Annotated in this window: 44 protein-coding genes and 1 tRNA gene (1 of these 45 running past the window's edge); 23 read left to right on the top strand and 22 right to left on the bottom strand. The window is 38.5% G+C overall.

The features are described from left to right. Both J1N10_RS16785 and J1N10_RS16780 read right to left on the bottom strand, forming a co-directional pair. On the bottom strand, nt 1–553 hold the 5' end (the start) of the coding sequence (locus tag J1N10_RS16785; protein WP_262327890.1) for a M18 family aminopeptidase. Its footprint begins 749 nt before the window's first position; the window shows 553 of its 1,302 coding nt (coding positions 1–553); it begins with the start codon at nt 551–553; its stop codon lies beyond the left edge, outside the window. Between the two features lie 154 nt (nt 554–707). Continuing rightward, nucleotides 708–899, bottom strand: a complete 192-nt coding sequence (locus J1N10_RS16780) for a cold-shock protein (protein ID WP_212189250.1) — start codon at nt 897–899, stop codon at nt 708–710. Nucleotides 900–1,199: 300 nt separating this feature from the next. Between J1N10_RS16780 and J1N10_RS16775 the strand changes: the two genes are divergently transcribed. The 7 genes from J1N10_RS16775 to J1N10_RS16745 all read left to right on the top strand — a co-directional run bounded on the left by J1N10_RS16775 (nt 1,200) and on the right by J1N10_RS16745 (nt 13,532). Further along, nucleotides 1,200–3,557: a type IA DNA topoisomerase gene (locus J1N10_RS16775; protein ID WP_262327889.1), complete on the top strand. Its 2,358-nt coding sequence runs from the start codon at nt 1,200–1,202 to the stop codon at nt 3,555–3,557. A 94-nt stretch (nt 3,558–3,651) separates the two neighbouring features. Further along, nucleotides 3,652–5,124, top strand: coding sequence for an arylsulfatase (locus J1N10_RS16770; RefSeq protein ID WP_262327888.1), 1,473 nt, complete (start codon nt 3,652–3,654; stop codon nt 5,122–5,124). 154 nt (nt 5,125–5,278) lie between these two features. Then, nucleotides 5,279–7,648: a LysM peptidoglycan-binding domain-containing protein gene (locus J1N10_RS16765; RefSeq protein WP_262327887.1), complete on the top strand. Its 2,370-nt coding sequence runs from the start codon at nt 5,279–5,281 to the stop codon at nt 7,646–7,648. An 80-nt stretch (nt 7,649–7,728) separates the two neighbouring features. Beyond that, the gene (locus J1N10_RS16760; protein ID WP_262327886.1) at nt 7,729–9,678 is read left to right on the top strand and encodes an ABC-F family ATP-binding cassette domain-containing protein; all 1,950 of its coding nucleotides are present in this window, start codon (nt 7,729–7,731) and stop codon (nt 9,676–9,678) included. 43 nt (nt 9,679–9,721) lie between these two features. Further along, entirely contained in the window at nt 9,722–10,465 is a 744-nt protein-coding gene (gene rlmB, locus J1N10_RS16755) for a 23S rRNA (guanosine(2251)-2'-O)-methyltransferase RlmB (protein ID WP_262327885.1), read from the top strand. 231 nt (nt 10,466–10,696) lie between these two features. Next, on the top strand, nt 10,697–11,758 hold the full coding sequence (locus J1N10_RS16750; RefSeq protein ID WP_262327884.1) for a uroporphyrinogen decarboxylase family protein: 1,062 nt from the start codon (nt 10,697–10,699) through the stop codon (nt 11,756–11,758). A 235-nt stretch (nt 11,759–11,993) separates the two neighbouring features. Beyond that, nucleotides 11,994–13,532, top strand: coding sequence for a SulP family inorganic anion transporter (locus J1N10_RS16745; protein WP_262327883.1), 1,539 nt, complete (start codon nt 11,994–11,996; stop codon nt 13,530–13,532). 86 nt (nt 13,533–13,618) lie between these two features. On the opposite strand, the gene J1N10_RS16740 is transcribed toward J1N10_RS16745, so the two are convergent. From J1N10_RS16740 to purB, 3 genes are all read right to left on the bottom strand, one after another. Beyond that, on the bottom strand, nt 13,619–14,269 hold the full coding sequence (locus J1N10_RS16740) for a hypothetical protein (protein WP_262327882.1): 651 nt from the start codon (nt 14,267–14,269) through the stop codon (nt 13,619–13,621). A gap of 176 nt (nt 14,270–14,445) precedes the next feature. Next, nucleotides 14,446–16,266, bottom strand: coding sequence for an ABC transporter ATP-binding protein (locus tag J1N10_RS16735; protein WP_262327881.1), 1,821 nt, complete (start codon nt 16,264–16,266; stop codon nt 14,446–14,448). 135 nt (nt 16,267–16,401) lie between these two features. Beyond that, nucleotides 16,402–17,757 (bottom strand): adenylosuccinate lyase, encoded by a 1,356-nt coding sequence (purB, locus tag J1N10_RS16730; protein WP_262327880.1) that lies wholly within the window; start codon nt 17,755–17,757, stop codon nt 16,402–16,404. Between the two features lie 97 nt (nt 17,758–17,854). Between purB and J1N10_RS16725 the strand changes: the two genes are divergently transcribed. Then, entirely contained in the window at nt 17,855–18,643 is a 789-nt protein-coding gene (locus J1N10_RS16725) for an EI24 domain-containing protein (RefSeq protein ID WP_262327879.1), read from the top strand. 113 nt (nt 18,644–18,756) lie between these two features. Continuing rightward, nucleotides 18,757–19,563, top strand: a complete 807-nt coding sequence (gene proC, locus J1N10_RS16720) for a pyrroline-5-carboxylate reductase (protein WP_262327878.1) — start codon at nt 18,757–18,759, stop codon at nt 19,561–19,563. 69 nt (nt 19,564–19,632) lie between these two features. Here proC and J1N10_RS16715 read toward each other — a convergent pair whose 3' ends face one another. The 7 genes from J1N10_RS16715 to J1N10_RS16685 all read right to left on the bottom strand — a co-directional run bounded on the left by J1N10_RS16715 (nt 19,633) and on the right by J1N10_RS16685 (nt 26,036). Beyond that, nucleotides 19,633–20,757, bottom strand: a complete 1,125-nt coding sequence (locus J1N10_RS16715) for a PLP-dependent cysteine synthase family protein (protein ID WP_262327877.1) — start codon at nt 20,755–20,757, stop codon at nt 19,633–19,635. A 273-nt stretch (nt 20,758–21,030) separates the two neighbouring features. Then, on the bottom strand, nt 21,031–21,951 hold the full coding sequence (locus J1N10_RS16710) for a hypothetical protein (protein ID WP_262327876.1): 921 nt from the start codon (nt 21,949–21,951) through the stop codon (nt 21,031–21,033). Between the two features lie 101 nt (nt 21,952–22,052). After that, nucleotides 22,053–22,559, bottom strand: coding sequence for a Spy/CpxP family protein refolding chaperone (locus tag J1N10_RS16705; protein ID WP_262327875.1), 507 nt, complete (start codon nt 22,557–22,559; stop codon nt 22,053–22,055). Between the two features lies 1 nt (nt 22,560). Next, complete coding sequence (locus J1N10_RS16700) at nt 22,561–22,908, bottom strand: hypothetical protein (protein ID WP_262327874.1); 348 nt, start codon at nt 22,906–22,908, stop codon at nt 22,561–22,563. Nucleotides 22,909–22,953: 45 nt separating this feature from the next. Beyond that, entirely contained in the window at nt 22,954–23,529 is a 576-nt protein-coding gene (locus tag J1N10_RS16695; protein WP_262327873.1) for an RNA polymerase sigma factor, read from the bottom strand. 99 nt (nt 23,530–23,628) lie between these two features. Then, on the bottom strand, nt 23,629–24,612 hold the full coding sequence (locus tag J1N10_RS16690) for an endonuclease/exonuclease/phosphatase family protein (RefSeq protein WP_262327872.1): 984 nt from the start codon (nt 24,610–24,612) through the stop codon (nt 23,629–23,631). Continuing rightward, a complete protein-coding gene (locus J1N10_RS16685) occupies nt 24,612–26,036 on the bottom strand; it encodes a hypothetical protein (RefSeq protein WP_262327871.1) in 1,425 nt (474 codons plus the stop codon). Before J1N10_RS16685 ends, J1N10_RS16690 begins: the two co-directional genes overlap by 1 nt. Nucleotides 26,037–26,286: 250 nt before the next feature. Between J1N10_RS16685 and J1N10_RS16680 the strand changes: the two genes are divergently transcribed. After that, nucleotides 26,287–27,402 carry an AI-2E family transporter gene (locus J1N10_RS16680; RefSeq protein ID WP_262327870.1) on the top strand — a complete coding sequence of 372 codons (1,116 nt, stop codon included), beginning with the start codon at nt 26,287–26,289 and terminating at the stop codon, nt 27,400–27,402. Between the two features lie 143 nt (nt 27,403–27,545). Then, entirely contained in the window at nt 27,546–28,643 is a 1,098-nt protein-coding gene (locus J1N10_RS16675; protein WP_262327869.1) for a phosphotransferase enzyme family protein, read from the top strand. 76 nt (nt 28,644–28,719) lie between these two features. On the opposite strand, the gene J1N10_RS16670 is transcribed toward J1N10_RS16675, so the two are convergent. Further along, entirely contained in the window at nt 28,720–30,954 is a 2,235-nt protein-coding gene (locus J1N10_RS16670) for a TonB-dependent receptor plug domain-containing protein (RefSeq protein WP_316044943.1), read from the bottom strand. A 429-nt stretch (nt 30,955–31,383) separates the two neighbouring features. Between J1N10_RS16670 and J1N10_RS16665 the strand changes: the two genes are divergently transcribed. Next, complete coding sequence (locus J1N10_RS16665) at nt 31,384–33,567, top strand: B12-binding domain-containing radical SAM protein (RefSeq protein WP_262327868.1); 2,184 nt, start codon at nt 31,384–31,386, stop codon at nt 33,565–33,567. Between the two features lies 1 nt (nt 33,568). Here J1N10_RS16665 and J1N10_RS16660 read toward each other — a convergent pair whose 3' ends face one another. Beyond that, nucleotides 33,569–34,306: an acyl-[acyl-carrier-protein] thioesterase gene (locus J1N10_RS16660; RefSeq protein WP_262327867.1), complete on the bottom strand. Its 738-nt coding sequence runs from the start codon at nt 34,304–34,306 to the stop codon at nt 33,569–33,571. Nucleotides 34,307–34,562: 256 nt separating this feature from the next. On the opposite strand from J1N10_RS16660, the gene J1N10_RS16655 reads away from it, so the two are divergent. After that, the gene (locus tag J1N10_RS16655; protein ID WP_262327866.1) at nt 34,563–36,233 is read left to right on the top strand and encodes an alpha-amylase family glycosyl hydrolase; all 1,671 of its coding nucleotides are present in this window, start codon (nt 34,563–34,565) and stop codon (nt 36,231–36,233) included. Nucleotides 36,234–36,312: 79 nt separating this feature from the next. Here the strand turns inward: J1N10_RS16655 and J1N10_RS16650 are convergent, their stop codons facing one another. After that, nucleotides 36,313–36,846, bottom strand: coding sequence for a DUF4251 domain-containing protein (locus tag J1N10_RS16650; protein ID WP_262327865.1), 534 nt, complete (start codon nt 36,844–36,846; stop codon nt 36,313–36,315). 145 nt (nt 36,847–36,991) lie between these two features. On the opposite strand from J1N10_RS16650, the gene J1N10_RS16645 reads away from it, so the two are divergent. Beyond that, complete coding sequence (locus tag J1N10_RS16645; RefSeq protein WP_262327864.1) at nt 36,992–37,189, top strand: hypothetical protein; 198 nt, start codon at nt 36,992–36,994, stop codon at nt 37,187–37,189. 10 nt (nt 37,190–37,199) lie between these two features. Further along, nucleotides 37,200–37,745 carry a hypothetical protein gene (locus J1N10_RS16640; RefSeq protein WP_262327863.1) on the top strand — a complete coding sequence of 182 codons (546 nt, stop codon included), beginning with the start codon at nt 37,200–37,202 and terminating at the stop codon, nt 37,743–37,745. Between the two features lie 142 nt (nt 37,746–37,887). On the opposite strand, the gene J1N10_RS16635 is transcribed toward J1N10_RS16640, so the two are convergent. Beyond that, nucleotides 37,888–38,652, bottom strand: a complete 765-nt coding sequence (locus J1N10_RS16635; protein ID WP_262327862.1) for a YdcF family protein — start codon at nt 38,650–38,652, stop codon at nt 37,888–37,890. A 95-nt stretch (nt 38,653–38,747) separates the two neighbouring features. Here J1N10_RS16635 and J1N10_RS16630 point away from each other — a divergent pair, with 95 nt between their 5' ends. Beyond that, on the top strand, nt 38,748–39,281 hold the full coding sequence (locus J1N10_RS16630; protein WP_262327861.1) for a nitroreductase family protein: 534 nt from the start codon (nt 38,748–38,750) through the stop codon (nt 39,279–39,281). A 69-nt stretch (nt 39,282–39,350) separates the two neighbouring features. Here J1N10_RS16630 and J1N10_RS16625 read toward each other — a convergent pair whose 3' ends face one another. Together J1N10_RS16625 and J1N10_RS16620 are read right to left on the bottom strand one after the other, a co-directional pair. Further along, nucleotides 39,351–40,331, bottom strand: a complete 981-nt coding sequence (locus J1N10_RS16625) for a DUF6588 family protein (protein ID WP_262327860.1) — start codon at nt 40,329–40,331, stop codon at nt 39,351–39,353. A 101-nt stretch (nt 40,332–40,432) separates the two neighbouring features. Beyond that, nucleotides 40,433–41,557: a hypothetical protein gene (locus tag J1N10_RS16620; RefSeq protein ID WP_262327859.1), complete on the bottom strand. Its 1,125-nt coding sequence runs from the start codon at nt 41,555–41,557 to the stop codon at nt 40,433–40,435. Between the two features lie 235 nt (nt 41,558–41,792). On the opposite strand from J1N10_RS16620, the gene J1N10_RS16615 reads away from it, so the two are divergent. Continuing rightward, the gene (locus J1N10_RS16615; RefSeq protein WP_262327858.1) at nt 41,793–43,829 is read left to right on the top strand and encodes a M3 family metallopeptidase; all 2,037 of its coding nucleotides are present in this window, start codon (nt 41,793–41,795) and stop codon (nt 43,827–43,829) included. 165 nt (nt 43,830–43,994) lie between these two features. On the opposite strand, the gene J1N10_RS16610 is transcribed toward J1N10_RS16615, so the two are convergent. Beyond that, a complete protein-coding gene (locus J1N10_RS16610; RefSeq protein WP_262327857.1) occupies nt 43,995–45,401 on the bottom strand; it encodes an adenylate/guanylate cyclase domain-containing protein in 1,407 nt (468 codons plus the stop codon). 183 nt (nt 45,402–45,584) lie between these two features. On the opposite strand from J1N10_RS16610, the gene J1N10_RS16605 reads away from it, so the two are divergent. Beyond that, the gene (locus J1N10_RS16605) at nt 45,585–46,406 is read left to right on the top strand and encodes an SMP-30/gluconolactonase/LRE family protein (RefSeq protein WP_262327856.1); all 822 of its coding nucleotides are present in this window, start codon (nt 45,585–45,587) and stop codon (nt 46,404–46,406) included. Here the strand turns inward: J1N10_RS16605 and miaA are convergent. Both miaA and J1N10_RS16595 read right to left on the bottom strand, forming a co-directional pair. Further along, nucleotides 46,403–47,332 carry a tRNA (adenosine(37)-N6)-dimethylallyltransferase MiaA gene (gene miaA / locus J1N10_RS16600; RefSeq protein ID WP_262327855.1) on the bottom strand — a complete coding sequence of 310 codons (930 nt, stop codon included), beginning with the start codon at nt 47,330–47,332 and terminating at the stop codon, nt 46,403–46,405. The two genes, J1N10_RS16605 and miaA, sit on opposite strands and share 4 nt — an antisense overlap. 66 nt (nt 47,333–47,398) lie before the next feature. Continuing rightward, nucleotides 47,399–49,312, bottom strand: coding sequence for a RecQ family ATP-dependent DNA helicase (locus J1N10_RS16595; RefSeq protein ID WP_262327854.1), 1,914 nt, complete (start codon nt 49,310–49,312; stop codon nt 47,399–47,401). A 407-nt stretch (nt 49,313–49,719) separates the two neighbouring features. Here J1N10_RS16595 and guaB point away from each other — a divergent pair, with 407 nt between their 5' ends. Continuing rightward, the gene (guaB, locus tag J1N10_RS16590; RefSeq protein ID WP_262327853.1) at nt 49,720–51,189 is read left to right on the top strand and encodes an IMP dehydrogenase; all 1,470 of its coding nucleotides are present in this window, start codon (nt 49,720–49,722) and stop codon (nt 51,187–51,189) included. 139 nt (nt 51,190–51,328) lie between these two features. Here guaB and J1N10_RS16585 read toward each other — a convergent pair whose 3' ends face one another. Next, complete coding sequence (locus J1N10_RS16585; RefSeq protein ID WP_262327852.1) at nt 51,329–53,887, bottom strand: M1 family metallopeptidase; 2,559 nt, start codon at nt 53,885–53,887, stop codon at nt 51,329–51,331. A gap of 162 nt (nt 53,888–54,049) precedes the next feature. Between J1N10_RS16585 and J1N10_RS16580 the strand changes: the two genes are divergently transcribed. The 4 genes from J1N10_RS16580 to J1N10_RS16565 all read left to right on the top strand — a co-directional run bounded on the left by J1N10_RS16580 (nt 54,050) and on the right by J1N10_RS16565 (nt 57,668). Beyond that, nucleotides 54,050–54,634, top strand: a complete 585-nt coding sequence (locus J1N10_RS16580) for a DUF4136 domain-containing protein (RefSeq protein ID WP_262327851.1) — start codon at nt 54,050–54,052, stop codon at nt 54,632–54,634. A gap of 187 nt (nt 54,635–54,821) precedes the next feature. Further along, a complete protein-coding gene (locus J1N10_RS16575) occupies nt 54,822–55,196 on the top strand; it encodes a BlaI/MecI/CopY family transcriptional regulator (protein ID WP_262327850.1) in 375 nt (124 codons plus the stop codon). Continuing rightward, entirely contained in the window at nt 55,189–57,075 is a 1,887-nt protein-coding gene (locus tag J1N10_RS16570; protein ID WP_262327849.1) for a M56 family metallopeptidase, read from the top strand. Before J1N10_RS16575 ends, J1N10_RS16570 begins: the two co-directional genes overlap by 8 nt. A 519-nt stretch (nt 57,076–57,594) precedes the next feature. Further along, nucleotides 57,595–57,668, top strand: a tRNA-Asp gene (locus J1N10_RS16565). Nucleotides 57,669–57,671 lie beyond the last annotated feature (3 nt).

Genomic DNA, 57,671 nt, shown 5'->3' with positions numbered 1-57,671 from the left:
CAATGGTCATTAAGGGTAACATGTCAACCTGCTTGTTCAGCTCAATGCCATCGTTAACACTGCGGTTAAGGTGAATAGCCACACTTGGAATAATTAATAGCGGTTTTCTGAAATCAACCAATGTGTGTTTAGGATTTAAGGCATCTTCTCCTTTAAGCAAAACACGACCAGCTAATGATAATGGACGATCGAGCCAGCTCATTAAGATAGGGCCACCATACACTTCAGTGTTTAATTTCAGATATTTGTTGTCAACCAACATCTCTGGTTGTGGTTTAATTTTAAAACCAGGCGAATCGCTGTGAGCGCTGATCAATTTTAAACCGCCATTTTCTGGCTCATCAGTACCAATCTGAAAAGCAAATAAAGCGGAGCTACTTTTGGTAGTGTAGTATTTTCCACCTTTATCAATGTTCCATGGTGAGGCAATGTCCAGATATTTATACCCGTTTGCTTCCAGTTCCTGCGCGGTGTTTTCAACCACATGAAAAGCGGTAGGACTTTGGTGGATAAAGTCGATTAATTCCTCTGCCAGTTTAATTTCTTTTGCCATTATTGTATGATTTTATTTGTCTCAAAAGTGGCAATATAGAAATTTTAAGCTTCGGATAAGATGAGAAAGGTCATTTGTTGGAGCAGGTGATAAACAAAAAAAGCTGTTTCATCCGAAACAGCTTTTAATAATCTCATTAAATACAAAACCTAATCTATGCTAGTTTTACATTTACCGCGTTTAAACCCTTACGGCCTTCTTGAAGCTCGTAAGTAACTTCGTCGTTTTCTTTGATTTCGTCAATAAGACCTGTTACGTGCACAAAGTACTCTTTGTTGCTTTCTTCGTCTTTAATGAATCCGTATCCTTTTGAATCATTAAAGAACTTTACTGTACCTTTATTCATTTAAAAAAAATTGTGAGGCGTTTTTGTATTAAGGAGCCTCTTGTAAATAATTGTTCGGTAACAAATGTAGGAACATTTTTTACATATGTTCCTCTTTTACCAAGTATTTAAATTAAAAAAACACAATTTATTAAAAAAGACCCAAAAACGCATAGAATAATAATGTTTTATTAAAATTCTTTTGCTTGGTTGTCAATGAATTATTTTTATTTGTTGATAACTCATTCCTTTGGCTCCAAGGGATTTTTTTTAGGAAATAGTATATTCGCTTTAAATTCCCACAACAAAGAAAGGACATCGATGATAGTATGTATTGCTGAGAAACCAAGTGTAGCCAATGAAATTGCGCAGATTGTCGGTGCAAAATCAAGGTGTGATGGTTATTACGAAGGCAATAATTATCAGGTGACCTGGACCTTTGGTCATCTCTGCACCCTAAAAGAACCACATGAATATCTATCTGAATGGAAACGTTGGAGCTTGGGCTGGCTGCCGATGATCCCTTCGCGCTTTGGTATCAAGCTTATCAGTGATTCAGGTATAGAGAAACAGTTTAAAACCATTGAAAAGCTGGTGCAAAATGCAGATGAAGTGGTTAACTGTGGTGATGCCGGGCAGGAGGGAGAGCTGATTCAGCGTTGGGTATTGCATAAAGCAGGTACTAAATGCCCCATAAAACGTTTATGGATTTCATCACTGACTGAAGAAGCCATTCGTGAAGGTTTTGAAAAATTACGCTCCAATGATGAGTTTAACAACTTATATGCAGCAGGTAGTTCACGCGCTATTGGCGATTGGTTATTGGGTATTAATGCCACTCGGCTTTATACCTTAAAGTATGGTCAGCAAGGACAGGTTTTATCGATTGGTCGTGTGCAAACACCAACCTTGGCTTTGATTGTAGAGCGACAAAAAGCCATTGATAACTTTAAACCTGAACCTTTTTGGGAGTTGAAAACCAAGTACCGTGACGTGGTTTTCTCAGCTACCAAAGGACGTTTTACCCAAAAGGAAGAAGGAGACGCTTACCTCGAAACCATTAAAGCGACAGAGTTTGAGGTGAAAGATTTCTCGAAGAAAAAAGGGAAAGAAGCGCCACCTCGTTTATTTGATTTGACTTCTTTACAGGTTGAATGCAATAAAAAGTTTGGTTTTTCAGCCGAGGAAACGCTGAAAACAATACAGTCGCTTTACGAGAAGAAACTGACGACTTACCCACGTGTGGATACCACTTTTTTGAGTGACGATATCTATCCAAAAGTATCAGGTATATTAAAAGGTATGAAAGATCATCAGCATCTGACTGAAACCTTATTGAAAGCCAAGCTTAAAAAATCGAAAAAGGTATTTGACGATAAAAAAGTCACGGATCACCATGCTATTATTCCGACAGGCGTGTATGCCAATAATATGAGCCGTGATGAAAAGCTGGTGTATGAATTAGTGGCACGTCGGTTTATTGCCGCTTTTTATCCCGATGCTACTATTTCGAATACGCAGGTTTTGGGAGATGTGAATGGTGTAGAGTTTAAGGCAACCGGTAAGCAGTTGCTGGAACCGGGTTGGCGTATTGTCTTTATGGATGGTAAAGAGGCAGAAAAGAAGCAGGACGATATTATGCCTGAATTTACTGTTGGTGAAAAAGGACCACACGAACCATTATTGATTGAAAAAGAGACACAGCCACCCAAGCCTTATACCGAGGCTACTTTATTGCGAGCCATGGAAACGGCAGGTAAGCAGGTGGACGATGATGAGTTGCGCGATGCGATGAAGGAAAATGGTATAGGTCGCCCTTCAACACGAGCTGCTATTATTGAAACCATCACACGGCGGAAATACATTACCAAAGTTCGTAAAAACCTGCATCCGACAGTGACTGGTATCCAGTTGATTGATACGATAAAAAATGAGTTGCTAAAGTCAGCAGAACTTACCGGTGTGTGGGAGAAGAAACTGCGCGAAATAGAGAAAGGGCAGTACGATGCCGGTGAGTTTATGAACGAGCTAAAGCAAATGGTGTCCGACATAGTTTTTAATGTCAAGCAGGATCGGAGCGATAAAAAGATTGAGATAGTTAGCGAAGAGGAAAAAAAGAAGAGTGCTACTAAAGAAAAGAAAGCATCAGCATCTAAAGAGCTAATCTGCCCAAGATGTAAGGATGGAGTAATGCTGAAAGGGAAAACGGCCTGGGGCTGCTCAAAATATAAAGACGGTTGTAAAACACTTATTCCTTTTGAGTTTATGGCGAAGAAGTTAAGCGATAAACAAATTGAACAGCTCATTATAAAAGGACAGACAGGTAAAATAAAAGGATTTGTTGAAGGTGATGGCAAGGTGGATGGTGTGGTAAAGTTCGATGCTGAGTTTAAATTATTACTTGAAAAAGCGGATGCTGCCGTTTGGGTTTGTCCGATTTGTAAAAAAGGCACCGTTGTAAAAGGAAAAGCCGCTTATGGGTGCAATAATTTTAAAAATGGTTGTCGTCTGCGCATTCCTTTTGAATTTATGGGTAAAAAGCTAACGGAGAAACAGGTGGAGGCTTTGGTGTTAAAACAAAAAACGCCTGTTATCAAAGGTTTGGTCAATCCTGAAAATAATGAGGCAATCAATGCTCGTATTGTGATAAATGATGCCGGACAATTGGCTGTTGAATAGGAATTCCATTTATTTACTCTCTTTTGAACATTCATATCTGTCAGCAGATAACAACTTACTGCATCTTTGTATAGTCTAATCAAATTAAACTTTTATGAAGAAGGTGTTTTTTATATTGCTGGCGATGATTTGTGTCAGTGTTTCTGCACAGGATAAGCCGCATATTTTTCTTATAATGACCGATCAGCAGAGAGGTGATTGTATTGGGAAAGAGAATTCAACTATTATTACGCCTAATCTGGATAAACTGGCCGAAGATGGCGTGTGGTTTTCTAACGGCTATTCGTCGGTGCCCAGTTGTACGCCCGCACGTGCCGGTTTGTTAACAGGCATGTCGCCCTGGAATCACGGTATGTTGGGCTATTACAAAGTTGCTGAGAAATACAAGTACGAGATGCCACAGATGTTACGCGACAATGGATATTACACCATTGGCATTGGTAAAATGCATTGGCATCCACAGCGTAATCTGCATGGTTTTCATCAAACCATTTTAGATGAGAGTGGGCGAGTGGAATCGGACGGTTTTGAAAGTGATTATCGAAGTTGGTTTAGAACGCAGGCTCCCCAGTTAAATCCTGATGCAACTGGTATTGGATGGAATGAGCATCGTGCCGGAACCTATGTTTTGGCCGAGAACCTTCATCCTACCTATTGGACAGCTCAAACGGCCATTGATTTTGTGTCGGATTATGATGAGGATAAACCGTTGTTTATGAAGGTGAGTTTTGCGCGTCCGCATAGTCCATATGATCCACCAAAGCGCTTTTTGGATATGTATGACGGTGCTGATATTCCAAAACCTTATATGGGCGATTGGGCCGGAGGTTTTGCTAATTATCCTGAAGATAAAGACGCAGCTTTTGGTGATTATGGAGTGGAACATGCGCTTAATTCCCGACGCCATTATTATGCTGCTATAACTTTTATAGATGAGCAGATTGGCCGTTTTATAACGTATCTGAAAGAAAAGGGTATGTATGACAATGCTCTGATTATCTTTGTGTCTGATCATGGCGACATGATGGGCGATCATAATCATTGGCGTAAAACCTATTCTTACGAAGGCTCTACACATGTTCCTTTTGTTTTAAAATGGCCGGCTTCAGAAACGGCCAGTGTCAGTGTAAATTCAGAGCTGGAGCACCCTGTTGAACTGCGTGATATTTTGCCTACGATGTTGGATGTGGCTGATATTTCAGAAGTGAAAGAGATGGATGGGAAGAGTTTGATGGATATTGTGAGGGGAGATAATGGTTGGCGTGAGTATATTGACCTCGAGCATGCTACTACCTACGATAAACATAACTACTGGTGCGCATTAACCGACGGTAAGGTAAAGTATGTTTGGTTCTTTCGGACAGGAGATGAGCAATTGTTCGATTTAACAAGTGATAAAGGTGAAGAACTAAACTTAGTGGATAATTCAGATTACAAAAAGGTGCTGAAAATATGGCGAAGACGAATGCTTGATCATTTGAAAGAAAGAGGCGAGCCGTATGTGAAAAAGGGGAAACTGAATGTGTTTGACCAAAATATTTTAGTTAGCCCGAATTACCCAAAGTAGTCCGACAGACTTAAAAGGAATATTAATTGCGGTGTTACTTTGTTTGGTATCACCGCTTTTTTTATTTTTGAGCTTTCATCTTGTTAGTTACCTTAAAAATATTAGGTAAAATAAATTGAATGAGATGATTGTATCAATCTGACTAATGAAACATATGAAGCATTTTGCAATCGCCCTGATAAGTCTATTCGTTTATTTTTTCACTTCCATGAGTATTGAAGTGAACGCCCAGGAATCTATACCTGGGGGGACTGAAAAAACGATTATCGATGGGAAAGAGTACTATTTGCATAAAGTACGAAAAGGAGAAGGGCTATATCGTATTAGTGTCTCTTATGGTGTTTCTCAAAAAGAAATCCTGGAGGTTAATCCATCTGCCGCTTATGGGCTTAAGCTTGATCAACTCATAAAAGTACCTGTTATAAAAGGACGAAATAGTACCGAAGCGCAGCTTAATTCTGAAGAGTTTATTTATCATACAGTCGAAAAGGGACAGACTGCTTATTATATTGCTAAGCGTTATCGTGTCGATTTGCAGGATATCTATGATAATAATCCGGGAAGTGATCAGCAGTTGTTGGTTGGAGCCATGATAAAAGTTCCCAAGAAAGAAGTCCGGCATGTTAATTATACCGTTTCTGAAGATGGCTACTATGTGCATAAGGTAGAACCGAAAGAAACCTTATATGGCATTGCTAAAAAGTTCCGATTAGAGATAAGTGATATTTTAAAATATAACGAAGGGCTTGAGTCTGGCGTGTTAACTGCCGGTTCTTACATTCGAATACCTGTAGATGTAGTAGAAGAACGTGCGCCTGCTCCGGTAGAAAACCTCGATGGAACTGAAGATGCACTCTACCTCTATCATAAAATCAAAAGTGGTGAAACATTGTATAGTATTGCCGATAGTTATAATGCCAAGCATCATGAAGTGGAAGTAGCTAATAAATCCATTCATGCGAATGATTTACCGATTGGCTATATTCTGCGCATTCCTAAGTCGAGCATCAAAAAGTCGAAAGAGCCTAACGCGTTTGAAGATGCTGTTTTAAGAGATCATAAGATTAGAAAGCGCGAACATTTATACGATGTCGTCGAAAAGTATGATATCCCATCGGATATTATAGAAAAAGTAAATGCGGCTGCAGGTATTGACCTGACTAAGTGGGAGAAGGGCATGATTATTAAAGTGCCGACTAAGAAGTGGGTTGAACAATATTATGAATCAGAGTTTCAGGTACAATTGGATGAACCGAAAGTTGACCCGGCTTCAATTTTGCCTTTTGATAAAAAAGAGTGTGATACCTATGATTATAGCCTTACAAAACCGACACTAAAAGTTGCTTTATTATTGCCTTTTAATGTTGAGGCTACCCGCAAAATGAACTACAAGAATGAAGTAGTAGATGGTGAAATTATTGAGGTAGAAAAGGCTAAACGTCGATTATCGATACGATCGAAAGTATTTGTAGAGTTTTATCAGGGAACGCTTTTGGCATTGGACAAGCTTAAGAAAGAAGGTGTTAATGTTGATTTATTTGTATACGACACATCACCGGATAGCACTAAGGTGAAGACAATTTTGAGTAAACCTGAAATGGAATACATCGACTTGATTATTGGGCCCGCCTATTCTTCTAATCTTAAATATGTATCGGAGTTTTCGAAAAAGCACGATATTCCAATGGTATTTCCTTTGTCAACAGTGAATCGTCAGATGGATAATAACCCGCTGCTATTTCAAGCGAATCCATCAGATACTTTGATGTTTGATATTATGGCACGTCGGATTATTCAGAGTTCTCGTGGAAATCGGTTGGTAATGATACGAACTGAAAATGAGGACAATGAATTTGAACAGGGACTAAGCCAATTGATTCGTGATAAGGTCTATTGGGAAAGTTTCAAGAATGGGGAAGTGCCTGATTTTGTTGAGTATAAATTCAAGCAGGATGATTTGGCCAGTTTGGAGCGCATGTTTGATAAAAACAAAGAAAATACAGTGTTGATTCCATCGATGGAAGAGGCGCAGGTTAACCGCATTGTCACTACCGTTAAAGGGGCTGCTGATAAAACTAAAGCCAATGTGACATTATGGGGCTTGCCTGACTGGATGAAGTACAATACCATTAATCCAGAGGATATTCATAAACTAAACGGACGTATTTTTAGCTATTATGCCGTCGATTATAATGATGAGATAAATGACGAGCGCATCAAAGCCTATCGCCATTGGTTTAAGACTGAACCAATAGCCATTTCGCCATTTTTTCAGACGGCTTCTGTGCAATCAAACATGAGTCGTTATAGTTTATGGGGCCATGATGTGACTTATTATTTTATCACAGCTTTACGCGATTTTGGCCCTGATTTTCCATATTGCATCCAGCATCACCAGCCGCATACCATACAGTCAAAGTTGAATTTCTTGCGTGTCTCAAACTGGGGTGGATTCTATAATCATGGCTTGTTTGTGTTGAAATTTAGTCCTGATTTTAAATTAGAAATTGAAGAGGTACAATAGTATCCGTATCATCAAATGATAGGAAGCTGATAGCAAACGCTGTCAGCTTTTTTATGCTATCTTTGCACAAATTTTAATGAATGGTTTCAATTAATCAGTTAACAGTTGATTTCGGAGGCTTCAAGCTTTTTGAAGAGGTGTCATTTTTAATCAATACAAAGGATCGCATTGGCTTGATTGGTAAGAACGGTGCTGGTAAGTCAACGTTGCTAAAAATAATTTCAGGTCATCAGGAACCAACATCCGGAACGGTAAGCATGCCTAAAGGAGTTAAGATTGGCTATCTGCCCCAACATATGAAGTATGACGATACACGCACTGTTGTTGAAGAGGTGGAGTTAGCCTTTGCCGAATTGAAAGGCCTTGAGAATAAAATAGCAGATATAAATTCGGAAATAGCAGAACGAACTGATTACGAGTCGGAATCGTATATGACATTGCTTGATAAGTTAAATGAGCATACCGAGCGATTTAACCTCTTAGGCGGCAGTAATCACGAGGCTTTGATTGAAACCACATTGAAAGGCTTAGGCTTTGAGCGAAGTGATTTCGGACGAAACACCGGCGAGTTTAGTGGCGGTTGGCGCATGCGCATTGAGTTGGCTAAAATTTTATTGGAACAACCTGATATTTTCCTGCTCGATGAGCCGACGAACCATTTGGATATCGACTCTATTCAGTGGCTTGAAGATTTCTTAAAGACATATAGTGGGGCGGTAGTGCTTATTTCGCACGATAAAGCATTTCTTGATAATATTACCAAACGTAGTATTGAAATTTCGTTAGGTCGTATTTATGATTATAAAGCAAGCTATTCAAAGTTTATTGAATTGCGTAAAGAAAGGCGTGAGCAGCAGCTGAATGCTTATACGAATCAGCAGAAGAAGATTGAAGATACCGAAAAGTTTATTGAGCGATTCAGGTATAAAGCAACAAAAGCAGTACAGGTACAGAGCCGTATCAAGCAACTTGAAAAGCTGGAGCGTATCGAAGTTGATGAGTTTGATAATTCAGCCTTAAACATTAAGTTTCCGCCGGCGCCGAGGTCAGGGGCTGTTGTGGTGAAGGGTGAAGAAGTAAGCAAGTCATACGGTGACTTATTGGTGCTGAATGAGGTGGATTTAACCATTGAACGCGGTGAGAAAGTAGCCTTTGTAGGTCGTAATGGTGAAGGAAAAACCACCATGGCACGTATCATTATGAGCGAGTTGGCGCACCAGGGTAAGCTAACCATGGGACACAACGTTAAGATTGGCTATTTTGCCCAGGATCAGGCAGAACGACTGGATGAAAGTCATTCTGTTTTTGAAACAATTGACTTGGTAGCAGTTGGTGATATCCGCACAAAAGTGCGCGATTTATTAGGAGCTTTTATGTTTTCGGGTGAAGAGGTGGATAAAAAAGTTTCTGTCTTATCTGGTGGTGAGCGCACCCGATTGGCCATGGTGAAGTTGTTATTGGAGCCGGTTAATCTGCTTATCCTCGATGAGCCAACCAACCATTTGGATATGCGATCTAAGGATATTCTCAAGCAAGCTTTACGCGATTTTGATGGAACTGTAATTCTGGTTTCGCACGATCGTGAATTTCTGGATGGATTGGTTGATAAGGTTTACGAGTTTCGTCATAAAAAGATTAAGGAGCATTTAGGAGGTATATACGACTTTTTGGAGAAAAAGAAGATGGAAAGCTTGAATGAGCTAAATGCTTCAATTGCTTCTCAAAAAAATGAATCGTCAAAACAAGAAAGTTCAAAAGGGAAATTGTCATTTGAAGAACGAAAAGAGCTGAACAAGAAAATAAAAAAGGCTGAGCGACAGGTGGAGCAAAGTGAGGTAAATATTGCGCAACTTGAAGAGAAAATTGAAGAATTAAATGCAAAGATTAGTTTGCCTGAGAATGCTTCTGACACCTGCTTGTTTACAGAATATAAAGAAACAGAAACGGCGCTCGAAACAGAGATGATTGCCTGGGAGGAAGCGCAGGAGACTTTAGAAGAACTCCAACAACAAAAAGCTAAATTAGATTAGAAGTTATCACTGATAAAGATAATTAACAATTCAACTAAGAGTTATGCCAAAGCAAGAGAAAGAGCAACAGATGATATTCGGCATTCGCGCTGTACAGGAGGCGATTGCAGCAGGTAAAGAGATTGAAAAGGTAATGATAAAAAAAGGCCTTCAGGGAACGCTTTTTCAGAGTTTCTTAGATCTTGTTCGTGAGCATAATGTGCCGTTTCAATTTGTGCCAATTGAAAAACTGAATCGGGTGACGAGGCAAAATCACCAGGGTGTTATTGCTATGATTTCTCCAGTGGCTTATCAGGATGTGGAGCAAGTAATTCCGATGTTGTTTGATGAAGGGAAAGATCCTTTTGTTTTGGTGTTAGACCATATTACTGATGTGCGAAACTTTGGCGCCATTGCCCGCACAGCTGAATGTGCTGGTGTAGATGCGATAATTATCCCGGATACCGGTGCCGCCGCGGTTACTTCCGATGCCATAAAAACATCGGCGGGAGCCTTGCATACGATTCCGGTTTGTCGTGTTCGCAGTCTTATTTCAACAGTTGAGTTTTTGCAGGGTAGCGGATTAAAAGTGGTTGCTGCGACAGAAAAAGGAGCTATCGACTATGACAAAGCCAATTATCGAGGGCCAATCGCTTTGGTAATGGGAGCTGAAGATAGAGGCGTGAATCCTAAAATATTGGCTGCTGCAGAGATTAAAAGTAAGATACCGATTTTAGGTGAGATAGAGTCTCTTAATGTATCGGTAGCTGCAGGTATTTTAATGTACGAAATTGTAAAAGTACGCTAGGAATTTAATCATTTTGTAAGTTTAATGTAAACTTAAGTGAAAATTTAACATTTCCAGTGTTTGTAGCTTCAAATACCTGTAAACACAAGGAAATAGACAAAATATTTGCTGGTTTTTAATCAGGTAAAACAGGCCTTTCATCCTGAAAAATTTGATTTTTATCATATCTTTTCTAAATTCGACAAGTTTTGCGATGAGAAAAATCAAATTTTTTAATCAAAAGCAACGCTTATGATTCACAAGGAAAGAGTCCTGATGGCACTGAACCACGAACAACCGGATCGAGTGCCACTTTTCTACTGGGACGTCCCCGAATTTGGTGCTAAGTTGATGGAGCATCTGGGGTTTCAGAATCGTGATGAATTATTGGATTTTCTGGATGTTGACTTTCGTTGGGTTGAGCCAGATTATGTAGGAAAAAGTTTAGTGGAGGAGAATGGTCTATCAAAGACCGATATTTGGGGAGTTGGTTATTCAAAAGTTAAAAACGGTGATTTCTCATTTTGGGAAGCCACTAAGTTTCCTTTAGAAGGACAAACAGACCCGGCAGTATTGGAAGATTATGAGTGGCCTACTACCGATTTGTTCGATTTTGATTCGTTACCAAAGAAAATCGAAAAGTACAAAAACTATGCGGTGATGTCTGCACCAGGGTATTCTTCACCTGGTTTATTCCGCATCATTCAACGCTTACTGGGGCGCGATGCCTTTTTGGATGTGGTTATGTATCACCCAAAATTCTTTGAAGCATTAACCCATAAAGTTAGTGAGTTCTATCTGGAGTTTATCTCTCAGTTTTTTGACAAGGCCAAAGGAGGAGTCGATTTTATCAGGATTGCTGATGACTTTGGCTCACAAGCAGGCTTGGCAATTAGTAACGATATTTGGGAGCAGTACTGCAAGCCGGCTATTGAGTCTTTTGTGCGCGTTCCACGCGAAAAAGGGGCTAAATTTTACATGCATTCATGTGGCGGTGTGCGTAAGTTGTTGCCCGAATTTATAAGTTTAGGAGCTGATGTTTTGGATCCGATCCAAACGCGGGCAAATGGGATGGAACCGGGAGGCTTGAAGGAAGACTTTGGAAACTACATTACGTTTTCAGGGGCTTTAGATGAAGAACTATTGTTGCGACAAGGAACAGAGCAGCAAGTTAAAGATGGTGTCAAGCATCTGCTCGACACAATGGCACCAGGAGGCGGTTTTATATTAGGGCCTTCGCATAAACTAAAAGTGGAAACACCTGTTAAGAATGTGGTAGCTATGTATGAGGCTGCCAGGGAATGGAAATATTAGTCATTGAATAATCGCATTACTAGGCCTTGTTTCAAGAGTGGTGAAACAAGGCTTTTTTTATATTCACTTAAAAAGAAAGTTTTTGTGTTAGTGGCATTATTTCTATCTTTGCGGCCGCTAATTCGTTATCCTATTATGACTGTTTGATAAACAGTTAAATCCCCATATTTTATTTTAGATTACCTGCATTGTTTACAATGCTTTATTGTGCTGTAATAAATTTAAATAACCATACATGAAATTCGTCAAAGAACTAACACAAGGGTCTAACCTTAAAAATGAAATTCTATCAGGAATAACTGTTGCTATTGCTTTAGTGCCTGAAGCAATTGCCTTCTCATTTATTGCCGGAGTAGATCCGCTAATAGGATTGTATGCGGCATGTATAATGGGCTTCTTCACCTCTTTGTTGGGTGGTCGACCGGGCATGATTTCGGGAGCTACCGGAGCTATTGCTGTTGTAGTTGCGGCTACGGTGCAGACCTATGGAGAAGCTTATTTGTATCCAACCATTATTTTGGGAGGAATGATACAAATGGCTGTTGGAGCCTTACGTTTGGGTAAGTTTATTCGACTGGTGCCACATTCGGTGATGTTAGGATTTGTCAATGGTTTAGCGATCGTCATTTTTATGGCGCAATTTCCCATGTTTGGTAGTGAAGCGTCAGGTGTGTTTGAGTATTACACCGGTTCAAAGCTCTTTACACTATCTGCTTTAGTGGCTTTGACCATTGTGATTATGGTGGTGCTTCCCCGATTTACTAAAGCAATCCCATCTGCCTTGGTTGCTATTTTGGTTATTGCAGGTCTGTCGTTTATGCCAGGCATTGAAACACCAACTGTGTTAAACCTGTTAAAAGGAAAATCGATGCAAGGAGGTTTGCCATCAATCTTTACAGATTATCCGGCTGACTTATTTAGTATTTCTACTTTAAAAATTATTTTCTTACCGGCCTTGAGTGTGGCAGGTGTTGGATTGATTGAGAGTCTTCTAACGTTAACAATTATTGATGAGCGTACGGATACACGAGGAAGTGGAAATCGTGAAAGTTTAGCTCAGGGTATTGCTAATTGTATTTCAGGTGTTTTCGGAAGTATGGGTGGTTGTGCTATGATTGGGCAGAGTATGATTAACATCAATTCAGGAGCTCGTGGTCGTCTGTCTGGATTAGTTGCAGCACTAACTCTTTTAATGTTTATCATGTTCTTATCGCCAATTATTGAGCAAATTCCTGTTGCTGCCTTGATTGGTGTTATGTTTATGGTCGCTTATGGAACGTTTGAGTGGTCGAGTATCAAAAATTTCAAAAAGACACCTAAAGATGATTTCCTGATAATGATTATAGTAGCGGTTGTGACTGTGGTATTCCATAACCTGGCATTGGCGGTTGCCATTGGGGTAATATTATCTGCTTTAGCTTTTGCCTGGGATCATGCTACAGGTATTCATGCTCGTCGTCGTACTGATGAGAATGGGATTAAGCACTACGATATTCATGGTCCATTATTTTTTGGTTCGACTACCGCTTTTGCTGAAATTTTTGATGCCAAAAATGATGACGATCGGATTATTGTTGACTTTGAAAGTAGTCGTGTGGTTGATCAGAGTGGGATAGAGGCTATCAGAAAGTTGAACGAAAAATACCAGGAACTGGCTAAAGAAATTTCGTTTGTGAACCTGTCGTCCGGATGTAAAGACTTATTAGCTACTGCAAAAATAGATATCTCAATTGACCCTGATAAGCGTAAGTTTATGGTGGTTTATGATGCCTAATTGAATTAGAATAGACATAAAATAGCCGGTGGAATGATGCTTCACCGGCTATTTTACATTTATATCTAATAGATGACTAAGGCTAATTAATATTCGAGTAGAGACTCTTCTATTTGCGTAAGTATGCTAATAGGTGTCATGTAAATTTGTGACTTGTACTGCTTGTAATCGTCTGAAGCATCAGAATCGTGCAGAACATAGTCGGCCCAATGGTACAGGTATTGACCAAATCCTGCAGCAATCGTCAGGCTATCTGTATAATGCTCTACTTGTTTTTTCCCTTTTTGCGATAAATATTGGACGCCGCGTTCCATTACGCCCGTAACTTTTCTGCTTTCATAATCGCGTATATGCATTAGTTCATGAGCAAATAAACCGATGCGTGCGTCAGATGGTACATCTTTCAGGTGAACACCTTCAAAGGTTTCTTTCTTGTTAACTACAATAATATACCGTCTGTTATTTTTACCTAACAGTAATGAAAGGAAATTAGGACGCGCGGCCATGGTAGTTTTAATGTTTTTGCTTTTGACTTTAATCTTGCAATTGTGCAAATCAGCAAATTCCTGGTATGGCACCATGAAGTCTTTCAGGTAGGTTTTATTAAAGCTTGTGTCTACCTTAAGGTTGCCAATTTTGTTATACGTCTTGATTTTTTGACTAACCGTGTTTTGTGCGGCTACTACTGAAGAAATAAGTACACCTGTTATTAACCCAAACAATTCTTTCAACACCATATCCAACAAGTTTTTGGTTAGTGTTTATGTAATTTATTACCGAAATGTTACGTGTAAGGTGTTAAAAAATGTAAATGGTGTAGTTAGTGTATTGAAATGCAGAATTTTGTTATTGCATCTATTTAGGTACAGAAAGCTAATGGCCATATGAAAATAGCCATTAACTTACAGTTTTTCTAGCTCATTTGCATCGAGTGAAGCTTTTTATAAATACCATCTTTTTCAATTAACTCATCGTGGGTGCCGGTTTCAACAATCTGTCCTTCGTTAAACACACAAATTAAATCGGCATTACGAACCGTGGAAAGGCGATGTGCAATAACCAGCGAAGTGCGGTTCTTCATTAGGTTTTCTAAGGCATCTTGTACCAAACGTTCCGATTCAGTATCAAGAGCCGAAGTCGCCTCATCTAAAATTAATATCGGAGGGTTCTTTAAAATAGCGCGCGCAATACTTAATCGCTGGCGCTGTCCTCCAGATAACTTGCTTCCGCGGTCGCCAATCACTGTTTGATAGCCATCTTCTGAAGCTTCAATAAACTCATGTGCATTGGCCACCTTAGCGGCATTAATCACTTCTTCAACTGTGGCATGCTCAACGCCAAAAGTAATGTTGTTGTATATGGTATCGTTAAACAAGATAGCCTCCTGGTTAACGTTGCCCATCAGTTCGCGTAGGTCAAATAGCTTAATATCTTTGATGTTAATGCCATCAATGTAGATACCACCGCCCTGTACATCGTAGAAACGAGGTAAAAGATCAACGAAGGTGGTTTTACCACTTCCCGACTGGCCAACTAATGCCACTGTTTTGCCTTGAGGAATGGTTAAGCTGATGTCTTTCAATACATTAATATCTTCGTAGGCAAAAGTAATATTACGGTATTCTACGTTACTAGTAAAGGCTTTAATTTCTTGCGAACCGTCGTGTTCTTTAACGTCCAGATCGGCATCTAATATGGCCTCAATACGTTCATAAGCGGCCATCCCTTTTTGGATACTGTAGGCTGCCTGGGAGAAGGCTTTAGCCGGGTTGATAATCTGGTAAAACATGCCCAGGTACGTCATAAAAACAGCCATGTTTAATGAGTTGTCACCATTAAGAATTAGTGATCCGCCGTACCAAAATATCATTACAAAAACGATTGTTCCTAGAAACTCGCTTGTAGGATGGGCTAAATGACGTCTTCTTTGCAGCTTGTTCATGGTACGACGATAGCTTTCCACTTCTCCGTTAAAACGATGTTCCATGCGCTTTTCAGCGTTAAAAGCTTTAATGATTCGCAATCCCGACAAAGACTCTTCAATGATTCCTAGAATGAAGCCTAGTTTTGTTTGTCCCTCACGCGAAGTTTTTTTGAGGCTTTTGCCAATTCTTCCAATAACAAACCCAGCAATTGGAAGAACTAGAAAGACAAAAAGTGTTAGCTCAAAACTAACGTAAAGCATTGAAATTAGAACAACAATAATGATGATTGGATTTTTCAAAAGCATGTCCAATGAAGACATAACCGAAGCTTCTACTTCTTGCACATCTGCTGTTGAACGTGCCATCATATCACCTTTACGTTCGTTACTATAAAAACCTAGTGGTAGTTCAATCATCTTGTTGTATATGGCTTTACGTATATCACGTGTGATGCCGTTCCGTATGCCAGTTATTGTGTAGGAAGCCAAGTAAGTGAAGCCTGTTTTCAATAGAGTGGCTATCACACCAAATATTCCCAAGTATAAAAGAGTTGTGCCTGGTCCGTATTGATTTTTAATCGATGTAATGTAGTAGTTGATGTTATTGAAAAGAACATCTTTATCTAGGGACCATGCTAATAAGTCATATACCTCTTTATCATCTTCAAGAATAACCTGTAGCATTGGAATCATTGAGAGCATTGAAAAAACGATAAAGAAAGCCGCTAGCAAATTAAAAATGAACGTTAATGCTAATTTGGCTTTGTAAGGAGGCAGATAAATGCGCAGTACTCTAAAAAAATCTTTCATTCTTGATTTATTACTTTAATGTCATTATGACAGTTGTTCACCGTCGCACACGTAAGTCAATCTTCTTGCCATAAATGCAAAACGGGCAATAAAAGTATGCTTTTACTGCCCGAATCACAAGTGCTTTGTGTGTTATTATATCTTAAAAATGCCAGTATATGAGTGAGGTGTTAAGGCCCTCATTTCTTCTTTAACCTCTTCCGAAACATTTAAGGTTTCAATAAAAGCGGCCATTGTTTTGGCGTTAATCTCTTCGTTGGTACGTGTTAATTCTTTTAGCGCTTCGTATGGGTTTGGATACCCTTCGCGGCGAAGAATGGTTTGAATACCCTCAGCAACTACTGCCCAGTTAGCTTCCAAATCGCGTTTAATAGCATTTTCGTTCAATAACAATTTACCTAAACCTTTGGCTAATGAACGAATAGAAATAACCGAGTGTGCAATAGGTACACCAATGTTACGCAATACAGTCGAGTCTGTTAAGTCGCGCTGCAGGCGTGAAACAGGTAACTTCTCAGCTAAGTGTGAAAAGATAGCGTTCGCAATACCTAAGTTGCCTTCAGCATTTTCAAAGTCGATTGGGTTCACCTTGTGAGGCATCGCACTTGAACCAACTTCACCCTTTTTAATCTTCTGCTTAAAGTACTCCATCATGATGTAGGTCCAAAAGTCGCGCGATAAATCCAACAAGATAACATTGATGCGCTTGAAATTATCAAAGCTGGCAGCCATGTTATCGTAGTTTGAGATTTGTGTAGTTACCTGCTCGCGGTCAAGCTTCAGGGTGTTGTTCACAAAGTTGTTTCCAAACTCAACCCAGTCAATTTGTGGATAAGCAGCGTTGTGGGCATTAAAGTTACCGGTAGCACCACCAAATTTAGCAGAACAAGGAATGCCTTTTAATAGTGCCAGTTGCTTGTTCAAGCGCTCAACATATACCTTCATCTCTTTGCCCAATCGGGTAGGAGAGGCTGGTTGTCCGTGTGTTTTAGCCAACATAGGAATATCTTTCCATTCAGTCGCCAATTCATCCAATGTTTGAATCAATTCTTCCAATAATGGATAGTAGATATCGTGCACTGCATCGCGCAAAGAGTAAGGAACAGCAGTGTTGTTAATATCCTGAGATGTTAATCCGAAGTGGATAAATTCTTTATATTTATCCAGCTTAAGCGCATCAAATTTTTCTTTGATGAAATATTCAACAGCTTTCACATCGTGGTTGGTTACCGACTCTATTTCCTTGATGCGGTCAGCATCTTCTAACTCAAAGTTTTTATAAACTTTACGCAAATCTTCGTAAAGCGCTTTATCAAAGTCGGCCAACTGAGGTAATGGCTGCTCGCAAAGTGCAATAAAGTACTCTATTTCAACAAGTACACGGTAGCGAATTAAGGCGTACTCTGAAAAGTAAAGTGCTAATCCATCTACTTTGTTTCTGTATCGTCCGTCAACCGGCGATATGGCAGTCAATAATTGAATATCCATCATTTTTTCTATTTGATTTTTTGGCAGCACAAAAGTAGTAAATTTTACTCGAAAAGCTTAGTTTTGGCCTCGTGTGATTTCAAAAAGAGAGACAATTACTATGAATTATCGTCAAGGTTTTCAGTTGGGTTTAAAAACGTATTCAAAGGCAACCGCATTTATGTTTCGAAATAAGCTGGGATGGTATTTTATCTTTCCGGTACTGTTTAATATTATACTTTTTGCTGCTGGTTTTTGGTCAGTATCTTCCTTAAGCGATGGAGCCATCACATCATTAAACGAGTGGATAAATATTGAGGACTGGGATTTCTGGGGTTCAGGTTTTCTGGTGGCGATAATTAAGGGTTTTATCTGGATTGTTTTACGACTACTATTCTTTATTATCTATGCCTACATAGGTGGTTATGTCATTCTCATTATGTTGTCGCCAGTTTTTGCTTTCTTATCGGAGAAAACGGAAGAAATTATTTCTGGAAAGACGCTCCCTTTTAGCTTTTCTCAGTTTATGCGCGACATTTTGCGTGGTGTTTTATTAGCTATTCGCAACCTTTCTGTTGAGCTCTTTTTTACAGCATTGTTATTTATTCTGAGTTTTATACCAATAATCGGTTATCTTACACCGATAGTATTGTTTTTAGTGTCGGCCTACTTTTATGGTTTTTCTTTTTTGGATTATACATTTGAGCGGCGTCGCTTTAAGATAGATTATAGTATTCGCTTTATGCGAAGCAACAAAGGTTTGGCCATTGGGAATGGTTTTGTCTTTTCTCTGGTGCTGCTAATTCCATATGTAGGCGTGATGTTGGCAGGTTTTATTTCAATTGTGTCTGTTGTGGCCGCTACCTTGGCTGCCTACGAAGTGATAGAAAATAATAAAGCAATTGCCTGACAAAAATAGGTTCTATCAATGATATAATTCACTATTAGGGGTGATTTTAATGTCATTAATCCTGTCTAGCTTTGTGCTGTAAATTTTATTTATCAAACACAACTTAATACAGGATGACATCTAAAAATATTGCTATTCTTGGCGGTGGTAACCTCGGTTCGTCAATTGCCAAAGGCATTGTTAAAAGTGGCTTAATGAAAGCCGAACAAATCACCATAACAAATCTCGAGCTTGAACTCATTCAACATCTTAAGGATGAGGATGGTTTTAATATTACAACTGATAATATTAGCGCCATTAATGGAGCTGAAATTGTCATTATTGCCGTTAAACCAACTGCAGCACGCGCATTGTTGGCGCAGGTTAAGGATACTTTAATAGGGAGTAATCATGTGGTAATCTCTGTTATTTCAGGCATTAAGATCGATGATTTAGAAGCCTTTTTGGGCGATATGCCGATAATTCGCGCCATGCCTAATACCGCTATTGCCATTCAGGAGTCGATGACAGCACTGTCGTTTAATGAAAATGGTCTGAAATTCAAGGAAGAGGTCGTGAATATTTTTGACCAGTTGGGTTCCACCATGGTTATTCCAGAAGCTCAGATGCCTGCTGCTACTGTTTTGGCTTCATGTGGTATTGCCTTTGCTTTACGTTTCCTACGTGCAGCATCGCAAGGTGGTATCGAGATTGGTTTTTCTTCGAAGCTATCGCAGGAAATTGCGGCTCAGATAATGAAAGGCGCCTCGAAGTTGATTATTGAGAATAACTCGCACCCTGAGCCTGAAATTGATAAGGTAACAACACCACTAGGAGTGACTATTAAGTCTTTAAATAAGATGGAGTACGAAGGGTTTAGCTCTTCTCTGATTCAGGGAGTAGTGGCTGGTTATAACAAAATTCTGGAAACAGAATCATAAAAAATAAGCCACCTCAATTCGTTTATTGAGGTGGCTTATCAAACCAAAACTTTACCAAACTATTATAGACTAATTACTAACTGTTTCTCTTCTTGGACACGCCGGAAGTTTTACCTCGTTTTCACTGCCTTCATAACACGACTCCATGCAATCTTTCGGGTCACAGCAGGTATGGCATACGCGTTTGTAGGCTGCATAACTATGAAGCTCAACGCCGGTTGATAAGAAATCGCCTTTAACAGGTTCTTCATTCATGAGGTCGGTGCTCAGGTATTTTTTATTATCATCGGCAAATACTGTAACAACTACGGCATCCGGACCCAGTTCTTCCTGAACTTTAAGCGCTCCTAAAAAGTTGGCGCCACTTGAGATGCCGACACCCAAACCAAGTTCGGCACTTAATTTTTGTGCCATAATAATTGCATCGCCATCATCTACACTGACAATCTCATTCAGTTCATCTAATTTCACAATGGAAGGAATAAACTCATCTGAAATGCCCTGAATTCGATGTTTTCCAACTTTATAGCCCGTTGTCATTGTTGGAGAATTGGAAGGTTCAAGCGGATGAATTTTAACACCTTCAATTTTTTCACGCAGATATTTTCCAACGCCCATTACAGTTCCGCCTGTTCCTACACCTGCAACAAAGGCATCGGGCTCAAGCGAGCGAAACTTTAATTGCCAGTATAACTCAGGGCCAGTGGTGGTATAATGTGCTTCACAGTTATCGTAATTCGAAAACTGGCGAGGTAAAAAGGTATTTTCATTCTCTTCGGCCAATTGGTTGGCCATGTTGATACTACCTAAAAAGCCGCCTTCCTCTGGTGTTACTAAACGGATATTGGCACCAAAGCTTTTAATCAGGTTTTTGCGCTCCTGGCTCATCCAGTTGGGCATAAATATCGTTACAGGATGGCCCAATGCTCTTCCAACGCCCGAAAAAGCGATGCCGGTATTACCACTGGTTGCTTCTATGATCCTATCACCCGCTTTAAGCTGTCCCTCTTCATAGGCTTTACATAGGATGTGATAGGCCATACGGTCTTTGATGCTTCCGGTCAGATTTAAAAACTCTGCCTTAGCGTATATTTTTCTTCGAATACCTTTATACTCAAACTCGATGGCCAATAGTGGCGTATTCCCAATTAAAGTTGATAACCCCTGGATTCTTTTGAATTGTTTTTCACTCATGTTGTTAATGGTCTAATAAAGGATTTAGCTTATAATTTGTAACTTTACCTTAAGACACTTAAACAGGAGGTTGGGGTGACATCTAAGGTGCAAAAATCTTATTTCCCCTAATGATTTTTAAAGTTGCGATGGAGTATATAGGTAAATATGTACCAGTTAGCAACTTTTATCTTACTTAAAAATTTAGCCAGAAAAATTTCATCTTAACTTGAAGCAATAAAAAAGCTCAACTGAAATAAATTCAATTGAGCTTTTAAATGATATGAAATTAATTTAGTTCATTCGTCCTCTATGCATTCTGCCCATTTGTTTTTGATCGAACCATACTTTCTGTTCGTCCGTTAATTTGCTTCGAACAGCCAACTTGTGTTTGCTCTGGTTTTTAGCTATCTGAAGCTTGATATTTGCTTGTTGTTCAAGGTTTTTGTCTACCTTCTTCATGTCGACAGATTTGCCGCTTGTTAATGTTCGATACTGAGCTCTCAGTTCGTTTAATTGATTGTTAAGAGGCTGTTGCTGTGTCATTAGCTCCAGACGAGCTGTTTGAAGTTCTTGCTGTAACTCATCGGATAGAATACACTCGCTATTTCTGCCATAGCCTTGTCCGCGTCCACCTTGTCCTTGGAGGTTGTGCTGGTTTCTATTGCCTTTTCCGTTGCCTTGGCCTCTGCCACTATAGTTACCCTGTCCAGAACCTTGACGACCAGCCTTTCTTCCCTTCATTTGCGGGGCGCCATTCGCCTGACAGTCGAATTGTCGATTGCGGCCTTGGCCTTGTTGCCTACCCATGCCTTGTCTATTACCAAATTGATTATATGCGAGTACTTGCTCATCTGTCAAATATGATTTAATAGTTTGTTGATGAAGAGCACGCTTTTTTGCCATACTCGTTTTTACTGTATTAATATCAGTTAGTATTTTGTCAAGGTTTTTCTGGCTAATTGGCTCTGTTGTTTCAATTGTGCGTTTTTTAGCTAAAAGCTCACCAAGTTGGTTTTTCTCCGCTTGAATTTCTGTTTGGAATTTTACCCTTTCCTTTTTCAGGTTTTCCTGTTGTTCATCTGTTAAGTTATTAATTCGGCATTCTTGGGACTGATTGTTAATAGCCCTCTTTTGCATTCTTTGAGCCGAGATGGTTGTAAATGAAAATGAAATTAACATTACAACTGCTGTAAATACATATCTATTTTTCATGGTCTTATTATTAATTGTTGTTTTGTAATTGGATATAACATTCCCATTCTTAGCAAGCGCGCATATGCTAAGTGAAACTATATCAGATTTATAATATTGATTTAATTGCGTCTGTTTCGGTGACCTCTATATCGCCTTTGCTGATGTCTGTCCACTATCTTTGAGCGAAACATTTTATCTAATAGTTCTCGTTGTTCGTCTGTTTCGCAAATACGTCTTATTTTTCTATAATGGTAGAAATTGGCTTCCTCAATCTGTAATTGGGTATTAGCTATTTCTGTAAATAATTCCTTAACTCTTATACTGTCAGGATTATTACTAAAGGTTTCGTTTTTCAGTATTTGTCTTAAACTATCTGTGTTTTCCTGGAGGGAATTCATATACTTGGCGTGCTTTTTCCAAAGAGCAAACATGTCTTCAAATTGCTCTTCATCTATGCCTGCACTTTTGATAAAGTGTTGACGCATTCCTTTATGGCGTTCTTCTTTGCTTAATTCTTTTTTCTTTTCAGCACTGTCCTCATCCATCCACCAAAAGCCTAATAATACAATATTACCAAGTAGGAACAGGGATAGAATAATCCAGCATATTTTACAAGGGCGTTTCATATTATTTATTTGTTTGGTTATTGGCTAAAAATGTGTCGTCGTTATCGTAATCAAACCAGTTGGCAGTGCTCTTTGTTTCATATACCGACGCCCAGTCACTGGTTTCTGAATTATTAAATCCGAGTGATGATAGAATAATAAATGCATTGGTAATAAATACCAGAATAGCACATGCAGCTGCTAGCTGAAATCCTATTCTTAGAAACCTATTGGGCTTTTTAACTTCATCAAGGTTTTCAATCCTCGACATAAGGTCATTTACAAAGCCTGGTGATGGTTCGTAATCGTTAACTGATACCTGGCGAAGTATCTGGTCAACATCAATTATATGTTTTTCATTGTCTTTCATAACTAACACTCACTTATATGACGATAAAAAAATATTATTCCTGCGTTAAAAAATTTCTTCTTTGTGCTTAATCAATAATTCTTTCAATTTACGTTTGCCTCTTACCAGCAATGATTCAACCGAAGAAATGCTAGTATCCATAATGTCTGCAACTTCTTGCTGTTTCAGTTCTTTTATTTGCGATAACAGCAGCGCTTCTTTCTGTCTGTCCGGAAGTTGGTCAATAGCCATGTAAAGCATCTTTTTTCGTTCTTCTTCTTCAATTGTATCGCTAGCCAGCTGTTTATTGGTAATGTTCAGTTTCTCAATATCCGCCTTGTCCATCGAGCTAACTTTTCCACTGCCTCGTTTTAGGCGTTTGTTTTGTCTGATGAAATCCAACGATTTATTAACCGCTAAACGATATAGCCAAGTTGAAATGCTGGATTCATTTCTGAAGTTTTTAATTGAACGATACATTTCGATAAAAACCTCTTGGGCAATGTCCTCAGCATCTGTTGCGTTTCCTGTATATGACAGACAAATGTGTATGACTTTCTTATGGTTTAATTCAACCAGTTTTCGAAAGGCATCGGTATCACCATCCACAACCCTATTTAAAAGTAGTTTTTCGTCAGTCATTAAATTCAGTCTTCATACTATTGACGGCAAGTAGAACATATTCCTGCTAAAGTGCAATAGAAAAAAATAAAACTACAGAAAGTATTGATTTCGTCTTCTTTATTTTTTCTTAATATTGACAATAACTGGTAAGTGGTCACTGACGCCACCAATGTATCGTGGTCCAGCATAGGTTCTGCGAGGTTTCAATCCACTGTAAGTTTTATCATCTTCCAGTAAATTTGGGAGATTGACTATTTTATGGTCAAAAGAATAGGCGGGGTTACTCAGCCAGTCAGCCGACAAGAATAGGTGATCTATCAATGACCAATGTCCCAGGTATTTGTGAGAACCTTGAATTGCATCGGTTCTAATACTGCTCAACTTAAGCTTAGTGTCAAGGTTGGAGTGTGCTAGCAAGTATTTAATTGAAGGAGCGTTGAGTTCGGCATTGAAATCTCCCAGTACAACCAGTTTTGGCGCCTTTTCTTTGCTTCTAATTGAGTCAATTTTGATGGTAACCGCTTGTGCGACTCTTTCTCGTTTAATTTCTGATGCCAGCTCACCGCCTCGTTTCGACGGCCAATGGTTAACAACGATATGTAATGTATCTGTAGCAATAACTCCCTTGACATAAAGTGCATCACGTGTATAAAAATGATTGGTTGAATCAGATTGAGGGATAGGAGCAGAGCTTAACAAGTTAAAGATGCCTTTTTTGTATAATAAAGCGACATCAATACCCCTTTTATCCATAGATTCGTAGTGGATATATCTGTAGCCTAAGTTGGATAAACCAGTGCTGTAAATCAATTTCTTTAGTGTGTTTTCATTCTCAATTTCACAAAGCCCGATAATGGCTGGGCTATTCCATTGGTTTGCGGCTAAAATGGTTTTACTGATGCCTTTTATTTTGTTGTATAAACGATAGTTTGACCAGTGTTTGTTACCATTTGGTAAAAATTCTTCATCGAATTTCAAACTGTCATCCTCGCAATCGAATAGGTTTTCAACATTGTAAAACATGATGGCATAATCCGCTTGCGCCAGAGATTCGCCAGTAAATACAATTAGAAGTAGTGTAATGTAAAGCAGTCGTGGCATTATTGTTTTTCATAGCGCTCGTAGGCACCCAAGTCAGGGCCATCGTCTTGTAAACGATTAGTGCCAAGAATATCAAGAGGGAAGGGTTCTGCCAGCTTAAAGTTGCCTACATCTTTAGCGGTGGATAGGGTGTCAAGTTGATAATTATATTCGCTAATATTCATAAATGATGGGTCTTCATTTTGTAGAATATTAATAAACTTACTTTCGTCAGATAGGTCAAAGTCGTCAGCTAATTTTATTATAGCATGATTAAATAAGTAACGAGCATCCAGTTCGGGTGCTTCTTTATTGCTGTATTTTAGGTCAAAGCCTAATTCTGAGTAATTGTTTCCGTATATGATGCAATTGTTAAAAGTAGCTTCTTTCAAAGGTACAATCTGTTCATTGTCATTGGCATCTACATAATAATTGTTGAGAAAAACAGCAGGATTACTTCTGAATGTCCAATCAAAATAATTAGCAAATGTACACTGGTTAAATTCGTATGTTCCTCCTACAGTTAATGCCGCAGAACTATTTCCGCAATTGCCAAATACACTGTTTGAGACTTTTAACGATGACGTTTGCGCTAATAATCCAAAGGTACTTATGTGCTCAATTTTTGTATTGTTTATTGATATTGGTGCATTATTAAGACCGACTGAATCGGCCAAAATCCCCATCATGCCATTTTTAATAATACAGTTGTTGAACGTTGATGCACCTGATCCTGGCAGAAGGTGGATATATCCCCATTGCCCGGGTTTATCCTCATACCATTCTTCTTGGCGATGACCTGCAAAAATTACTGGCTCTTCATTTGTTCCATTAACATTAAGAGTGCCGAGTACAAGCATGCTTGCGTCTTTGTAAAAATATAATTTAGCACCAGGATCTATGGTTACTGTTTCTGCTGAATCAACAACCAAATAGTCGTAAATTAAATATGGTTTTTCATTGGAGAGCGTTTGTGTTTTTAACCACTCCTTTTTCATCAAAACAACGTCCTGGCCATAAGCCACTAATTGTACTGTTTGTAGTTTGCTTTTAGTTCTAAAATAAATAGAATCAGTAACTACAAAAGGCGTGTTGCTGCCCACCGGGTCAATGGTGACTTCAACAAAAATGTAGAGGCTATCTTTTGCTCTGATTCGAATTTCTTCAGCATAGCTGTCCGGATACCCATTAATATTCAGGCGAAAACCACTTTCTTCACCACCTGCCAATTCAATGGACTCGATAGACATATCTTCGCTATAGGGGTTGTAAACTCTGAAATTCTTTGTGGTCGATCCAATAGAAGTGAAAATAGTGTCAAACATGATGGTGTCGGTGGAGAAGCTTAGACCTTCTTCGCCACCTCGGTATACAAACTCACGCTCACAAGCTATAAATGCTAGTGTGCAGAATATTAGTAATATATAGCGGTCAATTCTATTCATGCGCTACCTTTGGTCTTTACTATCGGCTAAGTTTTTTAGTGGCTGATAGAGTTATGGTTATTATATGCAAAGTAACAAAAGCTACGTCAAAAAACAATACATATTTTTACATTTGAGCAAATAAAATTCACAAAAATTAACTAAATATTGAGGTTTTGCTCTTATACACTAACGTAGCGATGAACTATTTATTTTCTTCAAATGTGGTTTTGCTTAGTATTTTATTATTTTGGTCGCAAAATTAGAAAATATGCAACAGTCACAACCTCGCCCATATACATTTGATCGTGTGGTACGCATGATTTTAACAGCTCTTGCTTTTGGGGCCATTCTATATGTGGTTAACTTGCTTAAAAATGTTTTAGGTCCTTTTATAATTGCCATCTTTATTGCCTACTTATTGGATCCAATGGTGAATTTTGTTCAAAACAAAATTCGAATCAGGCATCGGGGATTGTCTGTTATCTTAACTGTTCTGGTTGTTGGTACTAGCTTAACTGCAGTTATGTTCTTTTTGATTCCGGCATTTATTCAGGAGATGAATAAGATGGTACAGCTAGTAAGAGTTTACATGCAATCAGTCGATGTTAAAGATGTCTTACCATTTAATTGGGAGATGACTATAAAAGACCTTATCCATGAAACCAATTTGGTTTCGTATTTAAATGTGGATAATATTTACGAAACCATTAAAAAAATACTACCTGGTTTTTGGAATCTTTTTTCAGGTTCGATGCGGGTGGTAGCGGGTTTGGTTGGTATTTTGGTTGTTGTGCTATATACAATCTTCATCCTGATGGATTTCCAAAATTTACGAAAGTCTTTACTTGGGTTGCTTCCTGGCCGATACCGTCAGGTATCTTCTGAAATAGTGGATGATTTGGCACATTCAATGGACTTGTATTTTCGTTCACAAGGATTAATCGCATTAATTGTTGGCATTCTTTTGGCGATTGGATTTAAGATTATTGGTTTACCAATGGCCATTATACTCGGTTTGTTTATTGGAGCTTTAAACATTGTTCCCTACCTGCAGATTGTTGGATTAATTCCGGCCTTATTGTTAGCTCTTTTGAAAGCAATGGAATCGCATCAAAGCTTCTGGGAGGTGGCATTGTTAGTATTGGTTGTTTTAGCAGTTGTTCAGGTTATTCAGGAAACGATTCTGGTACCTCGTATTATGGGTAAAGCGTATGGGATGAATCCGGCCATTGTGCTTTTAGCATTGTCCATTTGGGGCAGTTTAATGGGCTTAATAGGTATGTTATTAGCGCTGCCATTGACATCTGTACTAGCTTCTTATTACAAGCGATTTGTTTTGCACGAGGATGTGGAGAAGGAAATAAAAGACTCTTCTGAAGATTAATTTTGAACTTTTAGAAACTTCTATTGAGTTAAGTATATTTTTTGTCGAAAGGAAAAATAAGGTCGTATATTAAAAAAAGAAATAAAATATAGGATAATAGAAAGTAAATGATAACTTTGTTGTAGTTTTTAATATAATCAGCTATGGCAATTAATATCGAACAGGTTGTTGGTCAATTCAAAATTGAAGGCACCTATAGTGAAGCAAAGATTTTTGGTGATGGTTTAATTAATACCACTTACAAAGTAAAAACAAGTGAAAATGATCAACCTAATTACCTGCTTCAAATCATTAATCATCACATTTTTAAAAATGTACCTGAGTTAACAAAGAATATTCAACGCGTTACGGATCATTTACGTTTGAAATTAGAAAATATTGAAGGAAGTGATTTAAAGCGTCAGGTATTGACACCTATTGATACTTTCGATGGTAACGGATTTTTTAAAGATGAGGATGGTAATTATTGGCGCATGTTTTTGTTTATTGAAAATGCCCGTTCTTACAATCAATTGTCAAATGCTAATCAAGCCTATGTTGGTGGAAAGGCTTTTGGGCAATTTCAGAGCCGTTTAGCTGATTTACCTGGAGGACCGCTTTATCCGGTATTACCCGATTTTCATAATACTGAAATGCGTATTCTTAACTTCCAGGAGAGAGTAAAGCAAGATCCTGTAGGCCGATTAAAAGAGGTTAAAGAGGAAGTTGACTTCTTAATGCAGCGTTCGGAAGAATATAAGAAGATAGTTCAAATGGGCCGCGAAGGTCTGATACAGGAACGCATTGTTCATCAGGATACAAAATTCAACAATGTATTGTTAGACGAAAAGGATGATATACTTTGTGTGATCGATTTGGATACCGTGATGCCAGGGTATGTTTGTTACGATATTGGCGATGCCATCCGTAATGGTGCTAATACTGGTTTGGAAGATGACAGAAACCTGGACAATGTGAGCATGAACATCGATCTATTTGAAGGTTTTATCAAAGGGTTTTTAGAAGAAACAAAAGAAGTGCTGACACCTGCAGAAATAGACACATTGGCTTTTGGTGCAAAGCTACTGACTTATGAACAAGCTGTTCGTTTTCTTGATGACTACATTGATGGGGATAATTATTATAAGGTTATTGCACCCGATCATAATTTGGTACGTACACGAGCACAAATAAAGTTGCTGCAAAGCATGGAGGAGCAGTATGAAAAGATGGAGTCTTTAGTTCAGAAATATTCATCTTAATATATACGAGAGACAACTTAAAATACGAAAGCCGGATATTTTTAATATCCGGCTTTTGTTGTGTTGCCACGTAATTTTATAAGCTTACGTTAAATCCAACCAGGTATAATCCTGCCATTTCATCGGCAAAACCAAATTGTCGTTCTTTGGAGTTGAACAGGTTTCTGGCATTGACAAAGATTGAACTATTCTTATATATTTTATAAGAAACTTTAGCGTTCACAGTTGTGTTTGCTTTTACTTCAGCAACACCCGATCCCTGATCGGTTAAAAAGTGGTACTGAGAAAAGGCATAATCATGAGTATAAGTTTGTTTTGAATAATAATTCATTCCAACAAAAACATTTAACTTCTCAATAGGACGGTAATTAGCTGTCATTCCACCAAAGAAGCCTGGAGTATGTTTATGTGTTTGATCGACTAATTTATATTGAGGATTTTCAAAAATTCCACTTTCCGGTAATATCATCATTGGCACTTCTCTAACTGATTGGTCTTCCAATTCGGTTTTTTGAACTGTACCAAATGCCTTTAATTGCAACTTAGTTGATGGTGCATAAAAAACAGATGCTGTTAAACCAGTTTGTGTAGCCTTAACGCTTGCATTTTGATAATTATAGGCCAAATGCAAATACGGAAGAGGATTGTTGGCATCAGTTGGAGAACCTACGATGGTCGGCTCAAAAGTAGAGAAGTTGTCGGTGGTAGAGTAGAATCCTTCTATATCGATCTGAAGTTGCTTTGAAAGCTGGCTTCTGTAACCCAATTCAATAACATTACTTGTTGATAAATTCATATCCTCATTACCAAGGTATTGTATAAATTGGCCACTAGTCGGACTTCCTTCTTCATAGTTGGTGAAGAAATCAACAATTACCGGACCTCTGTTGGCTTTCGAGAATGAAGCTCGTAATAAGTTGTTATCGTTTGGTTTATAAGTCCCGATGAGCTGATAGGTGAAATAATTATCTTTAGGCTTATTATAGTGATCCATGCGCAGTGCAGCAATTAATCGAAGCTTTTTAGTGGCTTTATAATCACCACGCAGGTAGTAGGCAAAATTAGAAAGAACAGCTTCACCGTTTATAAACCCTCTCTTACTTTCAGGTGTTGGCAGGTATTCAGAATCATCGTAAGCAACGCGCTGATAGCTTACTCCGGGACGTAAAGTCAGGTCACCTAGTGTCCAGTCATATTCTAAAATGGCGTCGATGTTATTATAATCATACTTAGAACTGATGCCGCTACCTTTATAAACATCTTGTGTGCCAAAATTACCAGAAAATTGCAAGCTTATGCCATGGATATTACTTATGGTGTTAACGTAATAGGACTCTGATTCACGAGATGTAATAGGAGTTGTCAGTCCTTCCATAAACACTGTTTGTGCCGTTGAGTTTTGCAGACCTGCAGAAAGGTTAAAATCAACTTTCTTTGAGGCTTTATACGACAGCCAGGCATTCACACCATACTTATCTTTGGCAAGCTCCGGATTTTCGTAGGTCGGATGATTGGCCCCTAATGTTGTATTGCCGGCCGGATTGGTAGGATCTGCATCCATATAATAGACCAGGTCTGTGTATGGAACATAGCTGCCATTCACCCAATTATAGTAATCCTCGGTATGTCGATCACGTTTTTCAAAGTTGGCACTAATCCGTGTTTTTAACTTGTTATCTGCAAATGAGTTGTTGATAGCAAAATCGCCAATGGTTGATGAAGCGGTTCCTGTCATAAGGTTTCCATCAATGGAAAAAGGCTTATCCTGCGCTTTTTTTGTAATGATATTAACAACGCCATTAACAGCATTTGGACCGTATAAAGCTGTTGATGCTCCTCGGATAATCTCAATTCGTTCGACATCTGTTAAACTAACGGGCAATGATTCCCAAAAAGTACCACCATTCATGTTGTTAAATACTTTACGTCCATCCACCATAATAAGCGACATGGAGTTTTCGGTAAAGAATGTGAAGTTACCTGAAGGAATGTTGTCATTTCCACGAATATGAATGTCGTAATTGCCATTTGTTTCTTCCCGAACAATAAATCCAGGCACTAAGCGAAAGGCCTCTTCAATTGTTGTGGCTCCTGAATTAATAATTTCTTCTTTTGTGATGATTGAAGACGATAGTGGCGCGTCGAAGCTGTTTTCGGCTTTTTTTGATACAGCAACAATTTCCATGTTCATCAAATCTTCAAGCGACATGTTAAAGTAATCAATGGTGTCGTTACCCATCGATTGTGCATTAGTTTTTGTCACACCCAATGCTAATGCTAAAAGCATAGCAATCCCAATTCTACATTTCATAATAAATATGAGTTTGTTAGATTAATAATCACTTTAGCACGATAAATGGCTAAAGAGTTTTGAATAATGTTTTAATTAAATGCAGGTTGATATAACCTTTTTGAAATACTAATTATTGACTGTTTGATACAGACAGTTCTATCCCAATACAATATCAATTGTTTCTTTTTAATTCTTCTGAATGTTGTTTTCAAATTCCCCTTATTTTGATTGCTTTTGCCGGACAACCAGCTACTACTACGCCACTGTTGTGTAAAAGTTTCAATAAATTATTATAAAAAAGACAAATTGGTATTTATATATAGCCAGAATTAATGGTGTGTGGTGCAGGAAGTATACTTGGTTGTTTTATACAGAATTATGATGTCATTAAAAGGAAATAGAGTTAGTTCGTCTATTTCTTTATTTTTACATGATTAAATAACGTTTATGGCACAAGTCTTACTCATCACACCTCCGTTTACACAACTAAATACACCGTATCCGGCAACAGCCTACTTAAAAGGTTATCTAAACACTTTAAAGGTTGATTCATTTCAAGCCGATTTAGGTATTGATGTTATTCACCGATTGTTTAGTCATCAAGGATTGAGTCGCTTATTTGGTCAGGTTGATGAACGAAACATAGTAAGTGAAAATGCGCATCGTATTTATTGGTTAAGAGAAGAATATGTAAACAGTATTGAGCGTGTGATGGAGTTTTTGCGCGAACCAACAGTGTTGGACGCGCAAAATATCACTCAAGGGAATGTTTTGCCCGAAGCAAGTCGTTTCAATCATTTACAAGATGAAGCTGATACGTTTGGTACAATGGGATTGCTAGATAAGGCCAAGCATTATTGTACGTTATTTCTTGAAGATTTATCTGATTTTATTGTCGAAGTTGTTGATTCTAATTTTGGTTTTAGCCGATATGCAGAGCGCCTGGGGCGATCGGCCTCATGCTTCGATGAACTGTATGAAAGACTGCAAGAACCGCTGAGTTTCATAGAAGAGATATTGGTGGATGAACTTCGCTGTTTGATGCAAGAATTTCAGCCTGAGCTGGTTTTGTTATCAATTCCATTTCCGGGTAATTTATTAGGTGCTTTAAGAGTTGGTCAGTTTATTAGGAAATACCATCCTCAAGCTAAAATTTCTTTGGGAGGAGGGTTTGTAAATACTGAATTGCGCGATTTAAAAGATGAACGTGTTTTTCAATTCTGCGATTATATAACCCTTGATGATGGGGAAATGCCGATAACATGCCTGCTTGAACAGATAGAAGGGAAACGTAAACAATCAGAATTAAAGCGCACTATTGTTTGTACAGCCAAAGGAGTAGAGTTGATCGACGGGGCAAAAGAACCTGATGCTTCGCAGGTAGAGCTTGGAACTCCAGACTACTCTGATTTAGATTGGAACAAGTATATTTCGGTGCTAGAAACAGCTAACCCCATGTTTCGTCTTTGGTCTGACGGGCAGTGGCTTAAGCTGACGCTTGCACATGGTTGTTACTGGGGAAGATGTACTTTTTGTGACGGTTCCCTGGATTATATCAAGCGGTTTGAACCCAATTCGGTCAGCATCATTGTTGATCGTATGGAAACCCTGATAGAGCAAACAGGAAAGCATGGTTTTCATTTTGTTGATGAAGCAGCACCTCCGGCTTTATTAAAAGAGTTGGCTATCGAGATTATAAAGCGCAACTTAAAGGTGGTATGGTGGACGAATATTCGTTTTGAAAAGAGCTTCACTGCAGATTTATGTCTTTTGTTGAAACAGAGCGGTTGTATTGCAGTAGCGGGAGGGTTGGAAGTCGCATCGGACAGAATATTAAAGTTGATTAAGAAAGGAGTCAGCATTGAGCAGGTCAGTAATGTAACAGCCAGCCTTACAGAAGCTGGCATCATGGTGCATGCCTATCTGATGTATGGCTTTCCGTCGCAAACAGCACAAGAAACGATAGATTCGCTTGAGGTAGTGCGTCAGTTGTTTGAGTTAGGCATCGTTAACTCAGGTTTTTGGCATCAGTTTGCATTAACGGCGCACAGCCCGGTTGGCCTCAACCCTGATGCCTATAACGTTTCGATTACAAATGGCTTAGACGGGACTTTTGCTAATAATGATTTGGAGTTCATTGATAAAGCAGGTGCTATTCATGAGCAGTTTGGAGAAGGCTTAAAAAAAGCCCTTTACAACTATATGCATGGCCTTTGTTTTGATTGGCCATTATCAGAATGGTTTGAGTTTAAAGTGCCAAAAACAACTCTTCCGGCAGATTATATTGAGAGTAAACTTTCGGATGATATTCGCATCAAAGAAAACAGCAGAGTTATATGGTTAGCCAAAGAGCCATTGCTAAAGCCATTCACAAAAAGAAAAGGCAAAAAAGAAGTGCAAATGACTGAGCTAATTTTATTCTCAGCGAAAACGCATGTACAGCTTACAACAAAAGGGTCATTGGGATATTGGTTAAAAAACATCCTGAGTAAAGCTTCGTTAGGTGAAGAGCCACTCAATTTCAAATCGTTTCAACAGGATTATGAAGCTAATCAGTTGGGTAATTTTAATAAGTTTATCAACAGTTATACCTTTTCGCAGTTGAAAGCAGCAGGCTTAGTAATCGTTTAAATTATTCAAATTCGACCTTAGCCCTAAAGGCTACTTTATTCTGTGCTGGGTTAAAACCTTCGCATGAATGCATATTTTCATTCACTTGACATGAAAGTGCAATGGTTTCACCAATCATGGTCTCTTTCATGTAGTTAATAGAAAGTGATTTAGGGTAGTGGTCTTTGTGGAAATCAACAGATAAAGTATCCATCATCCAGTCGATGTAGCGTGTCGATGTAACATGCTTGTTTAGGTCAATATCAAAATATGTAGGCGTTACATTGTACTCAGACTGCTTTTCTATTACTCCAAGTTTTTCAGGAGAATAATCCAACGCATTTACCTCTTTTAATGCGGTAAAAACATCCATTTTCTCTTTGTTGAAATTCGAAGGGCGTTTGGTTGTCAGGTCAATGGCCAGCCAGGCCGAACTGGCTTTTGCAACGATGTTGTTTTGAGCATCTCTCACCACAAAATCACGAATATAAAAGATGCGTTCGATGTTTTTGGGCCATGTTTCTACTTCAATTTGTTCATTCCATTGAAGCGGACGATATATCTCAACAGTCAGTCGGTTTAATACCCAAAATAAGTGTTCTTTTTTTAGCTCGTTAAATCCAAATCCTAAATCTTCAGCAGAGTTTATGGCCGATTGAATCAGGTAATTAACCAAAGCACTTGGTCGTAATCTGGAGAACATATCTGTATCGGCAGAAGTAACCGTGTACTTCATTTTTAGTTGTGTCGACTTCTTCATGACTGCTATTTTAGTTAAGGTATTTCGAGCGATAAATGTAGTTATTTTATCATAACTGTAGGGTAAAGAGTCAATATTGATGATTTTCTGCAAACCTTTTCGGAACGACTTTAAGTTCCAATTAACAAGAGGAGTTGTTTATGTAATATTCAGAAAATCAAGTGATAGTGTGGTTTGTTATTTTTTCTGAGATAAAGATAATGAGGCAAGTGTGAATTGCCTTTCTTAATTTTACATGAAACTAATTGAAAAGATTATGAAGAGCCTATTTACGCTATCCTTATTGGTAGCACTTACCATTACTTCATGTTTAACCAAAGAAACTACCAAGGTTACGGAAACAGCTGAAGTGCCTTTTGTTTGGGAGAACGCAAACATTTACTTTTTGTTAACCGACCGTTTTAACAACGGCAATCCTTCAAACGATATGAATTTTAATCGTAACGAAGAGACTGGTACATTGCGTGGTTTTATGGGAGGTGACTTAAAGGGAATCACTCAAAAAATCAAAGAAGGTTATTTTACCGATTTAGGTATTAATGCCATTTGGTTTAGTCCGGTTGTGGAGCAAATCCATGGTTCGGTTGATGAGGGAACAGGTGTTACTTATGGTTTTCATGGTTATTGGGCCAAAGACTGGACAGCTTTAGAGCCGAATTTTGGAAACGAAGCTGAATTGAGTGAGTTGGTTCAAACGGCACACGAGCATGGAATTCGAGTTGTGTTAGATGTGGTGATTAACCACACTGGCCCGGTTACATCGCAAGATCCTGTTTGGAGCGATGGATGGGTGCGCACCGAACCTCAGTGTCGTTACCAGGATTATGAGTCGACTGTTACATGTACTTTAGTTGAAAATCTGCCTGATATTTTAACGAATAGTACCCAGGAAGTTGAACTGCCAAAAGCGTTGATGGATAAATGGGCCGATGAAGGTCGTTTAGAAAAAGAAATGGAAGAATTGGATGCTTTTTTTAGTGCCACTGGTTATCCGCGCACACCACGCTATTATATTATTAAGTGGTTAACCGACTATATACGCAAATATGGTATTGATGCCTTCCGTCTTGATACAGTAAAACATACCGAGGAGGATGTGTGGTCTGTCTTGTGGAAAGAAGCGGTTAAAGCGTTTGCCGACTGGAAAGCAGCTAACCCTGATTTGGTGATGGATAACAATGACTTTTATGCTTTTGGAGAAGTATACAACTATGGTATTTCAGGTGGACGTTGGTTCGACTTTGGTGATCGCAAGGTGGATTACTTTGCTCATGGCATGCAGGGGCTAATCAACTTTGAGTTTAAGTACGATGCTACTAAATCATACGAAGAGATTTTTACAAAATACAGTACAGCTCTTAATGGTCCTTTAAAAGGGCAGATAATAGTTAATTATGCCACTTCACACGATGATGGTGGACCATTTGACAAACAACGAACTAAAACCATTGAGGCTGGTACAAAACTGTTGTTATGTCCAGGTTCATCACAGGTGTATTATGGCGATGAAACAGGTCGTAGCCTGGAAATTGATGGAACGATTGGTGATGCTACGCTACGTTCGTTTATGAATTGGGAAGAGCTGGAAGCTAATAAAGAGGTGAACGGCGTGCCGATGAAAGCTATTTTGACACATTGGCAAAAGCTTGGCCAATTCAGGGCTGCTCATCCTTCAGTGGGAGCTGGTTTTCATCAGATGATAAGTGAAGAGCCATACTACTTTAAACGAGAATACGCATCTGGATCTTACAGCGATAAAGTGGTTGTTGGCCTTGATTTAGCTAAAGGTGAAAAGACGGTTAATGTAGCTGGAGTATTTGCCAATGGAGATGTTGTAAAAGATTACTACTCTGGCAAAACAGTTGAGGTCAGAAATAATGAGGTGTCTGTTTCTACCGACTTTGATATCCTTTTGCTGGGTAAATAATATTGATTAATGGTTCATAAAAATGGGGAGACTGTCATTGTTGATAGTCTCCCCATTTGTTTTTAGCACAAATTCTATTTTATTCTTTTTCTTTCTTTTCTTCCAGTTTCGATATTTGGCCACTATAACTGATGCTACTGCGGTTGTTGCTAATAATGTTGACCGAAGTATTGCCGCTGTATGAAATATCCATATTAATACGGAATGTATCATTCTCGCCCTGAGCTTCAAAGCTGTAGGAGATTCTCATTTTCTTCTCATTTAGCTCAACCTTTTCATTTTTAATACTGGTTTTATCGAATTTTATACCGCTACCGCTACCATATGGTACGGAAAAACCACGCCCGAAAAATGGCATGTCACCTTCGGTTTCAGAGCCCATGACTTTAATGAAACCATAATTGGTTGTCAAATCAATGGAACGCCCTCCCTGAGGAAAAGCTCTGTCGGGAACGAAAATAAAAGCCTTGCTATCGAATAATTTTTGTGTTTCAGCAAATTGCTCCAAACGTCGCTCTTTTTTGTTTTTCTTTTTTTGTTTTTGCGCATTCATATTCTCCAATGGTATGACCATTAGAGCTGATAATACGAGAAGATTAATAAGCGATTTCATAATTTCATTATTTAAGGTTAAAACATTGTTATTTAAAAATATGACTTCATCAGGAATAATCCTGCTTTAATTACATATTTCTTTATTTCGCACATTCAATTGAAATGTTATATTTTTGTAAACAGTTTATTTGTAACCAAATAATATGCCACAGATATCAAATAATAACAAGTTGTTTAAATGCTTTGTTTGTAATGCTGCTATTCACGATGATAAAGTAAGCTATCATGAACAGGTGAATTTGCCTGTTTGTCAAAGCTGTAAAGGCTCTGATGAAGAGAATGAAAAGGCAAAAGAACTGCTTGAAGGTTTAGCCGACGGCTTTGTTTGTGGCTGTATTTAATCCTACTGCTATGAAAAATGTTAATGTTATCGCATTAATAGCTTTGCTATTTACCATTCAGCTTGGTGCTGTTGCGCAAGAGGTGAAAGATGATGAAAGAAAATCATTTAGGGATAAGTTGTTTACCGGAGGCAGCATTGGTCTGTCATTCGGCGATTATACAAACTTAATTGTCAGCCCGGTTATTGGAGCGCGATTAAACCCTAAAGTGTATGCAGGATTGGGGATTGAATATCAATATACCAAAGATAAAAGATATGATCCGTCTCTAACTTATAACCAGTATGGAGGTCGGTTGTTTGCACAATATAACATCAGACCAACCGTATTTGCGCATGGTGAGTTTGCAGGTTATAGCATGGAGCGCTACGTAACTTTAGCAACAAAAGAAAGAAACTTTGTTCCATTTATTTATTTTGGTGGTGGCTATCGTAAGATGATAAGTGAGCGTAGTTTCTTTTCCGTTCAAGTTTTATTTGATGTGTTACAACATCAGTATTCGCCTTACAAAGCCTGGGAACCGATCTTAAGCGTTGGTTTTGGAGTAGGGATCTAGAAGACGGAAGACAGAAGACAGAAGACAGAAGACGGAAGACGGAAGAGGCGGGTAGCTTGTAAAGAGGTCGTTAGATCAGAAGGTCATTAGAAGAGTAAGCTCTAATAATCTATCGACCTAATGCTCTATTAGCCTAATTAACTTAAATAAATCCTTTCAGCTTATACATCAATATTCCCATCCATTCTTTTAAAATAAGAGGCCACAACTGAAGAGTGGAGAGTGATGGCATGAAGTAATCGGCTGGTTTAAGAGGCTTGTAGTTGCTAAGTATATGTGTGGAAACGGCATCTACCTGGAAGCCTTGCTTTTCAAAACAGGCTTTGGCGCGTCTCATATGAAATGCTGAAGTAATCAGTGATATATCTTTATTAATTGACAAACTATCGAATAAAGCAGCAGAGTAGAAGGCATTCTCGTGTGTGTTTCTCGATTGCTTTTCAAAGAGGATTTTAGTTGAATCGATACCAATGCTAACCAGGTATTCCTGCAAGTAATCAGCTTCAGGACGTTCTTCAAAGTAAATTTCTGCCGAACCTCCACTGATAATAATCAAGCGTTCCGGATTCTTTTTTTGAAGCAGTACTGCTTGCAACAAACGGTCGCTGGCTTCTTTGAAATGAATCCGCTGCGTGGCATCTTCATAATTTGATAAGCCGCCTAAAATAAGCAAGGGTTTTGTTTGGGTTTGTTCATGCTGCAATGATTTTGCCGTGTATTCCCAGGCTTTCAATACTTTTTGAAATAAAAAGGAGTTGGAAAATATGAGGAAAATGATGGTGGCAGAATACAATGCCTGTTTTTTTGTGCGTTTTGATTTAAAAATGATTGCTACTAAAATTAACAGCACGCACCAATTAAATGGAATCAGTAAAAAGCTTAATATTTTAGATAGTAAGAAAAACATTTGTTTTAGCTAAAATTTGGAAGTTACACCAGTCCTTTTAATTTTGTTGTAAAGAAAAGAAAAACTAAGTAAGCAATCGAACAAAATCCTGTTTTATGCATTTTAACCAACTACTTCGTGAGCGTTATTCCATCAGGGAATACAAACCTTTAAAAGTTTCTAAGGCTTTAGTAATTGAAGTTTTGGAGGCAGGGCGAATGGCGCCTTCGGCTGCCAATAGGCAGCCTTGGAATTTTATTTTGGTATCGGATGAGAAGAATCTGAGTCAGTTAAAAGAAGCGTACGACAGGGAGTGGTTTAAAAATGTGCCACAAATGATTGTTGTTTGTGGTAATCATGAAGAGTCGTGGAAACGCTCGATGGATCAAAAAGACCATTGTGATGTTGATGCAGCCATTGCTATTGACCATATGACATTGCGCGCAACAGAGCTGGGGCTGGGTACTTGCTGGGTGTGTCATTTTAACCCTGACATAGTACGTAAGGTGTTACAGTTACCAGAGCATATTGAACCCATAGCCTTATTACCTTTAGGTTATCCGGTTGAAAACAACGCACCAGCCAAAAAACGCAAAGCATTTTCAGAAGTTGCCTTTGAAGAGGTGTTTGGTACACCGTTAAAAAAGTAATATGGCATTAAATATTAAAGCCCGAAACAATGGATGCTTCGTGCTTTAATAAGTATATAGTGTTTTCTTTTACCTGAAGTTGATGCCTACACCTGCAGTAATCACAGAGTATTCGCCAACCGTATAATCGGCATGCAATGAGATAATTGCTAAGCGAATGCGCATGCCGGCATTAAAATCGAAACCATTGGTATTGTATTCCAATGCAATAGGGTCAGGTGTAGTGTCTGTGTCATCTCCAACTCTAAAGTCTCCTTTTAAGTCAAAATTACTAGTGGTAGTTCCATAGCCTAATCCGGTGTAAAAAGATACTACAGGAATATTTACACCAACTAATAATCGGCTTGTAAATGCACCAGCGCTGGTTTCTAAATTACCATTTCCAATGCCCGCTTCATTTACACTTAATTTGGCACCAAAATCGGTATAAGCTGCCAAAACAGAGGCTTGTAAAAATGGCACGCGCTTAATAAATGGAATGTAATCCTTAATGGAATGCTTTAAGCCAAGCCCCCATAACCCCGCTTCACCAAAATCGCCATAATCAACCGTTGGCATAAAGCGACCCATAATTTCAGTGTGGAATGGTAGACCTATAGCGGCCTGGATCATTGGATTAACAAATACATCGGCGCCGGCCCCCTCCATCGTAATGACTGGAGTGTTTGTAATCTTATCATTAAATGTCATATAGGCATTATCACCAGCAGCCATTGTTGGAGCATATCCATCAGGTAAACCATTTGAAGTTCCTGGGGTAAGAGTCTCAAGTTCTCCCGGTTTAAATTTTTTCTTACTATTCGGTGCTGTTGTGTAACTGGCTGATATGGTTATGTCAAAGCCACCAACTTTATGAACTTTAGCAGCGTTATACCAACCACTATTCAGGTTAACGCCCAGCATCTCGCCATAAGGCAATAGGTAAGCTTGCGATAGAGCATTGGCATCGGCCTGTCCGGCTTTTAAGAAATCAACAATCTGCCCTTGTCCAAATACTTGCGCGCTTGTAGCTATTAGCGCAATGCTAAGTAATAATCTAATTTTCTTCATGTATGTGATGTTTGTAGTTTGTTAGTTTATAGTTAGTGTCGATAAAAATGTCTACTAGCCTAAAACCTATCGACCCAATGGCCTGGTAAGCTAATGACCTTTTATGATTCTCCGTTGAGCAAAGTCACTGCTTCTTTAACCGAAATACGCTCGTTTTTGTTGTAGGCCACAATAAAACCTTTGATGTTTTCGGTTTTCATATCGGCCTTGGCTTTTTCAAGCGATTGGTATTTACCCACCGAGTATTTAAACCAGTCGTTAATTGACATTTCTATAACTTCTTTGCTACCCTTGTAAACACTGCTAATCTGCTCATTTGTTGCTTTCTTTTTATCGGCCATTATCTGGATAGTAAGGAAAATATCCGGATTGACTACAATCGGTTCTTCTACAGCGATCGGTACTTCAGGTTCAATCACTGTTGGTGCTGCTACTTCCTCTATTAGAGGGGTTTCGTTTTGTGCTGTTAACGTTGAATCAGCAGGTATTGGCATTGCGGTCATAGTTACCGGAGCCACAGCCAGAATAACAGGAGCTTTAACAACAGGTGTTTCAGCTGGAAGTTCAGTCATGACTGTTGTGGTGTCTTGTGCAATTGGAGCAACTTCAACAAGTGCTGGTTCAATCAGGGTTGAGTCAATAGCTGTGACTTCTTCAGCCATAAGTTCAGGCTCCGTTTCAATCGGTTCACTTAAGCTCAATAAACATTTGGTTTGCAGTTCAATGGCTTCTTGTTGATTTTGCTGAGCCAATTCTAACAATTCAACAGCTTTTTCGGGCGACGATAAGTTTTCAGCTTTATTGTATTGCTTACGTGCTTTCTTCTCCAGGTCTCTACTGTCTCTTCGTGTTTGTTTGGCTTCTGAGTTACCTGATTTTTCCAAAGTTTTTAATCGGTCGTCCAATACGCTGATGTATTTCTTATAACCATCCTCATAATACAGGGCAGCCTTTGCTTTTATTTGAGCAATCTTTTTATTGTACTTGTTGATTTTACCAGTTTTAATGCGGCCATCGGCATTTTTTAATTGCTCCACCTCTTTTTCCAGGTCTTTCGTTTCTTCAATAAAAACATCCCCTTTAGCAATCAGTTTTTCGGCCGATTCCAAACGTTTTAACTCTTTTGAATTTAATAGTTCTTTAAATTCATTGCTGAATGCTTGTATTGGAGCAGTGAATAATGCGACGACTAAAAGTATATGGGTGAATCTGATTGAATTATTCATTGTATGTGTTTGAGTGTTTGTTGATTTTATTTTATTCTGCAGGCAGAAATATAATTAACTGCCCTCTATTAACGATTTTTAACGAACGTTATTGAAAAAGGTTTGTTGTTAGAAGAGATAATTTCTTCCTAATCCTGATTACTTTTGTGTTTCATAAATAAATAGACAATTGGATATAAATTAGACAAACCAGAAGTGTTTGTTACTTATAGGCTACTAAAAGATATAGACAGATATGACAATTAATATTCTACAAGAACCGTTTAAAACACCTTTTCAAACACCGCCTTTTGAGTTAATAACGGAGGACAATTATTTGCCGGCTTTTAAGGAGTTAATAAACAAGGCGAAGGATGAGATTAATGCCATTGTTAATAATTCAGCAACTCCTGACTTTAACAATACCATTGTTGCGCTTGAAAAATCGGGAGGGCAGTTAGGCGTTATCAGTCATGTATTTTTTAATTTAAATCATGCCGAAACAAATGAGCAGATTCAAACCATAGCTCGTGAGGTGTCGCCATTACTGACCGAGTATTCCAATGATATATGGTTGAATGATAAATTATTTTTAAAGGTAAAAGAGGTATACGAAAATCAGGATCAGGCGGATTTGAGTGCGGAACAGCAACAGTTGCTCAATGAAACCTATAAAGGATTCGTAAGAAAAGGAGCTTTGTTGGAAGGAGATGCTCGTGAGCGTTATCGCAAAATTACGACAGAACTGTCTAAGTTAACGCTTCAGTTTGGTGAAAACTTACTCACCGAGACCAATTCTTTCCAGTTGCATGTAAGCAATGAAGATGAATTGAAGGGCTTGCCTGAAGGAGTGATGGATGCTGCAGCTGCATTGGCAAAAAGCCAGGAAAAAGAAGGTTGGGTTTTTACGCTTCAATTTCCAAGTTACATGCCGTTTATGAAATATGCACAGAATCGTGAACTGCGCAAACAAATGTACAGGGCTTACTCAAAACGATGTAATAATAACAATAAGCACGACAATAAACTGCTGATTCAAAAAATTGTTTCTTTGCGCGTTGAAAAGGCCAAACTTCTGGGTTATGAGAGTCACGCCCATTTTGTTTTGGAAGAACATATGGCTTTGCATCCCGATAAAGTAAATGGTTTTCTGGCTGAGTTATTGGAGGCTTCGATAGATGTGGCAAGACAGGATGTGAAGGATGTTGAAGCGTTTGCTAGCGAGAATGGTTTAGAAGGTGCCTTGCAACGTTGGGATTATCCTTACTATGCCGAACAATTGAAGGCAAAGAAATACGGTTTAGATGATGAAGCCACACGTCCTTACTTTGAGCTTAAAAAGGTAGAGCAGGGTGTTTTAGGATTAGCTACTAAGCTTTATGGTTTGTCGTTTAAAGAAAACTCATCTATATCCGTCTATCACGATGAGGTGAAAACGTATGAAGTTTACGATGAGAAAGGAACGTTCCTGAGCATCTTTTATGTTGATTATCATCCACGAACAACAAAGCAGGGAGGTGCCTGGATGACCAGCTTTCGCGACCAGCATCATGATGACGATGAGGATGTTCGTCCGCATATCTCCATAGTGTGTAATTTTACGCGGCCAACTGAAACAAAGCCCTCATTGTTGACTTTTAACGAGGTTCAAACCTTTTTGCACGAGTTTGGTCATGCTTTGCACGGCATGCTGAGTCAAGTAAGCTACGAAAGTTTGGCAGGTACCAGTGTGTATCGCGATTTCGTTGAATTGCCTTCGCAGATAATGGAAAACTGGGCAACGCAGAAAGAATGGTTGAAAGATGTGGGAGTGCATTACCAAACAGGGGAGGTGATTCCTGATGAACTGATTCAAAAGATTATTGATAGTGAAAATTACCAAAGTGGTTATGCAACGGTTCGTCAATTAAGTTTTGGTATGAACGATATGGCCTGGCATTCATTAAACGAAGCTTTTGCTGGCGATGTGGTTGAATTTGAAAAACAATCAATGGCGGCTACTGAGTTATTCCCATTGGTGGATGGTACAGCTTTTTCAACAGGCTTTGCTCATATTTTTGATGGCGGCTATGCGGCTGGTTATTATGGTTATAAATGGGCCGAAGTATTGGATGCAGATGCTTTCGAAGCTTTTAAAGAAAATGGCATTTTTGACAAAGCAACAGCTCATAAATTTAGGACCGAGATACTAGAAAAAGGCGGAACGGCGCATCCAATGACTCTGTATAAAAACTTCAGAGGCCATGAACCATCTATTGAACCATTATTGAAGCGAAGTGGATTGAAAAAATAGTTATCAGAGAATTACGAAGAATGAACCACGAGGACTAAGAATACTAAGAAAAGACTTGGTAACCTTTGTGGTAAAATAGCTAAAACGAAAAAAAAGCTAGGGAGCGGAGTTGTTCTTATGCATACTCCGCCCTATAAGCTTTTTTTAAATAGTCGAGCAAAATCGTTATGCTTTTTCAGATGGTTGTAATAAACCTTCCAATCGTTCAATCTGGCTTTGTTTATTAACCTCTCTTAAATTTCTTGCCGTCTCAGTATAATACTGATGTTTTCGAATAAAACTAAGCTGCATCTGGTTCCATTCATCAATGGTTCCAATCATATTGCGTTCTTTCAACTCCTGAAACAAGGTGTTTGAAACAGGAATAAAATCATTACGCCCCAGGTAATCCAAGTCGGAGTCACAAATCACCTGTTCCAATATATCTTTTGGTTCAGGAGGATATTTGGTAGACATTATTAAACGACAAACGGTTTCAATCTGGTCTTCAGGATAGCTGTAGTTGGTTAATATGTCGCGTGCTATCTTGGCACCATGCATTTCGTGTTCGTGGTAATCAATGGTGTGGCCGCAATCGTGAAATAGGCCAGCTAGTTTTAAAATCAGTATTTCTTCTTCTGCTAAACCTTCTGCCCAGCCAATTAGCTCAACTTCAGTCACTACGTCAATAGTGTGTTTAACGTTGTGATAATACAGGTTTTCAGGCAGTTTGTGTTCCAGTATGTCAAGTAAATCCTCTTGGATATCCATGAATTGAATCAGACTGTATTTCGTTTTGAAATTACGGTTGGGTATCGTGCATGCTTCATTTTCAGCAAGCTTAGGAAGTATGCCATCGACTTTAAACATGTCAAGGAATCCTTTATATTTAGCTGGCATCTTACCGTTTTCGTCTACCTTGAAAAACTCTTTAACCAGTTCGTAGGTCATCACCGAAATGTTGATGTCTCCATCTTTACAAGCCATTCCCATGCGGGATGCAATATTTACACTTTCACCAGTCAAAGTATAGGGAGAACTTTTCTTGCCGGTTAATTCACCCAAGACCGGTCCTGTATGAATGCCGATGCTGACCTTCCAGAAAGGTTCATTGTCTCCATTGATAATGCACTTTTTTGCTGCCTCCTGCATTTCCATAGCTGCATTAACCACATCAATTGGGTTGGTGCGATTCTCTTCGAGTATACCGCCTGCGAATAAAAAGGTGTCGCCAATGGTTTTGACTTTAAGAACACCATATTTTTTAGCAATATCATCAAATGTCAGGTAGAGCTCGTCAAGTGCGTCGATCAATTCCTGAGAATGAGCATGGCCATTTATCCTGTCAAAGCCTTTAATGGTAGCGTATAAGACCGATACCATTTTAAAACGCTTAACACGTTTCTTTGATGGCATTTTCAAACGTTCCTCAATTTCCTCGTAAGAATATTCAGAGAGGAGGTTCAGGTATTTTTCGTTTTGTTTTTGAATTATCTCATAGCGTCCCACAAGGCCCTGTAACTGGTCGTTCAGTTCCTTATTTCGATTCGCTAATTTGGTAATTCTTAAAATATAGTCTTCAATGCTCTCCATTGTTTGGGTGTTTTAGATCAGCATTAAAAATAATGCATTATCAGTACAATAAAAATAGACAACTAGTATACAGAATTAACGTCTGTGTATAAATCGTCTGTTTACAGTACGTTGTTAAATCTAAAAATGTTATTTTTATTTATAATTGTTTTAAAACTTTAGATAAACGTTAATAAAATGACAATGAAACATCTAACTCTACTTATTTTTATCATGCTTTACCATGGTGTTTTCTCGCAAGTTTCGGTGTCGTGGGAAACAAAAGCTGAACTTGAAGTGCCCGAGTCGGTGAAATATTATGCCGAAGGAAATTGTCTCTTTGTATCTAATATTGCAGGTAAGCCATCCGAGAAAGATGGGAATGGGTTTATCTCCAAATTGTCAACAGAGGGGCAGGTAATAGAATTAAAGTGGCTCGAAGGACTTGATGCTCCTAAAGGGATGGCGATTAAAGATGGCATTTTATATGTGTCGAATATTAATGAATTGGTGCTGATTGATATTGCATCGGCTAAGATAATAAAGCGAGTTTTGCAACCTCAGGCAAATTTCTTGAATGATGTGACGATAACACATTCAGGAGATGTTTTGGTGTCGGATTCAGGTACATCAACTGTTTTTGTTCTGAATAATGATCAATTGGATGTGTGGTTAAAAAATGATGACTTTGGCCGGGTTAATGGATTGTTTGCTGAGGAGGATTACGTTTTATTAGGTGCCGCCACGAGCATCGTAAAAATTGATGTGGCAACAAAAAAATACAGTGTTTTTCTTGAAACAAGTGGTCAACCTGATGGTATAGAGGCGGACGGCGAAGGCGGTTATTATTACTCTTTTTGGCGTGGCGAGCTATTTTATTTCATACCTGGTCAGGAGCCTCAGCAACTGTTAAATACGGTGGATGACAAGGTGCAAAGTGCCGATATTGGGTATATCCCAGAGACTAAAGAGGTACTGGTGCCAACTTTTTTATCTAACCAGGTGGTTGCTTATACAATGGATTAAGCTTTTAGAAGCTCTATTACACGTTCAACACGATTTTCAATAGGTTCAAAGGCGTCAACCCAATGGATATTGGCGCCTTTTCGTTCCATGCCTCTGAACCAAGTCATTTGGCGCTTGGCAAATTGGTGAATGGCTACATTGAGTTTGTCAAACATTTGCTTGTAAGTTAGTTCGCCGGTCACGTGCATGGTCAGGAATTTATATTCCAACCCATAATAGATGAGGTCTTCAGGGGAAACACCGCTATCTAATAACTGTTTCACTTCATCAATCATACCTTCTTCGAGTCGTTTCCTGAGGCGTGATGTGATTTTTTTTCGGCGTGCTTCACGGTCGATGTTGACACCAATGATTAGTGGATTAACATCCGGCAATTCAACTTCTATTTCCGGATTTTGTTTGTAATATTCTTCAATCTCAATGGCTCTGATGGCTCGTTTAACAGTATCTGTATCTGTTTGGTTATGCAGAGATTTGTAGCTTGCCAAAATGTTTGACAGCTCTTCACGATTTTTGCCCTGCAGGCTATCGCGTAGCTCTTGATTGACAGGTACATTAATCAGCTTGTATTTTTTTAAAACCGATTCGATATACATACCAGTGCCACCACACATCACTGGCCAGTGTTTGTTGGCTTGCACTTTTTCAAAAGCCTTAAAGAAGTCAGCCTGGTATTCAAATACATTGTATTTATAGCCGGCATCCACAATATCGAGCAGGTGATGGGGAATGGTGTAGTCATCAATGGTGTAATCTTCAATATCTTTACCTGTTCCCAAGTCCATGCCGCGATAAATCTGTCGTGAGTCGGCACTGATGATTTCCCCATCAATTTTTTTTGCCAGATGAGCTGCGAATGTTGTCTTACCTGAAGCTGTAGGTCCTAAAATGACGATTAAATTGTATGGAGAATCCTGGTATTGCATGACGTAATTTTGCTTCAAAGCTATTAAATAGTTTGGTAGAATTTAAACTAAAAGTGATTGTTTCTTTTACTTAGCTTCGGTTCTAAGTTCGAGCAAGCCATCATTTGATTCACTAATGAGTTCATATTCTTCCATCCACCGAAGTACTTTTGATATCTCTTCCTGCGGCATGTTTAGTTTGATTATTAGCTCATCATAACTTAATGGCTTGTTCTCAAGTTGTTCTGATATTTGATTCTGAATGGTGTCAAAGTTATCAACTGAAAGTTCTGTTTTCTTCATGCTCTGACACACGTCGCATACCCCACAGTTGTCTCCACTTGCTTGTCCAAAATATAGCAATAGTTGTTTGCTGCGGCAAATATGATTGGTTGTACCATAGTCAATCACGCTTTGGATACGGTTTTCGTACTTGTCTTTCCGGTCTTTGTAAACTTCTTTGCGCAGTTCAATGTACTTGCTGTCTTCACGTGATGTGGTGTAAGTGATCAGTGGTGTTTTCTTCGATGGAATGTATTTTATTACCCCCAATTGGTTAAGTTTGACTAAAAGCTGATAAACCGTATCGCGATTCGTGTTCATTCGTTTAGCCAACAGCTCTTCATTGATCGGAACATACTCAGTAAACAAACCCGTGTAGGAGCGGAGTAGTAATTTGGTAAAACGGTCGAAGTCTTCGTTGGCCACCTGGAACTTATATAAATCATCGCGGCGCATAATAAAATGGACTTTAGCAGACAGTTGTAGTTCTTCCGTAAACTCAATATAACCGGCTCGTTGTAATATTTTCAGGCTATTATAAACCGTCATCAGGTTCATGCGATAGTTTTTGCAGAAAAGTGTCAGGTTAAAATCATAAACCCGATTAAAACCGCTGCCCACTGCTAATTGAAAGAAATTGCCCAGTGCTTCATATACGGCTAAAATCTTATCTTTAGTTGGGAATGAAACAGAGACACCTCTCTTTAATCGCACTTTATCATTATTAGACCATAATAGAACCGCATAGGCTTTTTTACCATCACGCCCGGCGCGTCCAGCTTCCTGAAAGTAGGCTTCCAGTGAGTCGGGCGCATCCATATGGACAACAAATCGAACATCTGGCTTGTCAATGCCCATTCCAAAGGCATTGGTCGATACAATCACTCTGATATCACCATCGGTCCATAGCTTTTGACGTTTATCTTTTACATCTTGCGGCATTCCTGCATGAAACGAACTGGCCGAAATGCCATTTTTTACTAATAAATCACTGTATTCCTGTGTCTTCTTGCGGTTTCGAACATAAACAACAGCACTCCCAGGTACTTTGCTGATAATATTTAATAACTGTTGCTCTTTGTCCTCAGCTTGTCTAACAACGTAAACAAGGTTATCTCGCTTGAAACTTTTTTGAAAAAGGTTTTTCTTGTCAAAGAGCAGGCGATCCTGTATATCATCGGCTACCTCAGGCGTTGCAGTTGCTGTTAATGCTAAAACCGGCACATTGGGTAAAAGCTCACGAATGCTTGCAACTTTCAGGTATGAAGGTCTGAAGTCATAACCCCATTGCGAGATACAGTGCGCTTCATCAACGGCCAGTAGGTTAACATTCATTTGTTTTACCTTCTCCTGGAAAAGGTCAGTACCCAAGCGTTCTGGCGAGATGTATAAAAATTTAGTGCCTCCAAAAATACAGTTGTCAAGCGTGATATTTATTTCTTCACGCGAAAGCCCCGAATAAATAGCAGCCGCCTTTATGTCTCTTCGTTTTAGGTTGATAACCTGATCTTTCATCAAGGCAATAAGCGGGGTGATAACAATACAAATACCTTCTTTAGCCAATGCCGGCACCTGAAAGGTAAGCGATTTACCTCCTCCTGTTGGCATTAGTCCCAAGGTGTCGTTACCATCTGCCACTGATCGAATAATGTCTTCTTGCAGAGGACGGAACTTTGCGTAGCCCCAATATTGCTTTAATATATGATGAAAAATATCCATGTATGAGCAAAGGTAATGTTTGTTGTTAAAATGGTTAACTGTCGAATTGTTAATTTGTCGAATTGAATAACTGCTAAATCGAACTCAGGATAATGCGTTGATTTGCTTATTCGTTAAACTGTCAATTAAAAAGGATGCCAGTTTTTAGTCAGGTTGTTTCATTAAAGACAGACACAAAACTGTGAACACGAAACTTAAAACCGGAAACTCATAGCCAGAATCGACACATATGACAGTGTTAACGACTTCTTGTTAAATAAATGAAAAATTGTGGAGTTACTATTTTGAATATGAGTGGTGTATCTTGCTTATTGAAAAATAACTTAGTAATATTCCATAATTAAAGTTGGTGTGAATAATTTTTTACTACTTTTGCCAAAATTTTTTAATCCATAAATAAAGGTTCCATGTCATTTCTTGAGGATAAAATCGTATCGGAAGGTTTAACATTTGATGATGTTTTACTGATTCCTGCTTACTCGCAGGTATTACCACGTGATGTGAAATTAAACGGTCGTTTTTCGAAAAACATTGTGTTGAATACGCCTATTGTATCAGCTGCAATGGATACAGTAACTGAAGCTCGTTTAGCAATTGCCATTGCGCGCGAAGGGGGTATTGGTGTGATTCATAAAAACATGCCAATTAAAGATCAGGCTAAGCAGGTAGAGACAGTAAAACGTGCCGAAAATGGTATGATTTACGACCCGGTGACTATTTTACAAGGTAGTACAGTTGGTCAGGCTCTTGACTTGATGAAAGAATATAAGATTGGTGGTATTCCGGTAGTTGACCAGTATGGTTACCTGGTTGGTATTGTTACTAACCGCGATTTACGCTTCGAACCAAATATGGCGCGTTCGATTGATGAGGTAATGACAACCGAGAATCTGGTAACGACCAACCAAACAACTGATTTGGAAAAAGCAGCTGCCATTCTTCAGCAATATAAAATTGAAAAGTTACCTGTAGTTGATAATAACAACAAGCTGATTGGCCTGGTAACATATAAAGATATCACAAAGGCAAAAGACAAGCCGCATGCATGTAAAGATGAGAAAGGTCGTTTGCGCGTTGCGGCTGGAGTTGGAGTAACTGCTGATACTTTCGAACGTATCGATGCTTTGGTAGAAGCTAATGTTGATGCCATAGTGATTGATACAGCACACGGACACAGTGTTGGTGTATTGGAAACATTGAAAAAGGCGAAGGAAAAATATCCTGAGTTGGAAGTGGTAGTTGGTAATATTGCAACGGCTAAAGCTGCTCTTGATTTAGTAAAAGCAGGTGCCGATGGTGTTAAAGTTGGTATCGGTCCTGGCTCTATTTGTACCACACGTGTGATTGCCGGTGTTGGTGTTCCTCAGTTATCGGCCATTTATGATGTGTCAAAAGCGCTTGAAGGAACTGGAGTTCCTGTTATTGCTGATGGAGGTATTCGTTATTCCGGAGATATTGTTAAGGCTTTAGCTTCTGGTGGACATGCAGTAATGTTAGGTGGATTATTTGCAGGTGTTGATGAATCGCCAGGTGATACAATTATTTACAACGGACGTAAATTTAAATCGTACCGTGGTATGGGGTCGGTTGAGGCTATGCAGCAGGGTTCTAAAGACCGTTACTTCCAGGATGTTGAGGATGATATTAAGAAATTGGTGCCAGAAGGGATTTCGGCACGTGTACCTTACAAAGGAACGTTGTACGAAGTTATTTACCAGTTAATTGGTGGATTACGTGCGGGTATGGGATATTGTGGCGCAGCTAATATTGAAGAGTTGCACAAAGCACAGTTTACCAAGATTTCGAATGCGGGTATGAATGAGAGTCACCCACATGATGTGACCATTACTCGTGAAGCACCAAACTATTCTAGATAATTAGTTGGAAACACATATCAGAAGAGGCTTTTCGAAAGAGAAGCCTTTTTTGTTGAAATATACAGGCTGTAAAAGCACTAAAAATACAAATGAATTTCTTTGTGTTTTTAGTGCTTTCTTTTTGAGTTAGATACTATCGTTAATAGTACTTTTCTTTTATCGTATAAGCTCTGTATGTTATATCAATATTTTGAAGAATCTTAAGTTTAAGATGCTCTGGATATTCAGGGTTATTATTTAAAAATTGATTAGCCACATCATAAGCTGTTTGCGATGAATGCCCACTAAAACTATTGCGAAGCCACCCAATAGGGAAGAAGATGTCGCCTGTAAGCTGAATTTCTTCGAGCAACTCAAGAGTGTTATGTAGGTAATGAACAGAATGTTCAGCTCTCAATGGATGATGCAGGTTGGCTAAAGCATTCTGTACCCAACCTTCTTTGCTGCGGTTTTCAACTTTTGATAACGACAGAAAGAATTCGTCTCTATTGGCTGCATTATCTGACAATGACGGAAGAAGAAACTCTAACTTTTCTTTATTATGCTTGCTTTTTAGCTTTTGCATTACAAGAGCTTGTAATTCTTGAGCCTGTGAATGATTTTTAATGCTCAATTGTGTTACTAATCGAATCAAATCGTTGTCGCTTAGGTTGATGCCGTCGAGTGATTGCTTGCCTTGTAGAAATTCTTTTAGTGTTTCATTTGCTTCTGTACTGAGGGCAATGTTGCTCCATAGTCGGAACAATGTCTTTTTATTGGCGATATTTTCTTCATTTTGGATGCGCATATAAACATCTTTCTCTATTATTGGAGCTTTATCTGTGCGAACATCCTGTGGAATGAATTTCCAGTAAATGCTTTGAAGCTGACTGCTTAATTGGTTTAAAATAATAGGATTGGCTTCCTGTAGGATGTTTTTTTGCAAATAATTTAAGAACGCATCAGGGTGAATACTGCCATCAAGGAAATTCTCATACAGATTAATAACCAATCGTCCTCGTAATAAGTCATCTTTGGTTGCTACAGTATGCTTTAGCCAATAGTCCAACTGAGGCTGTGTCAAGCGAACCAAGCCATACCCTACATCATCGGCAAAAAACAAAGAGTTGGGTTCTTCCAGATTATCATGAATATTAATTTTAGCGTCATACATCTGGTATTGTAGATGTGAGTTGTTTTGTAAAATATTGATCTCTTGTGGCCAATAGGTGTTTTTAGATGCCAAGTTAGTGTGCTCTGGTATCTGTTTTAGTTGCCAGGTCTGATTGTTATGCTCTGAAGGTTCAAAATATAATATAGGGCGTCCTGGTTCAAATACCCATGCATTGCTCCAAACTTTAAGGTCGGTTTCAGTGTATTGATCAATGCAGGCAATTAAATCATTCCATGAAGCATTGCCATAGGCATTTTCGGCTACATATTGCTGAATGCCTTTTTGTAGATTTTTGGTGCCGGCAATGTTTTCCAGTTGTTTCATCACAATGGGTGACTTGTGATATATAATACTGCCATATAGTGTACCTGCATTTTGCAGGTTCTTTAGTTTTTGTCCGATAGGGTTGGCTCCGGTTGTTCTATCAACTGCATAAGACGATGGGAAGTGGGCCATTAAAAAGCGTAGCTGGTGGTTCATATCCTGAAACCAGGGTTCGGTAATTTTATCAGCCATAAAATTGGCAAATACTTCTTTGAGCCACACTTCATCAAACCAGGGCATGGTGACTAAATCGCCAAACCACATGTGTGCGGTTTCGTGAGCTATCAGGTTGGCACGACTCAATTCTTCATTTCTTGTTGGGTTCTCATCCAAGAAAATCTTTTCGGAACGGTAATATGTGGCTCCCGGGTGTTCCATGCCACCAAACTGGAAAGATGGAATAGCTACCAGGTTATAGGTTTCAAATGGATAATCAAAGGCAGTAAAATCTTCCAGCCAATCTAATGATGCTAATGTTTGTCTGAAAATCTCGTCAATATTGCGCTTGTATTTGATACTGTCGTCTACCATGTGGTACAGTCCAATGTTTTTGCCTTTCCACTTAACTGAATCAAACTGGTAAGTGCCGGCTGTAAACGCCCACAAGTAGGTGCTGATTGGTTGCGAGGGTGCAAATTCTAAAATCACCCTGTTGTTAATAGCTTGTTTGATGGTTGGTTCGCCATTGGCTATTCCCGTCCAGGTGTTTGGCAATTCCATTTTTACAGCAAAGCGACCTTTAATGTCGGGCTGATCAAAGCAAGGAATAGCTGTTCTTGCACGGTCGGGAACAAAAAGTGCATAGAAGTAATTGTCATTACGATTTAAAGCACCATCACCAAGGATGTATTCGATCTTGATCGCATTGCTGCCTTTTTGTAAATATGTTGCATCTAACTTAATGTGTTCATTAACAATAGCTGGCTGATCTATGTTAGTTTCGTTAATAGCCAGACTTATTAGCTGTTTGTTGTCAGCTTTGAAATCAAGATAGATGGTTTCTTTTGATTTTAGGTCAAATGTAATGTTTGAGATACCATCAATCGGTTCATCTTTATCATCAGGCACTATTATAGAAAGATGATAATTTAAATTGCTGATTTGTTTAGCGCGTTGCTTAGCCAAGCGTTGACTAACACCCGTATCGGGTACAGGTTTTTCGTAAATATTGCAGGCTGATAAAGTAATGGCAATCAGAATTGGTATTAAGTATTTATGCATCGTATTATTATTTTGACTTCTAAAGTAATGAAAGGAAACAAATGTTAGCTAATGGATGATGCAATTCATATAGGTAAAAGACTAAAACTTTCTGGATATGCTTTTGTTGTGATGGTAAGTAAAAATTATCTTTACAATCATTAATTAAACCTCTATTAGAAAATGAAGACATTTTTAACCCTAATTTCGTTCGTTGTATTGTTTACAAGTTGTTCGAGTATTAAGACAGTTTCTGATCATGACCCAACGGTGGATTTTACTCAATTTAAAACTGCTGAATTTTATGGTTGGGATAAGAATACCACAGAAGATTTAAATTCATTTGACCGTAAACGTATTGAAGCGGCCTTTACGGAAGAGTTTAAAAAGCGCAATATTGAAATTGTAGAAAAAGGCAGTGGCGGCGATTTGATTATCAGCCTTTATCTTATTAACGAAGAGAGAACCGAGACAAGATCAACAAGTACTTACAGTCCAAATGTACATGTGTATGTTGGTTTTGGTGGCTATTATGGTTATGGACCCGGCTGGGGATACGGGCCTGGTTGGGGCGGCTATAGTACTACGTATATAGATGAGGTGGATATAAATGTAGGAACTTTGGTGTGCTCGGTTTTTGATGCCAATAAAAAGCAATTGATATGGGAGAGTGCTGCCAGTAAAACCATTGATGAAAATCCGCAATTGCGCAAGAAAAGTATTCCGTATGTTGTCCGCTCGATTATGCGTAAATATCCTAAGAAGTAGGATTATTCTTCTGAAAAGTATTAAACCTGTCAAATATATTGATGGGTTTTTTTATGTCTGTAAGTCACGAATAATAAAGGAAGTAGTTGTTTGTAACTTAAAAATAAATAATAAAACGTAAAAATAAGTTGACAAACGTAAAAATAAGTTGTAGGTTTGAATTGCTGATTAACTAACTTAGTATACGATGGTAACTTTAACAAAAGCAGAAGAGAAGATAATGAAGCTTCTTTGGGAGTTGGAAAAAGGTTTTATCAAAGATATAATTGAAAAAATGCCAGAACCTAAACCACCATACAATAGCGTGTCAACCATTGTACGTGTGTTGGTAAAAAAGGAGATAGTAGGTTTTACCAAATACGGCGGAACATACGAATATTACCCTCTTATATCAAAAGATGATTACCGGAAAAGTCAGATGGGGAGTCTGGTGAAAGGCTATTTTAATAATTCTTTTTCCCAGGTGGTTAACTTCTTTTCTGAAAACAAAAACCTAAAAATAGACGAAGTTAATGAAGCGATAAAAATGCTTGAAGAACTTAAAAAGAAAAAGCATGAGTAGGTTCTTGATATATCTGTTTGAGAGTGGTTTATGTCTCAGTTTGTTTTATTTGGGCTACATCCTGTTTTTCCGTAAGGAAACCTATTTTACTTTTAACAGGATTTACCTGGTGACATCCATGGTTATTGCCTTGCTATTGCCCTTATCAAATGTGTCATTGTCGTTTGATTCGAGTGAGCGATTAGGTGATGCTTTTGCCAGAATTAGCGAGTTTCGTAACTATTACGAAGAGCTGATTTTAATGACAGAACCTGATTTTACGGTGGCTAATAATCAGTTAACTCCGATTGATGAGCAGTTGACATCACAGCCCAAAGTCAATGACCAAATGTCATTGCTTTCTTCTTTTTCATGGTCAAGCCTATTATTTTATACTTATATCAGCGGTGTGCTCTTCTTCACACTCCGTTTGTTGCTGCTCATCTTTAATCTCTATCGAATTATCCGGCGAAATAAAATTATACATAGCGAGGGTTTTAATATCGTTTTAATTAACGACGATATGCCATCCTTCTCATTTATGAACTGGATATTTGTGAATAAAGAGGTGTTGCAACCTGAAGAATTTGAGCAAGTTATTACACATGAAAAAGTTCATGTGCAACATAAACATTCTGTGGATTTACTACTGGCTCATATCATTACGATATTTCAGTGGTTTAATCCGCTTACATGGCGCATACAGAAATCGATTAAAACATGTCACGAGTACATTGCCGACCGGCAAGTGATTGACCAGGGGCATGAGTTATTCGATTATCAGTCTCTATTACTGAGTCAGTTAATCAGCATTCGCTCAGTAGAGCTGGTCAATAATTTTAATTTATTGTCAATTAAAAAACGAATAGCCATGATGAATAAAATAAAATCAGGAAACAGTGCAAAATTGAAAGCCTTATTAGTGATACCGATGGTGGTATTTGCCTTTTTCTTTTTTGCCGATATGACAGGGAGAACACTTATTGTTGATAACAATAATGAATCAACTACGATGGAGTTTACGCCTGTCCTTAAAAACCATACAGCAATAAATAGCATTAAAAATGAAGCTGTAGAAAAACAAGAAGTTGTGCCCGAAATTGATGACTCGGAAGAGGTCATTACTTTGCAGAAAAATGAAAAGTTAGAGTTTATAGAAGGGCATTATGCAATTAATTTACTAAAAAAAGAAGGCTCAGGTAGTTTGAGTATGGAAGAGTTACCAATTGTAAAACTTCCCAAAGCAAGCGCTGCAAAAGTATATGATGAAGCTTATGTGCTTTCCAAAATAGTTTTGACAGGAGATAAGTGCTTTGTTGGAGGAAAGAAAGTGGATATTGATCATTGTAATGCAGTAATGCATCAGCTTTCGCAAAAGGAAAATGGCAGGAAGTCGATTATTCTTGAAATTGATGTTGAAACACCAATGAAGGAAGTTGATAAGATTAAGCATGCTTTGCGATTAAATGATTTGTTAAAGATTGGCTATGCTGTTGAAGCTGAGAAATCGCTTGAACTTATAAGTAGTTCGACTGCTATTGTGAATCTTCTTCCACCCAAAGAAGCTAAAATGCTTTCTAAAGAAGAAGCTTTTTTTGAGGGTATTAAAATGTTTACAATTGGTACAAACTCAAATTTAAAAAATGTTAGCAGGCGTTTGCGCGATCATATCGAAGACTCTAAAAAGTATGTGATACTTTATGAGTACAATAATTATACGACGTATAACGATTATATTCAAACACTCGATATGATATATTCAACGGTTTGGAAATTAAGAAGGGAATATGCTTTTAGTAATGGCATTGATTACGACAACATGACCAAGGAGCAAGAAAAGAAACTACGTAAAAAATACCCATTAACCCTAACCATGAGAAATGTAGATAGTGACAATTAGGATATAAATGTATACATTGTTAAGCCTGGTATTTTTGCCGGGCTTTTTAATTGTTCGTGTTATAATAATGTAATTAGCATTTATGGATGCCGCGCGATTTGAAGAAGTGAAATTATTAAAGACAATGGTTTTAAGAAGTAGTAATACCGTTTACTAATCAAAAAGCGCCTTTAAAGTGCTTCGCTTTTAAAGTCACTTTGGTTATGTATCGGCATTAACCAATGTAATTAGCAAAATGAATAAGGCTCATTTTGTAATACATTTGGTATAAAATATAGACTTCAGAAAAAACTAATTATTTTTACTTTCATAAATGGTTGACTGCAAACATCCAAGCAAGGAGGTTAGATAAAAACTCTATTTCTATTGAAAAAAAGTATTGCAAAATAGAAAAGAAGACTTATCTTTGCATCGCTTTCAGAAACAGGGGTACCCAATCAAAGCGGTATTATTAAAGGAAAGCAGGCGATTTTCAAACGGAAAATGGCTAATAAAAAAAGATTGAAATGAAATTAAACTGGTCTGGTAGTTCAGCTGGTTAGAATGCCGGCCTGTCACGCCGGAGGTCGCGGGTTCGAGTCCCGTCCAGACCGCTT

This window comes from Carboxylicivirga litoralis, from assembly GCF_025499605.1.
Classification (GTDB): domain Bacteria; phylum Bacteroidota; class Bacteroidia; order Bacteroidales; family Marinilabiliaceae; genus Carboxylicivirga; species Carboxylicivirga litoralis.
Note: the sequence above shows the minus strand (reverse complement) of the source record. Positions and strands in the feature narration are given on the sequence as shown.

What these genes read in the sequence shown, in the direction of transcription:
- J1N10_RS16670 (WP_316044943.1), bottom strand. Translation starts at nt 30,954, where the DNA reads ATGAAATGTAGAATTGGGATTGCTATGCTTTTAGCATTAGCATTGGGT.
- J1N10_RS16725 (WP_262327879.1), top strand. Translation starts at nt 17,855, where the DNA reads ATGAATTATCGTCAAGGTTTTCAGTTGGGTTTAAAAACGTATTCAAAG.
- J1N10_RS16745 (WP_262327883.1), top strand. Translation starts at nt 11,994, where the DNA reads ATGAAATTCGTCAAAGAACTAACACAAGGGTCTAACCTTAAAAATGAA.
- J1N10_RS16640 (WP_262327863.1), top strand. Translation starts at nt 37,200, where the DNA reads ATGAAAAATGTTAATGTTATCGCATTAATAGCTTTGCTATTTACCATT.
- purB (WP_262327880.1), bottom strand. Translation starts at nt 17,757, where the DNA reads ATGATGGATATTCAATTATTGACTGCCATATCGCCGGTTGACGGACGA.
- J1N10_RS16715 (WP_262327877.1), bottom strand. Translation starts at nt 20,757, where the DNA reads ATGAGTGAAAAACAATTCAAAAGAATCCAGGGGTTATCAACTTTAATT.
- J1N10_RS16615 (WP_262327858.1), top strand. Translation starts at nt 41,793, where the DNA reads ATGACAATTAATATTCTACAAGAACCGTTTAAAACACCTTTTCAAACA.
- J1N10_RS16685 (WP_262327871.1), bottom strand. Translation starts at nt 26,036, where the DNA reads ATGAATAGAATTGACCGCTATATATTACTAATATTCTGCACACTAGCA.
- J1N10_RS16660 (WP_262327867.1), bottom strand. Translation starts at nt 34,306, where the DNA reads ATGAAGAAGTCGACACAACTAAAAATGAAGTACACGGTTACTTCTGCC.
- miaA (WP_262327855.1), bottom strand. Translation starts at nt 47,332, where the DNA reads ATGCAATACCAGGATTCTCCATACAATTTAATCGTCATTTTAGGACCT.
- J1N10_RS16705 (WP_262327875.1), bottom strand. Translation starts at nt 22,559, where the DNA reads ATGAAACGCCCTTGTAAAATATGCTGGATTATTCTATCCCTGTTCCTA.
- J1N10_RS16690 (WP_262327872.1), bottom strand. Translation starts at nt 24,612, where the DNA reads ATGCCACGACTGCTTTACATTACACTACTTCTAATTGTATTTACTGGC.
- J1N10_RS16605 (WP_262327856.1), top strand. Translation starts at nt 45,585, where the DNA reads ATGAAACATCTAACTCTACTTATTTTTATCATGCTTTACCATGGTGTT.
- J1N10_RS16695 (WP_262327873.1), bottom strand. Translation starts at nt 23,529, where the DNA reads ATGACTGACGAAAAACTACTTTTAAATAGGGTTGTGGATGGTGATACC.
- J1N10_RS16680 (WP_262327870.1), top strand. Translation starts at nt 26,287, where the DNA reads ATGCAACAGTCACAACCTCGCCCATATACATTTGATCGTGTGGTACGC.
- J1N10_RS16765 (WP_262327887.1), top strand. Translation starts at nt 5,279, where the DNA reads ATGAAGCATTTTGCAATCGCCCTGATAAGTCTATTCGTTTATTTTTTC.
- J1N10_RS16630 (WP_262327861.1), top strand. Translation starts at nt 38,748, where the DNA reads ATGCATTTTAACCAACTACTTCGTGAGCGTTATTCCATCAGGGAATAC.
- J1N10_RS16575 (WP_262327850.1), top strand. Translation starts at nt 54,822, where the DNA reads ATGGTAACTTTAACAAAAGCAGAAGAGAAGATAATGAAGCTTCTTTGG.
- guaB (WP_262327853.1), top strand. Translation starts at nt 49,720, where the DNA reads ATGTCATTTCTTGAGGATAAAATCGTATCGGAAGGTTTAACATTTGAT.
- J1N10_RS16710 (WP_262327876.1), bottom strand. Translation starts at nt 21,951, where the DNA reads ATGAAAAATAGATATGTATTTACAGCAGTTGTAATGTTAATTTCATTT.
- J1N10_RS16650 (WP_262327865.1), bottom strand. Translation starts at nt 36,846, where the DNA reads ATGAAATCGCTTATTAATCTTCTCGTATTATCAGCTCTAATGGTCATA.
- J1N10_RS16620 (WP_262327859.1), bottom strand. Translation starts at nt 41,557, where the DNA reads ATGAATAATTCAATCAGATTCACCCATATACTTTTAGTCGTCGCATTA.
- J1N10_RS16750 (WP_262327884.1), top strand. Translation starts at nt 10,697, where the DNA reads ATGATTCACAAGGAAAGAGTCCTGATGGCACTGAACCACGAACAACCG.
- J1N10_RS16770 (WP_262327888.1), top strand. Translation starts at nt 3,652, where the DNA reads ATGAAGAAGGTGTTTTTTATATTGCTGGCGATGATTTGTGTCAGTGTT.
- J1N10_RS16675 (WP_262327869.1), top strand. Translation starts at nt 27,546, where the DNA reads ATGGCAATTAATATCGAACAGGTTGTTGGTCAATTCAAAATTGAAGGC.
- J1N10_RS16700 (WP_262327874.1), bottom strand. Translation starts at nt 22,908, where the DNA reads ATGAAAGACAATGAAAAACATATAATTGATGTTGACCAGATACTTCGC.
- J1N10_RS16610 (WP_262327857.1), bottom strand. Translation starts at nt 45,401, where the DNA reads ATGGAGAGCATTGAAGACTATATTTTAAGAATTACCAAATTAGCGAAT.
- J1N10_RS16655 (WP_262327866.1), top strand. Translation starts at nt 34,563, where the DNA reads ATGAAGAGCCTATTTACGCTATCCTTATTGGTAGCACTTACCATTACT.
- proC (WP_262327878.1), top strand. Translation starts at nt 18,757, where the DNA reads ATGACATCTAAAAATATTGCTATTCTTGGCGGTGGTAACCTCGGTTCG.
- J1N10_RS16635 (WP_262327862.1), bottom strand. Translation starts at nt 38,652, where the DNA reads ATGTTTTTCTTACTATCTAAAATATTAAGCTTTTTACTGATTCCATTT.
- J1N10_RS16665 (WP_262327868.1), top strand. Translation starts at nt 31,384, where the DNA reads ATGGCACAAGTCTTACTCATCACACCTCCGTTTACACAACTAAATACA.
- J1N10_RS16580 (WP_262327851.1), top strand. Translation starts at nt 54,050, where the DNA reads ATGAAGACATTTTTAACCCTAATTTCGTTCGTTGTATTGTTTACAAGT.
- J1N10_RS16595 (WP_262327854.1), bottom strand. Translation starts at nt 49,312, where the DNA reads ATGGATATTTTTCATCATATATTAAAGCAATATTGGGGCTACGCAAAG.
- J1N10_RS16735 (WP_262327881.1), bottom strand. Translation starts at nt 16,266, where the DNA reads ATGAAAGATTTTTTTAGAGTACTGCGCATTTATCTGCCTCCTTACAAA.
- J1N10_RS16760 (WP_262327886.1), top strand. Translation starts at nt 7,729, where the DNA reads ATGGTTTCAATTAATCAGTTAACAGTTGATTTCGGAGGCTTCAAGCTT.
- J1N10_RS16740 (WP_262327882.1), bottom strand. Translation starts at nt 14,269, where the DNA reads ATGGTGTTGAAAGAATTGTTTGGGTTAATAACAGGTGTACTTATTTCT.
- J1N10_RS16570 (WP_262327849.1), top strand. Translation starts at nt 55,189, where the DNA reads ATGAGTAGGTTCTTGATATATCTGTTTGAGAGTGGTTTATGTCTCAGT.
- rlmB (WP_262327885.1), top strand. Translation starts at nt 9,722, where the DNA reads ATGCCAAAGCAAGAGAAAGAGCAACAGATGATATTCGGCATTCGCGCT.
- J1N10_RS16780 (WP_212189250.1), bottom strand. Translation starts at nt 899, where the DNA reads ATGAATAAAGGTACAGTAAAGTTCTTTAATGATTCAAAAGGATACGGA.
- J1N10_RS16625 (WP_262327860.1), bottom strand. Translation starts at nt 40,331, where the DNA reads ATGAAGAAAATTAGATTATTACTTAGCATTGCGCTAATAGCTACAAGC.
- J1N10_RS16585 (WP_262327852.1), bottom strand. Translation starts at nt 53,887, where the DNA reads ATGCATAAATACTTAATACCAATTCTGATTGCCATTACTTTATCAGCC.
- J1N10_RS16775 (WP_262327889.1), top strand. Translation starts at nt 1,200, where the DNA reads ATGATAGTATGTATTGCTGAGAAACCAAGTGTAGCCAATGAAATTGCG.
- J1N10_RS16645 (WP_262327864.1), top strand. Translation starts at nt 36,992, where the DNA reads ATGCCACAGATATCAAATAATAACAAGTTGTTTAAATGCTTTGTTTGT.